Genomic DNA, 56,356 nt, shown 5'->3' on the forward strand with positions numbered 1-56,356 from the left:
CCGCGGCGCGAAGCGGCCGGGATATCGACATTGTCGACGCCGATGCCGGCGCGGCCGACGACCTTGAGGTTCTTCGCCCCTTCGATGATCTTTTCGGTCACCTTGGTGGCGGAGCGGATGGCGAGACCGTCATATTTGCCGATGACGTCGAGCAGACGGTCCTTGTCCTTGCCGAGTTGCGGTTCGAAATCGACTTCGACGCCGCGGTCACGGAAAATCTGGACGGCGGTTTCCGACAATTCGTCGGATACGAGAACGCGAGGTGCCATTGTGGCCTCCTTCAAAAGTGTTCAGCGATGAATGAATAGAGATGCGAGGCTCCGCCCTATGGCGGAGCCGGATGCGATCACGTCAGGCTGCCGCCTGAGCGAGCTGCGCCTTCTGTGTTTCGAAGGCCCAGGAAAGCCAGGGCATCAGCTTCTGCATGTCGGATGCCTCGATCGTGGCGCCGGCCCAGATGCGCAGGCCGGACGGCGCATCGCGGTAATGGCCGACGTCATAGGCGACGCCTTCCTTTTCCAGCAGGCCGACCAGACCCTTGGCGAAAGCCGCCTGGCCGACGTCATCCAGCGCCGTGATGTCCTTGTCGACGATCTTCAGGCAGACTGAGGTGTTGGAGGCCGTTTCCGCGTTGACGGCGAGATTGGCGATCCAGTCGTTGGCCGCGACGAAATCGTGGATGACCTTGGCATTGGCATCGGCACGCGCGATCAGCGCCTTCAGGCCGCCGAGGCCCTTGGCCCAGACCAGCGCATCGATATAATCCTCGACGCAGAGCATCGACGGCGTGTTGATCGTCTCGCCCTGGAAGATGCCTTCCGTCAGCTTGCCGCCAGAGGTCATGCGGAAGATCTTCGGCAGCGGCCAGGCGGGCGTATAGGTGACTAGGCGCTCGACGGCGCGCGGCGAAAGAATGATGACGCCATGCGCGCCCTCGCCGCCCAGGACCTTCTGCCAGGAGAAGGTGACGACGTCGAGCTTGGCGAAATCGAGTTCCTGCGCGAAAGCGGCCGACGTGGCATCGCAGATCGTCAGACCCTTGCGGTCGGCGGGAATGAAATCGGCGTTCGGCACGCGCACACCCGAAGTCGTGCCGTTCCAGGTGAAGACGACGTCGCGGTCGAAATCGACGGCGGAGAGATCGGGAAGCTCGCCGTAACCGGCTTCGAGCCTGCGCACGTCCTTGAGCTTCAGCTGCTTGACGACATCGGTGACCCAGCCGGCGCCGAAGCTTTCCCAGGCGAGCATATCGACGCCGCGTTCGCCGAGCAGCGACCAGAGCGCCATTTCGACGGCGCCGGTATCGGATGCCGGAACGATGCCGATGCGATAATCCGGCGGCACGTCGAGAATTTCACGGGTAAGGTCGATGGCCTGCTTGAGCTTGCTCTTGCCGACCTTCGCGCGGTGCGAACGGCCAAGGGCCGCGTCGGAAAGAGCGTCGAGCGACCAACCGGGGCGCTTCGAGCAGGGGCCAGAAGAGAAATGAGTATTATTCGGACGGATGTCCGGCTTTGCGGTCTTCGCCATGATGCTATCCTCTCAGATAGAAAGCCCTTCGTTGGGGAAGGGTGTCCCGCCGCCGTGTGTATGGATAGCAGGCGTCATAGTCAAGATCGAAGTGTCGCAGAGAGAGGATATTTTGACGCAGGCACGCTTGACGCAGCAAAAAGCCGCCCGGGCGGGCGGCTTTCTGATGGGCGCGAATTGAGCTTACTTGTAGACCGCCGGCTGCAGCGGAATTTCCGGCGGCGGTTCGTAGCTCGTCTGGGCGCATCCGCCGAAGAGATAGCGGCCACCGACGCGGACTTCATGGGCGCTGAGCCCCTTGTCGCGGCCCGGACCGCCATTTTCGGCATAGCCGAACATGTTGCCGCCGTCGACATGCAGGTATCGGTAGCCGACATCGGCCTTGAAGTTGCAGGTCACGTCGACCGAGGCGCCGGCCATGAGGGCGTAAGTAAAGCGCCAGTTGCCCTTGCCGCCATGGGTGACCTGATCGTCGCAGAAGCTGCCGTCATCGGCGCAGGCGACGTTGCGCAGGTTCTTCCACTTGACGTAGGAGCCACCGATACCGGCGCCGACATAAGGCGTAACGTAGCCATAGGTGCCGAGATCGACATAGGCGTTGGCAAGCAGCGTATAAGCCGTCAGCGAAGAGCGGTCGCTCGACGTGCAATCCACCAGCGGGAAGCCGCACTGCCCGACCGTCGAGCCCTTGAAATCAGCCTGCGTCAGATAGTCGAAGGTCAGATCGGTGCGCAGATAGCTATTGATCTGATAACCGACACCGCCGCCGATCGTCCATGCGTCGTCGAGGTCAGCGTCGTCGAAATCGACCTCGGTGGCGTTGCTGCCCTGGAAATACCGGGCGCCGCGCAGATCGGTAAAGGCATAGCCGACATCGCCGCGCAGGTACCAGCCGGTCGCTTCGCTGACCGCCACTTCGGGCGGCTGCTCCGGGATAGGCTCAGCGGGGGCGAGGTCCGCGGAATAGGCATGTGTCGCGATCAACAATGCGGCGAAGATGCCGGACAAGCTTCTTTTCATGGATCCCACTCCAAAATCCGTTGGGTCGGCAGGCTTCAAGTCGCTGCCAGACTGATACGCTTCGGATGGATAATGAATGGGAAACGTTAAAAGCTGCTTAACCACGATTATTTACCGTAGATCTTGAAGCTTCAGGTAGAGGAAACATGGATTGCTGCGGTAAGTCTTTGAGAAGACGCCCTGACGAGACCTTGGCTGGATAACGAACCAACTCTTCCCGTGATCTTCATCTGGCCGCGTCACGACATACAATCGTCATCCGGCGGGTGATAAATTGATGAGGGGTGGGCTGGGTTGATCCTTGCGCTAGATCTTCTGCCGTAGAGCATGGCGTCGAACGAAACCTCACGAGCAAAGCACGCCCATTAGCCACACGGCACGATCAGCCCTCATCCTGAGGCGCCCCGTAGGGGCCTCGAACGACGGGGGGCGGTTGGCTGCGCAGTCACAGCCATCCGAATTATTGGATAGTACACCAGTGGCCGGCCTCGTCCTTAGAGGCCCCTTCGGGGCGCCTCAGGATGAGGACGGAGAGAGGACGTCGCCCATCCTCCGAGACCCGCCAAGCTTGTCGCCGAGCCCGATCTGTCTTCAAAGAATCAGGCAGCAGTCCGCACGTTCGAGATCGTGCCGATCAGCTCGTTGACGATGCGTTCGATCTGGGCGCGGTCGTCGCCTTCGGCCATGACGCGGATCAGCGGCTCGGTGCCCGAGGGGCGGATGACGAGGCGGCCGTTTTTGGCGAGCTCGGCTTCGGCATCGGCGATCGCCTTCTGCACCTGGATATCCTCCAGCGGCTTGCCGCCGCTGATGCGGACGTTGCGCAGGAGCTGCGGCACCGGCTCGAAGCGGCGGCAGACCTCGCTGACAGTCCGGCCGGTCCGCTTGACCGCGGCCAGGATCTGCAGCGCTGCGACCAGACCGTCGCCGGTCGTGCCGTAGTCCGAAAGCACGATGTGGCCCGACTGCTCGCCGCCGACATTGTAATTGTGCTGGCGCATATGCTCGACGACATAGCGGTCGCCGACCCGCGTACGGGCAAGCGCCATGCCGCGTTCGTCGAGGAAGCGCTCGAGGCCGAGATTGGACATCACGGTGGCGACGATGCCGTTGCCGCGCAGCTGCTGGATCTCGGCCCAGCTCTCGGCGATGACGGCCATCAGCTGGTCGCCGTCGACGATCGAGCCATTTTCATCGACGATGATGACGCGGTCCGCATCGCCATCGAGCGCGATGCCGATATCGGCGCGCACCTCGTCGACCTTCTTCTGCAGCGCGACCGGGCTGGTGGAGCCGCAATTGAGATTGATGTTGGTGCCGTTCGGCTCGTTGCCGATGGTAACGACCTCGGCGCCGAGCTCCCAGAGCACGGCCGGCGCCACTTTGTAAGCGGCGCCATTGGCGCAGTCGATGGCGATCCTCAGACCCTGCAGCGTCACGTCGCGCGGCAGCGTGCGCTTGGCATGTTCGATATAGCGGTCATGCACACCGTCGACGCGCTTGGCGCGGCCGATGTCATCGGATTTGGCAAGCTGGGCGTTCAGGTCCTTTTCGAGCAGATCCTCGATCTCGGCCTCGAGGTCGTCGGAAAGCTTGTAACCATCAGGACCGAAAAGCTTGATGCCGTTATCCTCGTAAGGATTATGCGAAGCCGAGATCATCACGCCGATATCGCAGCGCAGCGAGCGCGTCAGCATGGCGACGGCAGGTGTCGGGATCGGGCCGAGAATGAAGGCGTCGAGGCCGGCGGCCGTAAAGCCTGCGACCATGGCGTTCTCAAGCATATAACCGGAAAGGCGCGTATCCTTGCCGATGACGACGCGGTGGCGGTGGTTGCCGCGGCGGAAGATCGTACCGGCGGCAATGCCGACCCGCATGGCGAGATCCGGCGTCATCGGGAAGACGTTGGATTGGCCGCGAATGCCGTCGGTTCCGAAATAGCGTCTCTTCATCTGCACTCCTGCGCTTTCCGCGCGCCATTCAAGGCAGCGCACCGTTCCAAGCGAATCCGGCTTCCATGGAATGTCGTCAATCCAGGAGCGTGATTCACGCTTGCCTCAATTCAGCGGAATGCCACAAAATGCGGCGATCGGCACGTAAATTAGCAAGAAAAATGATTATATCCCGTTACCAATAGAAAAGGCCGGATCTCCCGCTGGGGAAATCCGGCCTTGTTCAAGATGATGCCAGCCGCTCAATGCGGCTGCGGTTCGAGGCCGGCTTCGGGCTCGTCGCCCTTGGCGGCAGGCCGCGCGCCGGCCTTCGGAACGGCCGAGCCGCGGCTCGGCGGCGAATCATCGCCGAGATCACGGGACGGCTTCTCGCCGCGGATCAGCGCCTTGATCTCTTCACCGGTCAGCGTCTCGTATTCGAGCAGACCTTCGGCAAGCGCGACGAATTCGTCGTGCTTATCAGTCAGGATCGTGCGCGCCTGCGTATAGGCTTCGTCGATCAGGCGGCGCACTTCGTTATCGATCTTCTGCGCGGTGGCTTCCGAAACATTCTTCGACTGCGAAACCGAGTGGCCGAGGAAGACTTCCTGCTGGTTCTCGCCATAGGCAACCTGACCGAGCTGGTCGGAGAAGCCCCATTGCGTCACCATGGCGCGGGCAAGCTTAGTCGCCTGCTCGATGTCGGAGGACGCACCCGAGGTGATGTTCTCCTTGCCGAAGGTGAGTTCTTCAGCGACACGGCCGCCCATCATGATGCAGAGGCGCGAAACCATCCACTTGTAGCTCATCGAGTAGCGGTCGCCCTCGGGAAGCTGCATGACCATGCCGAGTGCACGGCCGCGCGGAATGATCGTCGCCTTGTGCAGCGGATCGGCGACGGCGACGTTCAGCGCGGTGATGGCGTGACCGGCCTCATGGTAAGCGGTGAGCTTCTTTTCCGCCTCGGTCATGGCCGAGGAGCGGCGCTCGGCGCCCATCATGATCTTGTCCTTGGCGTCTTCGAATTCCTGCATGGTGACGACGCGCTTGTTGCGGCGAGCGGCCATCAGGGCGGCTTCGTTGACGAGGTTCATCAGATCGGCGCCGGAGAAGCCGGGCGTGCCGCGGGCAAGAACCTTGAGATCGACATTCGGCGCCAGCGGAACGTTGCGGGCATGCACCTTGAGGATGCGCTCGCGGCCGACGATATCGGGGTTCGGCACGACGACCTGACGGTCGAAACGGCCGGGACGCAGCAGCGCCGGGTCGAGCACGTCGGGGCGGTTGGTGGCGGCGATCAGGATCACGCCTTCATTCGCCTCGAAGCCATCCATCTCGACCAGCAGCTGGTTCAGCGTCTGCTCACGTTCGTCATTGCCGCCGCCGAGACCGGCGCCGCGATGACGGCCGACGGCATCGATTTCGTCGATGAAGATGATGCAGGGCGCATTCTTCTTCGCCTGCTCGAACATATCGCGCACACGGCTAGCGCCGACGCCGACGAACATTTCGACGAAGTCGGAACCGGAAATGGTGAAGAAGGGCACGTTGGCTTCGCCGGCAACCGAGCGGGCGAGCAGCGTCTTACCGGTGCCCGGAGGACCGACGAGCAGCACGCCTCGCGGGATCTTGCCGCCGAGACGCTGGAACTTCTGCGGATCCCGCAGGAATTCGACGATTTCTTCGAGATCCTGCTTGGCCTCGTCGACACCGGCGACGTCTTCGAAGGTGACACGACCATGCGCTTCGGTGAGAAGCTTGGCCTTCGACTTGCCGAAGCCCATCGCGCCGCGCGAGCCGCCCTGCATCTGCCGCATGAAGAACAGCCAGACACCGAGGATGAGCAGCATCGGCAGCAGCGTTCCGAGGTAGCTCAGAAAGCCGGAGGACCCATCGGTCTCCGGACGCGCAGTGACGGCAACGTTTTTGGCCTGCAGGCGATCGAGCAAGCTGTCGTCGATGACGGGCGAATAGGTCTGGAAGTTGTTGTTGTTCTCCAGATAAGTTCCGCTCAGCCGATTGCCGGTGACGACGACATCCTTCACGCGGCCCGCATCGACCTCACGCAGGAACTGCGAATAAGGGATTTCGCGGGAGCCCGTCTGCGCCGGCGCCGTCTGAAACATACTGAAAAGGGCGATCAGCAGAAGCGCTATGATCGCCCACAAGGCGAAGTTACGTAAGTTAGGGTTCATTGAACTCCCCAGCACTGGAACAGCCGCCTCATGGCGACCGTCTTATTCTTCTCTAACATAGGGTTGCGCCGTGCGATTGCCAAGGCGATCCCCCAGGTCAGATGGTTTTTCCGTCAATACTTCTTAAAGGCGGCCTCGCATAGGGCGCCGTCGCGAAAACCGCCGAAAGCTTGTTGGCAAAGATGAAATCAAATCGTGTCAAAAAGCGGTCGAAGGGTGCGAAATAGGGCGTTAGGTCGATCCGACGGGCGGATTCTGGGGATAGAGGGACTCCCTCTGCCGATAAAACCGGCGCCGAGGCAATGGCGCGTTTCCATGCGGCCTTGGGCAGGCCCCTGCCCTCTCCTCCCTCATTCCTGTGCTCGTCACAGGAATCCAGTGCGCCCAAGTCCTTGGGCGCGGAAGACTCTCCCCTGACCGGGTCATTCACGGCGCGGACGCGCCGTGGCTGGATTCCTGTGACAAGCACAGGAATGAGGGAGGAGCGCGCGGCCTGCGCCTCTATCCCTATGGTCGCTCTCGAGTTGTTTACCGCCTCAAACCTCCCGTCCCACACGCCCGCCTCTCCCGGCTTCACCACCAGCGGCACATTCCCCCGGCTCTCGCGCGTGAGATAAAGCCCGTCTCGCCTGAGATCGAATACCACCCTTCCCGCGGTCATCCGCCCCAGCTCCCCGCCGGTGGCAAAGGAGAGAAGGCGCTCCATCTGTACCCTCCCCGGCGCAAACGGCTGTCCGCCGAAAACCGCTGTCAGGCGGCCGAGCGCATAGTCGAGAACGGCGCGATCCTGGCGCAACCCGTCAGGCATCACTTGCCCGAGCAGGCGGCCGTGAAGCCTGAAATGACGATCCAGCCATTCCGCTCCCTCGGCCGAAAGAGCCAGCCGCTCTTCCCAGATGGCACGAATATTCGTCTCCGCATCTGCATCTGCCGACAGCTGCCGTCGCACCCGCACACGCTCGTACTTCACATCTTCATTGCTCGGATCGTCGATCCACCCCACACCCCGCTCCTTGAGGAAAGCACGGATATCGGCCCGGCTGGAAAAGAGGAGCGGCCGCAAAATCCAGAAACGCCGGTCGAAGAGCACCGCATCGGCAATGCCTGATGAAACCTGCTCCGTTCGCACGCCGCGCATGGCAAGTGTTTCGCGCTGGTCGTCGTGTGTGTGTCCGGTGACGATGAGATCGGCGCCAAACGCTTCCGCCGCTTCGGCGAGCAAGCCGTAACGCGCCTCGCGTGCCGCGGCCATGATGCCGGTTTTCGGCTTGTCGCCTCGCCAGGTCATAATGGTGTGGGCAATGCCAAGCGACGTGCAGAGGGCTGCGACGTCTCGCGCCTCGTCTGCGGAGCCGGCGCGCAACGCATGGTCGATGGTCGCAGCGCATAAGGAGATTTTGAGATGCGGCACGGCCTTCACGGCTTCATCGAGAAGGAGAAGCAGGCCGGTGGAATCGCTGCCGCCCGATATCGCGACGAGAATGCGTGCGGGGCTTTGAAGCGACGTGAGAAACTGGAGGATCGCCTCTGGCGGCGATAAGCCTTCCGGAGACATGCCGGAAGACCTTAGCAGGCGAGGCGCTTCTGTTCGCTCGCAACCTTGCTTATGACGGCACGCGATGCCTTCGGATAACGCTTCGACACCTCGCGCAGCGTCGCACAGGCGGTTTCGGTATTGTCTAGCGCGGCAAGCGACATGCCGAGTTTCAGCAGCATCTCGGGCGCCTTTTCCGATGTGCCGTATTTCTGATGTGCATTGAGGAAGGTTTTGGCCGCCTCATTGTACTTGCCTTGCGAATAGAGTGCTTCGCCGAGCCAGAAATTGGCGTCCGCGGCCCGCGCGCTGCTCGGGTAGCGGGTGATGTACTGGGTGAATTCCTGTTCGGCCGTGCTGTAATCGCCTGACAAGACGTGGCCATAGGCAGCCTTGTACTGATCGGCCTCGCCGCCGAGCGAGGCAGTCTGTTGCGGCGCGCCGGGATTGGCATCGGGGACAGGGCCGGAGCCCACGCCCGCATTTTTATCGACGGTTCCGCCGACCGGATTGCCATTCTGATCGAAATCGATCGAGCCGAGCTCCTTCGGTGGCTGGCCGAGGCCGCTATTGCTGGGCACATTGGTGGAGGGAGCCGTTTCGGCTCCCTGCGGTGCTTGGATCACTCTGGCAACGTCGTCGCCGCCGGAAGCCGCCGGGGCGGTATCGGTCTCGCTCTTTTTGACAGGAGCTTTTGCACCGCCGCCGGCGCCGCCGGTTTTCTCCAGCTGCTGGAAGCGGAATTCATTGTCTTCCTGTTGCTTGCGGATCGTCTCCTGCATCTGCAGCAGCTGGAAGCTCATCTCCTCGATCCGGCCGTTCAGCTGCCGCAGCTGCTCTTCGAGCTGCTGCACGCGAACCTCGGCATCGCCGCTCTGCACCTTGACAACAGGCGGCGCCGACTGGTTTTCCGCGGACCGGCCACCGAGATGCAGCCCAAAGAACGAGGCAGAATAGGCCGCCCGTTCGCTCCCGGTCACAGCCGCGAGGCACAGCATGCCTGCCACGACAAGTTTCTTCATATGTATCGTCCTGTCCCAGTGATTCTTCGCACCTCGATGGCACGAACAGGAGATTTTTCCAATTGCTGTCAAAAAGCAACGGAGTCTGGCCAAAGTGTGGTCAAAAAGAAAGGCGGCCCCCGAGAGGACCGCCTTTCCGAAAGCAAACGAAATCGGCAGATTACATGCCGGCGCCACCGAGAACCGTGACCGCGCGGCGGTTCTGCGACCAGCAGGAAATATCGTCGCACACGGCAACCGGACGTTCCTTGCCGTAGGAAATCGTCTTCAGGCGCTGCGCCGGAACGCCTCGCGAAGCGAGATAATCCTTGGCGGCAGCCGCGCGGCGGGCACCAAGCGCAAGGTTATATTCGCGCGTGCCGCGTTCGTCGGCATGGCCTTCGACGGTGATCTGGTAGTTCGGGTAGCGGGCGAGCCACTGCGCCTGACGGTCGAGCGTCTGCGAAGCATCGGCGCGGATCGACGAGGAGTCGGTATCGAAGAAGATGCGGTCGCCGACATTGACCGTGAAATCCTGGGCTGAGCCCGGCGTCGCGGAGCCACCGGCGCCGCCCGCGCCGAGGCCGAGATCGCCGGCGCTGTTCGGCGGCTTCTTGGCGCAGCTCGCAAGGGCGAGGCCGGCGACAAGCGCGATCATGACGGGGTTGCGGGCGAAATTCTGCATGCGGCTCATTGCCGGGGTATGAATTCGGCTCATGGCCGGTCTCCTTGCGGGTTCATCAGGGTTTCCGGACAGTAACCGCACTCGGTTAACCGCCCCTCAAAAATCATGGTTAACGAATTACTGATTTGTCCCTTGGTCGCTCGATTCCATGACTTTGGGACGACATGAAGGCAGCAGCGCATCGCCTACTCCATCAGCGGCGACCAGGCCGGGTCGGAACCGTAGCTCGGCGTCTTCACGAGCTGCTCGTTGTAACCGGTCAGATCGATCGAGTAGAGCTGCGGACCGCCTGAGCCTGCCGCCTGGCGGAAGAACATCAGCACGCGGCCGTTCGGCGCCCAGGTCGGGCCCTCATTGTGGAAGCCGGTCGTCAGAATGCGCTCGCCGGAACCATCCGGTTTCATCACGCCGATCGAAAACTTGCCGCCGGCCTGCTTGGTGAAGGCGATGAGATCGCCGCGCGGCGACCAGACCGGCGTCGAATAGGAGCCGTCACCAAAGGAAATACGGGTCTGGCCCGAGCCGTCGGCGTTCATCACGTAGATTTGCGGCTTTCCGCCACGGTCGCTTTCGAAGCTGACGCGCGCGCCGTCAGGCGAATAGGAAGGCGAAGTGTCGATCGCAGCCGTCGAGGTCAGGCGCGTCGTCGTGCGTGAGCGCAGGTCCATCGTATAGATGTTGGAATTGGCGTCCTGCTGCAGGCTCATGATCACCTTCTGACCGTCCGGCGAAAAACGCGGCGAGAAGGTCATGCCGGGAAAATTGCCGACCACCTCACGCTGCCCGGTTTCGAGCTGCAGCAGATAGACCCGCGGCTGCTGGTTGGCAAAGGACATGTAGGTAACTTCCTGCCGGCTCGGCGAGAAGCGCGGCGTCAGCACGAGGTCGCTGCCATCCGTCAGCATGCGCACATTGAAGCCGTCCTGATCCATGATCGCCAGCTGACGCTTGCGCTGCTGCTTGGTGCCGGTTTCGGAGACAAAGACGACACGAGTGTCGAAATAGCCCTCTTCGCCGGTGATCTGCTTGTAGATCGCATCGGCGATGATGTGGGCCACACGGCGCCAGTTCTCCGGCTGCGTATAGAACTGCTGACCGGTCATCTGCTGCCCGGCAAAAGTATCCCACAGGCGGAATTCGGCGCGAAGACGGCCATCCGCTTCCTTGGTAACCCGGCCGGTGACCAACGCCTGTGCATTGATGACCTTCCAGTCCTCGAAACGAGGCGAAGCGTCGGGATTAGAAATCTTTTCGATGAAGGCAGTTTTGTTGATGGGTGCGAAGAGACCGGACCGCTGCAAGTCGGCGGCGATGACTTGCGAGACCTGCGCGCCCATGTCGCCCTGGAAGTCGGTCACCGCGATCGGAAGCGGTTGGATATTGCCCTTGTTGATGTTGATTTCGACACGCGCATTTGCCGGAGAGGAGACGACAGCGGCAGCGGTCATGCCGACGGCGACCACCAGCGCGCGGATGAGGGAACATTTGACCATATCAAACAAGCCTTTCAGCATCTAATGGGTAAGAGTGCTGGTGTCGAAGTTGAAAACAACTTCCTTCCAGACATCGTATTTATCTTTCGGAAGCATCGTAAAGGGAGTTGCGCGACGAACTGCGCGAAGGCCGGCATCGGTAAGACTTTTCTGCGCACGCTCACTGCCACCGGTGACCTGCACATCAGGATTGCCGACGATCTGCCCGTCTATGGCTAGCTTTATGTGGACCGTCAAAAGCATGCTGCCGATGTCTTTCAGGCGGCTGTCGACGATGAATTGACGTTCGATCGCGTTTCTCAGCGCCGCAACTTCAGCCACGCTGAGAACCGGCGAATTTGCGTCGCTGTTTCGGCGAACGGTCGTCCCCGCATTTGCATTGAAGGGAAATGCGAGGCCAAGGATCAACCCTGTCAGCACCACGCATATCCGGAAAACCTTCGCGAAATGGAACAAGTTCTTCGACACTTAAATCCCCAAGTCGCTAGCATCGAAGGTGAGATCCAGCTCGTTCCAGCCGTTTTCTCCCTCATATTTGTCTGCAGGCAAATTTTTGAGAGGAGATGATTTCATAACAGCGCGGTAGACACTGCTCTTGAGCGCTTGGCGTGTTGAATCCGGCCCCCCTGAAGCAATGACCTCGGGGTCGCCAACGACATTGCCGGCCTGATCGAGTTGAACACGAACCTTAAGCTGAACCTCGTTGGCGCCTGCCAGCCCCGAAACAACCGACCAATTACCGGAGATCTGACCACGTACAGCATCAATCTCGCTCTGGCTGAGTGAAGCACCACCATTACTCTTCTTGTTGCCAAGCGACGCTTCCTGCGTCGAGCGTTTCGCCCCCCCAGCGGAAGGGTCGGTCTTGTTCAGCAAGGCCGAGATCTCGTCGGCGTTGAAATCGCTTTTCATCGAGGAGGCCGATTTCGCCACTTCCTGCTTCTTGTCGGCCTTCTTCTTGTCCGTCGGCGCTTCCGCAGCTTTCGGTTGGTCCTGAGTCTTTTCTGGCGGCTTTTCGGCCGGCTTCTGTGGCTCCGGCGGCTTCACCTGCGGCTTGGCGACAGGGGTCGGCACCTTGTCAGGCAGCGCCTCGGCATCCGGCTTCGGCGGCTCTTCAGGCTTGGCCTGCTCTTCCGGCGGCTTTTCCTCCGGCTTCGGCGGCGTCACTTCGACGGGCTTCGGCGTCGGAATGGAGGCGACCTCCTTCGGCTGTTCGACCTCGGTCTCTTCCTTATTGACTTCCTTGACGTCGTTCGGCTTGGGATCGATCGTCGGCAACGGCTTCTCGCTCGAATTCGCCGCCGCAGCCTCGCTGTTGCTGGGCTTGGCGTTCGGGACCGGCGGCGTCTTCAGGTCGGCATTGTTGTCGCCGGCATTTTCGGCCGGCTGCGCGATCGGCGGACGTGTCGTCGGCACCGGCGCTGATGTCTCCTTCTTCGGAGCCTTCTTGTCGCCCTGCTGCATCTGGGTGATGGATTCCACCGGCACGAGATCGACCGGCATCGCCTCGAAATCCTCTACCTTGAAGGATTCAGGCGCGCTGAGCGATACCATCGCCCAGGTAAGCACCAGACAGTGCAGAACAGCAGATGTGACGACGCTGGTCTTCATCTTGAACGCTATTGGTCCTTCTTCTGCTGCGTCACCAGGCCGATATTCTTGAAGCCTGCGCCCTGAATACGGGCCATGACATCGGCGATGACGCCATAAGGCGCCGTCGCGTCGCCGCGCACGAAGATCCGTTCGTTATAACCGGTAGTGGCGATCGCCTCGAGCTTGGCGGCGATCTCGGCGGCCGGGATCGGCGTTTCCTGCAAGAACACTTCGCCGTCGTTCTTGACGGAGATGGTGATCGGCTGCGTCTCGGAATTCAGCGCCTTGGCCTGCGTTTCCGGCAGGTCGATCGGCACGCCGACGGTCATCATCGGTGCCGCGACCATGAAGATGATCAAAAGCACAAGCATGACGTCGACGAGCGGCGTCACGTTGATTTCGGAAATTACGGCCTTGTTCCGACCGCCGCGACGGCGGCGTCCGCCGCCCCCGCCGCCATTGCCTCCAACAGCCATACCCATGTCAGTATACTCCGCTGGTTACTGAGCTGCAGCGCGCGGCTGCAGCTTCTCGTCGATCTGGCGCGAAAGTATGGCGGAGAATTCATCCGCGAAACCTTCCATGCGGCCCGAGAGCTTACCGGCATCGGCAGAGAACTTGTTGTAGGCGATAACCGCCGGAATAGCGGCGACGAGGCCGATTGCGGTGGCAAGCAGCGCTTCGGCGATACCAGGCGCGACGACGGCAAGGTTGGTCGACTTCGAACCGGCGATTGCCTGGAACGAGGTCATGATGCCGACGACGGTGCCGAAGAGACCGATGAACGGACCGGCCGAACCGATCGTTGCCAGCGACCCGAGACGGGCGCCGAGAAATTCCGATTCGCGTGACAGCGTCACATCCATCGCCCGGTCGATACGCATCTGCAGGCCGATGGGCGAACGGGCGCCGCGCTCGAAGGATTTTTTCCATTCGCGCATGGCGGCCACGAAAATCGCTGCCAGGCCGGTATTGTTGCGTTCCGACAGTGAGCGGTAGAGTTCTTCCAGCGACTGGCCGGACCAGAAGACCTGCTCGAACTTGTCGAACTGGCGCCGTGCGCGGCCATAGGCCAGGTATTTGTCGATGACGATCGCCCAGGTCCATACCGAGGCTGCGATAAGCCCGAGCATAACGAGCTTGACGACGATACCGGCCTGCATGAAAAGCGACCAGAGGCTGACGTCCGTCGTTGCTGCTGCCAATCCTACTTGTTCCATTGATCCAAAATCCCCGAATCCAAACGCCCGGTGCTGGACCGGGCGGCACAAATTGATCTCGCAAGAAGTGTCCGGTGGCCGCCGCCCAAAGCCCTGGTCAAGCTTCCAAGCTCATCTTCCGCCTTCTTGCCGTCAAATTTGGTCAAAGGAAGGCGTGCACCGCACAAACTCCGACTTTCCCAGTAAGACACTATTATGGTTAATAGATCGTTAGTGACGAACTGTGACAGTAAGCCTGTGTCTGGAAGATCTCGTTCCATGGTTTACTTGACCGGAGCAAGATCCGGCTGCCGAAAGAGCGCTCATCCTGCGGCGCGGGTATTCCTTCACATAAAGTTCAAGTTTTGACAAGCCTGAATTCCGGGTGATTCGCGGCTATAGCGGCGTGCTGCCTTCCAGGAATTTCGCCGCCAGTGTTTCCGGCAGCCGCCTTGGCCGCCCCCTGGCGTTGATGACGGCGATGATCACCTTGGCTGATATCAGCAGCGTCTCGCCCGAGCGGATCTGCTGATTGAGCACCATCTTGGCACCGCCGGCTTTTTCCGTGTGGGTCAGGATCGTCAGCACGTCGTCCATGCGCGCCGGGCTCTTGAAATCGATCTCCATGCGGTGGACGACGAAGACGAGGCCCTCCTCGTCGGCGCTGACCAGTTCGCGCTGCTCGACGCCGAGGCAGCGCAGATAATCGGTCCGGCCGCGCTCGAGGAAATGCAGGTAGCGGGCGTGATAGACCAGGCCGGAGAAATCCGTATCTTCATAATAGACCCGCTGGACGAGGCGGTGTCCGGCCTCGGTCAGCTCTCCCGAAATGGAAAAAGGGCGCTCCGTCATAATTTTCTCCAAACTGAAGTGCCCTCTTTGGCGCAACGCTTGCCCACAGGCAAGCATTCAATGCCCCGACCGGCAGGCATTGAATGCCTGTCATAATTCCTAACTATCCCGGTATTGAGCGACAGATCAGGAGACGATGTGATGAAGATTGCGGTTATGGGCGGAGACGGTTTCATTGGCTGGCCGACGTCGCTGCATCTCTCCGATGCCGGGCATGACATTCATATCCTCGACAATCTCTCACGCCGCTGGATCGATACGGAACTTGGCGTTCAGTCGTTGACGCCGATGGATTCGATCCAGGAGCGGACCCGCATCTGGCATGCCGAAACCGGGCGCCGCATCCACTTCAATCTGATCGATCTCGCCAAGGATTACGAACTGCTGAAGAACTGGCTTTCCGAACACCGCCCGGATGCCGTCATCCATTTCGCCGAGCAGCGGGCCGCGCCCTATTCGATGAAAAGCGACCGCCACAAGAATTACACTGTCAACAACAACGTCAGCGCCACGCACAACCTCTTGAACGCGCTGACCGAACTCAATCTCGACGCCCATCTCATCCACCTCGGCACGATGGGCGTCTACGGCTATTCGACTGTCGGCGCGGCGATCCCCGAAGGTTATCTTCCGGTCGGCATCGAAACCGCCGCCGGCGCGACGGTCAGCCGGGAGATCCTCTATCCATCCAATCCCGGCTCGATCTACCACATGACCAAGTGCCTGGATCAGCTTCTCTTCCAGTTCTACGCCAAGAACGACGGGTTGAGGATCACCGACCTGCACCAGGGCATCGTCTGGGGCACGCATACCGAGCAGACGCGCCGCCATGCGCAGCTGATCAACCGCTTCGACTACGACGGCGATTACGGCACGGTGCTGAACCGTTTCCTGATCCAGGCGGCGATCGGCTATCCGCTGACGGTGCACGGCACCGGCGGCCAGACCCGCGCCTTCATCCATATCCAGGATTCGGTGCGCTGCATCGAATTGGCTTTGAGAAATCCGCCCGCCCGCGGCGCCCGCGTCGAAATTTTCAACCAGATGACGGAAACCCATCGGGTGCGCGATCTTGCGCAGATGATCGCGGGGATCAGCGGCGCCGACATCGCCTGGCTGCCCAATCCGCGCAAGGAAGCCGCCGAGAACGAGTTGATCGTCCGGAACGAGAAATTCCGCAATCTCGGCCTCGAGCCGATCACGCTGGAAACAGGCCTGCTCGGCGAGATCGTCGACGTCGCAAAGAAATTCGCCTATCGCGTCGACCGCTCGCGCGTGCCGGCCGTCTCCGCCTGGACCAGGGATATCGCCGCGACGATCAACCACGATCCGGAAGGCAAGCGGCTGAAGTCGGTGTCATGAGTGCTGAGCGATGACGAAGGCTAGAAAGGCCGCGGCTTGCTCCCTCTTCTCCCCAGCGGGGAGAAGGTGGCCCGGAGGGTCGGATGAGGGGGCCACACGGCACGCCCTTCATTGCCCTTCGCTCGCGCTCGGCGCACTCGCTCCTGTCGGCGCTCGCCCCCTCATCCGCCTGCCGGCACCTTCTCCCCGCTGGGGAGAAGAGACATGCAGCAACGCCTTGCCGTCTCTCCTCCGCCGGAGCAAGACATATCGAGGCAGTCGAACCCGATGAACCGCTCGTCCGTATTCGCCTACGTCACCCTCGTCACCAACCCCGACTACGCGATGGGAGCGACCGCTCTGGCCCATTCCCTGCGTCGCACCGGCACCACCGCCGACATCGTCGTCCTTCACACCGGCGGCGTCGATGCAGCCACTCTCGCCCCGCTCGCAACCCTCGGCTGCCGGCTGATCGAAGTCGAGCACCTGCCGCTGTCAGCCGCCTTCAACGAGCGCCATGCGCGCGGCCATCTCTATTCGGCAGCCCCCTTCACCAAGGGCCGCAAGCCGGATTTCCATTCGCCGCTCGACAATTTCTGCAAGCTCAGGCTGTGGCAGCTCGTCGAATACGAGCGCTGCGTCTTTATCGACGCCGATGCCCTGGTGCTGAAGAACGTCGACAGGCTTTTCCTCTATCCGGAATTCTCAGCTGCGCCCAATGTCTATGAAAGCCTTGCCGACTTCCGCCGCATGAACTCCGGCGTCTTCATCGCCTCTCCCTCGCATGACACATTCCGGCACATGCTCGAAAGCCTCGACAGGCCGGACACCTTCTGGCGGCGCACCGATCAGACCTTTCTCCAGACGTTCTTCCCGGACTGGCACGGCCTGCCGGTCTATTTCAACATGCTGCAATATGTATGGTTCACCATGCCGGCGCTTTGGGACTGGAAGAGCATTTCGATCCTGCACTACCAGTATGAAAAACCGTGGGAAAAGAATCATGCCAAGGCAGCGCGGCTACAACCTTTGATCGATTTGTGGCACCGTTTTCACGACAACGGCGAGGTGCCCGAGATCGCAACGCTGGACAATCCGGAAGGGGCAGCATGAAGGTATTGGTATCTGGCGGAACGGGTCTCGTCGGCCGGTATGTCGTCGAGGAACTGCTGGCTGCCGGATATCAGGTGATCGTCGGCGGCCGCCGGGCGCCGCCACCCCGCCTGTTCTCCCGCCCGGTCGAGTTCGCAGCGCTTTCGCTCGATCCCGACAAGGATCAGATCGATATCTTCGACGACGCCTATTTCTTCGTCCACGCAGCCTTCAGCCATATCACCGGCAAATACCGCGGCGGCGAGGGCGACGATCCGAAGAGTTTTCACAGGCTGAATCTCGACGGCAGCGTCCGGCTTTTCGACGCCGCCAAACGCGCCGGCACGCGCCGCTGCGTCTTCATCTCAAGCCGCGCCGCCTATGGCGAGCATCCTGCCGGAACCGAGCTTGCGGAAACGATGCTGGCCAAGCCCGAAACGCTCTACGGCCAAGTCAAACTCGATGCCGAACGCGCGCTGACCCACCTCTCCACCCCGGGTTTTGCCGGCGTAAGCCTGAGGGCGACCGGCGTCTACGGCGATCTCTCGCCCAACAAATGGGACGGCCTCATCGCCGACTATCTCGCCGGCCGGCCGGTTGTTGCGCGTGCGGGAACGGAAGTTCACGGCCGCGACCTCGGGCGTGCGGTACGGCTGATGCTGGAGACGGACAGCACCCGCATCTCCGGCGAGGTCTTCAACGTCTCGGACATATCGGTCGACACGCGCGATATCCTTTCGCCTATCCGGCGCGAGACCGGCTGTCGGCACGTGCTGCCGCCCCCCGCCGACAGGACGGCGCTCAATCCCATGAGCACGGCGAAAATCGGTGCGCTCGGCTGGACGCCGGGCGGAGTCGCGCTGTTCGAGGAGGCGATGCGCCGGCTCGCGGCATCGCTGCCGGCACCACCGGAACACAGGTCCACACAAGTCTGACGTTGCAGGATACGCCGAATTGCAATCGGGGACCCGAATTATCGGGGGATTGTCCATGCAGGTCGCAACCACGTCTGCCTCCATCATCTTGCGCGGCACGTCTTCGACGACAGCCATATCCGCCGCCTTAGACGACACCGATCAGGGTGTGCTAAAACTGCAGCGCAGCACCCAGACGCTGCAGCAGATGCGGCAGACCTCGGCGAATTCCGAAGACGAAGCCAAGACGAAGGCACAACGCAAGCTGGAAGAGGCAAAGCAGCAACTGGAGATGCTGCGCAGTTCCAGCATGCCGCCCGAGGTGGTTGCCCGTCTGGCTGCCGAACTGGCGCGCAAGGTCGGTACCGCCGCCTCCGAATTCGCATCATCAGTCGCGGCCGACAGCCCGGCCGCCGTCGCTTCGGTGGACGCAACCACGGATGCAACGGCCGCGACGACTGAGGCTGCCCTGACGGATGCCTCAGGAAAAACCGCGGTTGAAGAAGCCGGCGCACAGGAACCGGACGCCGCCGCCAGCGCCCGCAAGGCCTATCAGAGCGTGGCCGAAGACGCCCCACGATTCTCGGGCATCTCGGTCGATGATCGAGAAACGATGGAAGAGTTCAAGGCGGTCGTGCGCGATCTCAAGCAATTGCTCGAAAAGGCGATGCACGACCTGCGCCAGCAGAACCGGCAAACCGGGGTGAACGCCATTCCTGATGCGGCAGGTTTCTCCATCGCCACCGCGACAATACCGACAAGCATCGTCGTCTGATCTTCGGCCGCATCCCCCGACAGGCGTGAAACGGGCGCAGCGCTGTCGCATCCGGCATTTGCATCGGACATCCAGCCGTCTATGCTCATTTGAAATTTTCCCTATCCGTCGGATCGAATGACCGTGAAAGAACTGAAAACGCAGCTGCGAAATGAACGACTGTCGGCGCGCGACGCCATTTCTCCTGAGAAACGCGCCGCCAAAAGCCTTGCGATGGCCGATCATGCCGGCGAGGCGGTTGGTTTTGCGCTGGGCACGATCGTCTCCGGCTTCCTGCCGATCCGTTCGGAAGCCGATCTCCGGCCGCTGATGGCGCGCTTTGCCGTGCGCGGTGCGCGGCTCTGCGTGCCGGCGATCCTCGACCGGCAGACCATCGTCTTCCGCGAGCTGGCGGAGGGTGCCCCGCTTGTCGATACCGGTTTCGGCACGGTCGGCCCGGGCGACGATGCCGCCATACTCGATCCGGAAATCATGCTGGTGCCGCTTTCAGCCTTCGATGCCCGCGGCCACCGCATCGGCTACGGCGCCGGCCATTACGACCGCGCCATCAGCCGGCTGAGGCAAAAAGGCTTGCATCCCAAGCTGATCGGCATTGCATTCGACTGCCAGGAAGTGGCACATGTGCCGGACGAGCCGCATGACATAAGCCTGGATGCCATCCTGACAGAAAGCGGCCTTCGCTTTTTTGCCTCTTGGATTGGATAGGGAATGCGGCTGCTTTTTCTGGGTGACATGGTCGGCAAGACGGGACGCACGGCGGTCTGGGACCGCCTGCCCGGCCTGATCTCCGACCTCAAACTCGATTTCGTCGTCGTCAACGGCGAGAATGCCGCAGGCGGCTTCGGCATCACCGAGGACATCTTTCTGGAAACGATCAATGCCGGCGCCGATGTGGTGACGACGGGCAATCACGTCTGGGACCAGAAGGAAGCCGTCGCTTTTGCCGGGCGGCACGATCAATTCCTGCGGCCGGCCAACTATCCGCAAGGCACGCCCGGCCGCGGCTCCGGGCTGTTCTATGCCAGGAACGGCGCGCGCGTGCTCGTTGCCAACGTCATGGGCCGGGTCTTCATGCATCCGGAACTCGACGACCCCTTCAAATCGGCGGAAGTGATTCTCGACGCCTGCCCGCTGAAGGAGCAGGCCGATGCGATCATCTTCGATTTTCATGCGGAAGCGACCAGCGAGAAGCAGTGCTTCGGCCATTTCGTCGACGGCCGCGCCAGTTTCGTCGTCGGCACCCACACGCATGTGCCGACAGCCGACGCGCAGATCCTGAACGGCGGCACCGCCTATATGTCGGATGCCGGCATGTGCGGCGACTACGACTCCTCCCTCGGCATGGATAAGGAAGAGCCGCTCAACCGCTTCATTTCCAAGATGCCGAAGGGCCGCATGGAAGCGGCGAGCGGGCCGGCGACGATCTGCGGCGTCGGCGTGGAAATTTCCGACAGCACGGGCTTGGCCGAAAAGATCGCGCCGCTCCGGCTCGGACCGCGGCTGGCCGAGACGATGCCGGAGTTCTGGCGCTAGCCTCTACGTGTAGCCAACACGCAATCGTGAGCATTCCTAGTCTGGACCGCTGCGACCTCATGCCGCATCCTCCCGCCGCCAATTCAAAGTGGTAGAGCGCCGGAGGGCTGGCATGAAGCCGCAATATCTCGTCCTCGCTATCGCATGCCTTGCGGTCTTCGCCGCGGCCGGTCCTGCCGGGGCGCAGGAACAGCGAACGCCCGTCAGCCAGTGCCAGGCGATCGCTGAGAATATCCCGAAGGTAATTTTCGCCAGCTTTTCCGGCGCCGCGTCGCTGGCGCCTGCCGTTTCCGAGGGCGAAGAGGTCAAGCTCACGTATCTCGGCCATTCCACCTTCGAGATCGACACGCCTGGCGGCATCGTCATCGCGACAGACTATAATGGCTGGTACAGGCCGGCCACGATGCCGGATGTCGTGACCATGAACAAGGCGCATACGACCCACTTCACCTTGGCGCCCGATCCAGGCATCAAACATGTACTGCATGGCTGGAGCGATATTCCGGGCGAGAAGGCCAACATCAATCTCGTTGTCGGCGATGCCTATATCCGCAATGTCCCCACGGATATCCGCTTCAGCTACGGCCTCGGCGGAGCGCATGAGAATGGCAACTCCATCTTCATCTTCGAGATCGCCGGCCTCTGCATCGGCCATCTTGGCCACCTGCACTATGAATTGACGGATGCCCATTACACCGAGATCGGCCGCCTCGACGTCGTCATGGTCCCGGTCGATGGCGGCCTGACCATGGGCGCCGACAGCATGAGCCGCGTCATCAAGCGGCTGCGCTCGTCGTTGATTTTGCCGATGCACCGGCGCGGCCCGCCGGTCGAAGCCTTCGTCTCGATGTTCGGCAAGGATTTCGACGTCGCCAATGCGCCCGATGACAGTATCACCGTCTCCATGCGCACGCTGCCGAAGAAGCCGCTGATCTATGTGCTGAAAGGTGTGCAGTAAAAGAGGCCCGGAAGCATCCGGGCCAGTGCAATCAAGCGAACTGCAGATGGCGCCTGATGCCGATGTCAGGCGTCTTGTCGTCGTCGAGATTGGCCTTGGCGATCTCCCAGCCGAACTTCAGCGTGCTGCCTGTGGAAACCCAGATCGCGGCATCGTCGACATGCAGGGACAACATGGTGAGCCTGGGGTCCTTCTTGCCGCCGTCATACCAGGCCGCGACGATCGAACTCCAATATTCCTCGATCTTGGCAGGGTCGGGACGCACGTCGATCACACCGGCTAGGCAGGCATGATAGTCGTGATCCTTGCCGATGACGCAGAAATGCGCGCGGCTGCCTGGCTTGATGGCGCGCACGATGTCGGCATCGGTCTTGGTGTAGAACCAGATCGTGTTGGTGGTGGGATCGGCATGCGGCGCCATCGGTTGCATGTGCATATCCAGCCCGGAAATTCCGAGCATGCCGGCATGAACATCGTTGACCTGATCCCAGAGCTGACGTGCTGGCTGCTCCTGCGCATCGCTGAGACTTGCCATGACCGTTCCTTTCCGTTGAATGGAGTTCTTGAAACGTCATCCCCTCGCCTTTGTTCCCCGCAGAGGCAGCGGGACGACGCGGTCTTTTCAGCGTGCGGGAATATGCGATAGTGCGCCCGAACGAGAAAAGATCACCATGCGAACAAAACATTCGATTCTGGCTTTGGTTTTTTGCGCAGCTTTTGCGCCAACAGTCCTTGCGGCAGAAAAGACCTTCAAGCCCGACGAGAATGGCCAGGTCGTCTTCGTCACCCCGACAAGGAATATCGGCTGCGTCTATACGCCAAAGGGCGGCGTTGAAATGTATGTTCCCGAAGACGGCGGTCCGGAGCTTGCCTGCGAACGCAAAGAGCCGCTCTACGTCCGCCTTATCCTGTCGGCAAGCGGCAAGGCCTTTATCTTCGAGATGGAAGGCGATACCGCCTGCTGCAGCGATGACCATATTCTCGACTATGGCGATAGCTGGAGGGGCGGACCCTATTCCTGCACCTCCGACACGGAGGGACTGCGTTGCCAACGTCGGGACGGACATGGTTTCTTGGCCAGCCGCAAGCGATTGACGGTTGACTGAGACGGGCGACGGGCGTGCGCATCGTACGGCAAATCCACCGCTTTTTCCTTGAACGGGTGCCGTTTCGCTCTTATAAGGCGGCCCATTCCGAACAATGAGACGTGAACAGGGGTGCCATGGCTGGCCATTCACAGTTTAAAAACATCATGCACCGCAAGGGCCGTCAGGATGCCGTGCGGTCGAAAATGTTCTCCAAGCTTGCGCGCGAAATCACCGTAGCCGCCAAGGCCGGCCTGCCCGACCCGATGATGAACGCCCGTCTTCGCCTGGCGATCCAGAACGCCAAGGCCCAGTCCATGCCGAAAGACAACATCGACCGCGCCATCAAGAAGGCAGCCGGCGCCGACGGCGAAAACTACGATGAAGTCCGCTACGAGGGTTACGGCCCCGGCGGCACGGCGATCATCGTCGAAGCCCTGACCGACAACCGCAACCGCACCGCCTCCAATGTCCGCTCGATCTTCACCAAGGCCGGCGGAGCGCTTGGCGAAACCGGTTCGGTCTCCTTCTCCTTCGACCATGTCGGCGAAATCACTTACAAGCTCTCCGTCGGCGATGCCGACAAGATGATGGAAGCCGCGATCGAAGCCGGCGCCGACGATGTCGAGACCGACGAGGAAGGCCACTACATCACCTGCGGTTTCGAAGCTCTCGGCGAAGTGGCAAAGGCGCTGGAAGCAAGCCTCGGCGAAGCCGAAACCGTCAAGGCCGTCTGGCGCGCTCAGAACAACGTGCCGGTGGATGAAGAAAAGGCCCAGTCGCTGATGAAGCTCATCGACAGCCTGGAAGACGATGACGACGTGCAGAACGTCTATTCCAACTTCGAGGTCTCCGAAGAAGTTCTGGCCAAGCTCTCGGCCTGATTTTTCAGACATCCGAATAGAAAACCCGGCTGTGATGCCGGGTTCAGTTTGTTGACAAACCTTGCTCTTTACTCGCCGTCATCCTCGGCCTTGTGCCGAGGATCTGCTGCAACCACATCAGATGCTCGGGACAAACCCGAGTATGACGAAAGAGTGGTTGGCCGCCTTGAACCCGGTGGTGATGCCGGACTTCTTCTGACGGGTAGCTCCTCGCCTCGCACATGATGTTCTACTCTTAAAGACGCTCGTTACGAACCCTAAGCGGCCGCCCGCATGAAGCTTCCCAAGCCGGCAAACAATTCCACCGATCTCAGCCGGGTTTCGATATCGTGGATCGGCATCGAGATGATCACCTCGTCGGCCTGCGTTTCCTTGAGAAACTCGGTCAGCTTCGCCTCCGCCGTCTTCGGCGACCCGACCACTGCGTAGCGCAGCGTATGCTCGACGTTCGTCTTCTCCATCGGCGACCAGAAATTTTCCATATCGGCCACCGGGCGCGGGAACGGGCCGCGGACATTGCGGCGCAGGTTGACGAATTGCTGCTCGGCCGAGGTGAAATGGTAGCGTGCCTCCTCGTCCGTCGCCGCCACAGCGCCCATGACGCCAACCATCACATAGGGCTTGTCGAGCGTTGCCGAGGGCTGGAAGCGGTCGCGGTAGATCGCAATCGCATCGAGCAGCATGTCGGGCGCGAAATGCGAGGCGAAGGCATAGGGAAGCCCGAGCATGGCGGCGAGCTGGGCGCTGTAGAGGCTGGAGCCGAGCAGCCAGATCGGGATGTGCGAGCCATTGCCGGGAACGGCGAGGATCGCCTGGTTGTCGACCGGCGTGCCGAGCAGCTGCTGCAGTTCGACCACGTCGTTCGGAAAGCTATTGGCGCCGGCCTCGAGATTGCGCCGTAGCGCCTGTGCCGTGCGCATATCCGTCCCCGGCGCGCGCCCGAGGCCGAGATCGACGCGGCCGGGGAAGAGCGCCTCCAGCGTGCCGAACTGCTCGGCGATGACGAGCGGCGAATGATTGGGCAGCATGATGCCGCCGGAGCCGATGCGGATACTCTTCGTCGCCGCCCCGACATGACCGATGACGACTGACGTGGCCGCACTGGCGATCCCCGGCATGCCGTGATGCTCGGCGAGCCAGAAGCGCTTGTAGCCGAATTCCTCGGCCTTGCGAGCCATCCGCGCCGAACTCTCGAGAGACTGGCTGACGGTGCTGCCATCGGCAACGGGGGAGAGGTCGAGTATGGAAAAGGGAACCATGGGAAACCTGCCGGGCAAGTGAAGGATGCAGCCTATGTAGGTTCGCGCCCGCGCCATTCCAAACCATGCGCGCAATCAAAAGGGCCGCGCGAGCGCGACCCCTTTTTTTGCATTAGTGGAAATGATGGCTAGCGATGGCGGCGGAGCACATGCACCTCGGCGCTCGGCGTGTGGTGGTCAGGCGGCAGCGTGAAATTGCCGAGCTGGCGGTCCATTTCCAGGGCTTCCGTCGCCAGCCTGTGGATCGCAGCCGTGGTCTCTTCGACCATCGAGGCATTCTGCTGCGTCATCGCGTCGAGTTCGGCGACAGCGCTGTTGATCTCCCGCAGCGTATTGGCTTCCTCGCGCGTCGCACCCATGATGTCGTTGATCTGTGCGTTGATCGCCTCGACACGGGCACCGATACCGGTCAGCGCAACGCCCGCTTTTTCCACAAGCGACACGCCGCTTTCGACCTCATGCGTCGATTTCTGCAGCAGGCTGGAGATTTCCTTGGCCGCACTCGACGAGCGCTGGGCGAGTTCGCGCACTTCCATGGCGACAACGGCGAAGCCCTTGCCCGATTCACCGGCGCGCGCCGCCTCGACGCCGGCGTTGAGCGCCAGGAGGTTGGTCTGGAAGGCGATGTCGTCGATGACCGAGATGATCGTGTTGATCTGGCGCGAGGAGGCCTGGATCGCCTCCATCGCCGCGATCGTCTCGCGCATGATCTGGCCGGAGCCGGTCGTCTCCTTCTTGGCGTCGCGGGCGATGCGCTCGGCCTGTTCGGCCCGCTCGATCTGCTGGCGGACGGACTGGGTGATGGCGCTGATCGCATTCGCCGTCTCGGTGATCGAGCCGGCCTGGCGCTCGGTGCGGCCGGCAAGCTCGTCGGCGCCGGTGCGCATCTCCTCGGAGCCGGCGCGCACCGCCATCGAGTTGCCGCCGATGGCCGTCATGGTTTCACTCAGCGTCGCCAGTGCCTCGTTGAAATTGACGCGCAGGCTTTCGAGCTCGTTCGGGAAGCGGGTGTCGATCTGGTAGGCAAGATCGCCAGCCGCCAGATGGTGCAGGCCCTCATCGATCGCTTCGACCACCTGCTGCAGCGTCTTCGCCTCGGCTTCGCGCTCGGCCAGATTCTGCTGGCGGTCGCGATCGGCCTGCAGACGCGTCTCTTCGCTGGCGGCTTCGAGTTCGCGGCTTTCGATCAGCGACTGGCGGAAACGGGCAAGCGCGTTCGCCATCGTGCCGATCTCGTCCTTGCGGTTGAGGCTGCCGATCTCGCTATCGAGCTTGCCGTCGGCAACATCGCGGGTGACGCCGGCAAGCCGCGCAAGCGGCGAAAACAGAAAATTGGTGACGAGGCCGGTGGCCACCGCCATGACGACGAGCACGCCGATGCCGATCATCGTCAGCAGCGTGGCGATCTCGATCGAGCCGGCATTGAGTTCACTCAAGAGCACGCTTTCGACAACGAGGAAGCGGTCGCCGCGGTAGTCGATGCCGCGGACATAGGCGCGGGCCGGCCCGTCCGCCCTGTCGAAATCGGCAACCGTCATCGCCGAACTGGCAAGCGCGTCCTTGATGAAGGTGAAAGGGGTCGCATCGAGCGTCGCGAGCTTGCCGCTCGGGTCGAGGCCGACTGCCGAGCCGTCACCGGAAACGATCGCCGCCCGCGCCGTGCTGTCCTGGACGATACCCTTGCCAAGGATGCTGGTGACGATGTCGTCGCGCACCTTGAAGAGGAAGATGCCCTTGGCCGCCCCGAGTTTGACGATCGGCACGGCATAGAAGATTGCCGATTTGCCGCTGGCGGCATCGACGCGGAGGCCGGAAAAACCTGTCGGCGCGGCGTCGTCGGTCGCCTTGGCGGTATTCTCGATTGCCTTGCCGAAGGCGATACCGGCGCCGGTTGCCTTCCAGGCGTCCGACTTCAGGTTCTCGGCGAAGTCGTCCTGCTTCTTGTAGGAATAAAGCACGGTGCCGTCGAGATCGGCGATCAGCAGGTCGCTGAAGGCGGTATCCTCCAGATCGCGGGCGACTTCGCCCTGCGTCTTCTCATGGTTCGAATAATAAAAGCCGCTCGGCCCTTCCGGCTTCATCAGCTTCTCGCGCTGGTCAGCCGGGTTGGGATTGCCCGCAATGAAAACCTTCTTCAATTCGGCGCGGGCGTCGCCCGAGGTCTTCTCGATCGTCTTCCAGCCGCTCTTCAGGCTGGTGATCGACATCTGCAGCGCTTCGATGCGCGCGATGGAATTCGCCTGGTTCTCGAGCTGCGCCAGCTGATCCTGCAGCATGTCGCCGCGAAAGATCAGCACGCTCTCCTTGGCCTTCAGCGCCTGCTCGTCGGAGATCCGGCTGCTGGCAAAATAGGCAAGCACGTCGATCACGGCAATCGACAGCACAGTCAGCAGAATGAATGTGGCAATGACCTTGAAGGACAGGGACTGAAATCTCTGAGCCATGTACGACGAACCCCTCTGACGCACCTGCCGGCGTGGGCACGCAGCGCATGCCTGATCGACCGATCTTTGAACAGAACATCGGGGGCTTATCTCCTTGCGACACGAGAACCCCTTCGTATTTGACACTAGAATTCAAGCATCTGTTTTAATTCGCGGTAAATGGAGGCTCTTAAATCCGAGAATGTTTTTGTTTTGTTCACATATCGATGGCAGTTATTTCGCAGTCGCTATAGGTTGAACCATGCAAAATACGATTCGCATCATCGGCATCGATCCCGGCCTTCGTCGCACCGGCTGGGGAATCATCGACACGCTGGGCAATTCCCTGCGGTTTGTGGCCTCCGGAACCGTGACCTCCGATGGCGACATGGATCTCGCCTCCCGCCTCTGCCAGCTGCATGACGGCCTGGCGGAGGTCGTCCATACTTACAAGCCGGATGAAGCCGCCGTCGAACAGACCTTCGTCAATAAGGATGCGGTGGCGACCCTGAAGCTTGGCCAAGCCCGCGGCATCGCCATGCTGGTGCCGGCGCGCGCCGGGCTGCACGTCTCAGAATACGCCCCGAATGCCGTCAAGAAGGCGGTCATCGGCGTCGGCCATGGTGAAAAACATCAGATTCACATGATGTTGAAGATCCTGATGCCGAAAGTCGAATTCAAGGGCGACGATGCCGCCGACGCCCTGGCGATCGCCATCTGCCACGCCCACAACCGCGGGAGCAACCGGATGCGGCAAGCACTGGCCGGCTAATCTGTTCTTGACTTGTTCCGATAGTAAGGATAATTCTTACTTCGAAGGAGCAGCAAGATGCGCGTCACGTCCAAAGGCCAGGTGACCATTCCTCGCGATCTCAGAGAACTTGCGGGCATCGAGCCCAACAGCGAGGTCATCTTCTCGATCGAGAACGGCAAGCTGGTTCTCTCGCCGAAGAACGGCAAGCAGGAGATCGAGGATCGGGGGCGGCTCGACCGTTTCCTGCAGACGATCCGCCGTCTGGAAGGAACCGGCGATCAGGCGATCAATGCCGAAGACCTCATGTCGATGACCCGTGATCGCTGATGGCAACGCTTGTCGATACAAGCATACTCGTCGACCTGGCTGTGACCGGTTCGTACTGGCACGGTTGGTCGCGTCGGAAAATGCTCGACGTCTTCAGAGATGGCCCGGTCCTCATAAATCCGATCATCTATTCCGAATTTTCCGTTCGCTACGATGATATGGACGAAGTCGACCAACTGCTTCCGCAGGATGAATTCCGCCGCGAGAACCTGCCTTGGCCGGCTGTCTTCGCCGCGGCTCAAGCCTCCCGGCTTTACCGTCGCGCCGGCGGAGGACGCCAACGGATATTGCCAGACTTCCTCATCGGCGCCCATGCGGCGATTAGGGGCTACAAGATTTTGACCCGCGACCCCGGCGGATACCGATCGTATTTCCCCTCCGTTGAACTTATCACGCCCGAAACGCACCCTTGAGAGACCGCGCCCCATGATTGGCAAGCTGAAAGGCACCATAGACGAGATCGGCGAAGACTATGTGCTCGTCGATGTACACGGCGTCTGCTACGTCGCCCACTGCTCGGCCCGTACCCTGTCCAAGCTCGGCTCGGCCGGCGAGGCCTGCGTGCTGTTCATCGAGACCTATGTGCGCGAGGATCAGTTGAAGCTCTTCGGCTTTATGACCGCATTGGAGCGGGAATGGTTCAACCTGCTCCAGAGCGTTCAGGGGGTCGGCGCCAAGGTCGCGCTTGCCGTGCTCTCGACCTTGACGCCGGGCGAACTCGCCAATGCGATCGCTCTGCAGGACCGCGCCGCCGTTTCCCGCGCGCCGGGCGTCGGCCCGAAAGTGGCGATGCGTCTCGTGACCGAACTCAAGAACCGGGCGCCGGCCTTTGCCGGGGAGGCGATCAATATCGGCCTCAAGCAGGAACTCGGCGAAGGTGTCGCGGCCGCACCGGTGGCCGATGCAGTCTCCGCGCTGACCAATCTCGGCTATAGCAGAGACCAGGCGGCCAATGCGGTTGCCGCAGCCATGAAGACGGCGGGCGATGGCGCCGACAGCGCCAAGCTGATCAGGCTGGGATTGAAGGAGTTGGCGCGGTGAAGCCGGGAAAAACGACGGTTGGATATCGAGGCGACCGTTTTTTGGTGTATTGGTGTGAGAGTTTTCGGAACGGAATGAGAGCATGAGCGAACCCGCCCGCCTGATATCGCCGGAAAAGCGGGGCGAAGATCTCGACATCACCCTGCGCCCGCAATCGCTGGACGAGTTCACCGGCCAGGCGGAAGCGCGCGCCAATCTCAAGGTCTTCATCGAGGCGGCGAAGAACCGCGGCGAGGCGCTGGACCATGTGCTCTTCGTCGGCCCGCCCGGCCTCGGCAAGACGACGCTGGCGCAGATCATGGCGAAGGAGCTCGGCGTCAATTTCCGCTCGACATCCGGTCCGGTGATTGCCAAGGCCGGCGATCTCGCCGCGCTGCTGACCAATCTCGAAGAGCGCGACGTGCTCTTCATCGACGAGATCCATCGCCTCAACCCGGCTGTCGAGGAAATTCTCTATCCGGCCATGGAGGATTTCCAGCTCGACCTTATCATCGGCGAAGGCCCCGCCGCGCGCTCGGTGAAGATCGACCTGTCGAAATTCACCCTGGTGGCGGCCACCACCCGTCTCGGCCTGCTGACGACGCCGCTGCGCGACCGCTTCGGCATCCCGGTGCGCCTGAGCTTCTATACGGTCGAGGAGCTGGAATTGATCGTGCGCCGCGGTGCGCGGCTGATGAACCTGCCGATGACCGAAGAGGGCGCCCGCGAGATCGCCAGACGCGCCCGCGGCACCCCGCGCATCGCCGGCCGCCTGCTGCGGCGCGTGCGCGACTTCGCCGAGGTGGCAAGGGCCGAGGCCGTCACCCGCGAGATCGCCGACGAGGCGCTGACCCGCTTGCTTGTCGACAATGTCGGCTTCGACCAGCTCGACAAACGCTACCTCAACATGATCGCCGTCAATTTCGGCGGCGGCCCGGTCGGTATCGAAACCATCGCCGCCGGTCTTTCCGAGCCGCGCGACGCGATCGAGGACATCATCGAGCCTTATATGATCCAGCAGGGTTTCATTCAGCGCACGCCGCGCGGCCGTGTTCTGACCGCAATCGCGTGGAAACATCTCGGAATGCAACCGCCCAAGGAAATGGAGGCTGCGCAGTTCCGGCTGTTCCAGGAGGACAACTGAGTGATCACCCGCCGCGGATTTTTCAAGGTTCTTGGCGGCGGTATCGCAGGCGTCATGTCGCTCGGCGGTTACGCCTTCGCCTATGAACCGCTGGCGAGGCTCGGCATCGCCAGCTACCGGCTGACGCCGCCCGGATGGACGCCGGGGCTGAAACTCCGCGTCGTCGCGCTCGCCGATATCCATGCCTGCGAACCCTGGATGTCGGCAAGCCGCATTACCGCGATCTGCCACAGGGCCAATGAACTCGAAGGTGATGTCACCGTCCTGCTCGGCGATTATGCCTCGGGCATGAATATGGTGACCCAATATGTGCATTCGAGCCAATGGTCGAAGGCGCTCTCCACCCTGCAGGCGCCTCTCGGCGTCCATGCGATCATGGGTAACCACGACTGGTGGGAGGACAGGACCGCCCAGAAGAACGGCGGCATGGAAACATTCGGGCACCGGGCGCTTGCCGACGTCGGCATCCCTGTCTACGGCAACCGCGCCGTTCGGCTCGAAAAGGATGGCCGCGGCTTCTGGTTCGCAGGCCTCGAAGACCAGTTGGCGCTGCTGCCCGGCAGGAAATGGGGCCGCACACGCATGCTCGGTCTCGACGACCTCAAGGGAACGATGGCGCAAGTAACCGACGATGCGCCCGTCATCCTGCTTGCCCATGAGCCCGATATCTTTCCGCGCGTGCCCGAGCGCGTCTCGCTGACCCTGTCGGGCCACACCCATGGCGGGCAGATCCGTTTCCTCGGCCGTTCGCCGATCGTCCCCTCGCGTTACGGCAATCGCTACGCCTATGGTCATATCGTCGAGGAGCGCCGTAATATCATCGTCTCCGGTGGTCTCGGCTGCTCCATTGCGCCGGTGCGCTTCGGCGTGCCGCCGGAAATCGTCGTGATCGATCTCGGATAGAATGACATGAGCAAGCGCACCCTCATCCGCCTGACTGCCAGCGCTGAGCGTTTCAATTATCGCATCGCCGGCCTCGGCTTTCGCGATGGCCACGTGCTCGTTCATCGCGCCGTGCACGAGCCCTTCTGGACCTTTCCGGGCGGCAGGGCGGAGATCGGCGAGACGTCGGAGGAAACGCTGAAACGGGAGATGGTCGAAGAACTCGGCCTCGAAGTCACCGTCTCCCGCCTGCTCTGGGTCGTCGAGAATTTCTTCCGCTACGAGGAGCGCGACTGGCATGAACTCGGCCTCTATTATCTGATGGACATCCCCCTGGAATTCCCCTTCCGGCCGGGCGAAATCATCCACCGCGTCGAAGACGGCGACAACCATCTCGAATTCAAATGGGTGCTTGCGACGCGCCAGGCCCTGACCGAGCTCGACATCCCGCCCTATTTCATCGCCGATGAAATCGAGAACCTGCCCGTAGCACCCCGTCATCTCGTCTGGCGCGACGGCAATCTCGATCAGAAGAACTGACGCAGGCAATTCAAAGTGGTTACAGCGTCCTTTGCGCGCCCCAAAGGGCGCGCGGCGCTGCGGCCAAAAGCGCTCAAAGAGGAGATGCGCCGATGCCGGCCTACGATCCCATCAGATCATTTCGCAAGCTCGCCTATAACAACGCTCTCGCCAACCACCGTCTGCTTCAGGCCTGCACGGCATTGAAGCCCGGCGAATTCGAAGCGCCGCGCACGAACTTTTTCCCCTCGATCAAGGAAACCTTGAACCACATCATCACGGTCGACTGGTTCTATGTCGACGGACTGGAAGCCGGCACGCTCGGCTACCAGGCCTTCGAGGTCGACGAACCCTTCGACGACATCACATCGCTGGCGCAAGCGCAGGCGAAGGTCGACCAGCGGCTGACGACGCTTTGCGAGGCCCTGACGCCGGAGAAGCTCACGTCAACGGTCCGCCTCCATCGCGGAGACCGCATCCAGGAGGAGCGGATGGACGACGTACTCGCCCACCTCTTCCAGCACCAGACCCATCATCGCGGCCAGGTGCATGCGATGCTCTCCAGCACCAGCGTCGCTCCGCCGCAGCTCGACGAATTCATCGTCGCCGACGATGCGAAATTTCGCGGGCGCGAACTCGCTGGACTCGGCTGGAGTGAAGAAACGCTGATGCTTTAATTCTGCAGCCGTTTTTTCAGCCCGTCGATGATCGTCTTGGTGAGAAGATCGTAATTCTCGTCGAAGTGATGGTCGCCGGGCAGTTCGACGACTTCCGCGCCGCTCTCCTTCACCGCCGGGCAAGCGACATCATCATCGTCGTCCTTGCCGTAGATGCATTGCACCAGCTTCGGGTCGATGTTCTTCAGATCGGCGACGGGATCGCCTCCTGCCCCTTCCGTCTTCTGGCCGAGCCAGCCGAGAACGGAGATGACGTAATCGACTTGGTGCGAGAGCGACAGCAGCGACAATTGCGCCACCGCCGACTTTTCGGCTGGCTTGAGGAGCTGATAGGTGGCGGGCACGACGTCGGCGCCGAAGGAATAACCGACGAGCAGCACATGCTTCACCTTCCACTGTTTGCGGTAGAAATCGATGATCTTCGAAAGATCGGCAGCGGTCTCCTCCGGCTTGCGCTCCGACCAGAAATAATGAAGTGAATCGACGCCGACGACCGGAATGCCTTCCTTCTGCAAGGTGCCGCCGACTTCCTTGTCGATGTCGCGCCAGCCGCCGTCGCCGGAATAGATCACCGCCATCGTATCGAGAGCAGGCGTCGCCTCGAGGATCGCCAGCGGCAGGCCGAGCGGATTGCCGAAGGCGCCGGAGGCAGTGACGAGGTCGTCGAGCGTATCGGCAAACACCGTCTGCGCATCGTCGGTTGACTCGCGGATTTCGATTGTGGAATGGACTTTCTTCAGCGCTTCGGCATGCGTCCTGCCATCTTTATCGGCATTGGGCGTGAAGACCGATATGACGGGGTCCGGCAACGCGCCGTCGCTGAGCCCGTAGACCATGCGGTCGCCAACTGCCTTCTTCGATGCCGGCGTGCAAAGTTCCTTGGTCAGCGGAATGCCGGCCTTCGGATCGACGGCAAGCGTCTGGCCGATCGTCGCATCCGGCGTTTGCGCCGCAATCGCCAGTGCCAGGGCCCCGCCCTCGCCGATGCCGGCGACGATTGGCAGGTGATAGGCGTTGTTGCCGGTCGCACGCTGCACCTGCTGGCTGAGCGACTCGATGTCCGAAACCATGTAGACGCAGCCGTCGTTGAGGCTGACATCGTATCGGCTGAGCGCCTGGATATAGGAGGGAAAGTCGACGCCGATGACGACGGCGCCTTCGGAAACCAGCCTGTCGGCCTCCCCCTTCTCATAGTCGCCCCAGCCGGCGGCATCCGAGATCAGCATCACCGTGCCCTTCACCTCCCCTTCCGGCAGGAAGATGTGCGGCGACGGGATAAGCCCGGTTTCGAAGCTCTGCGTGGTTTCCTCGGCGGCATGAACCGGTGCGGCCGCGAGCATGCAGGCGCATGCCGTGGCAAGAAGGATTGTCCTGATCATTTTCTCACTACCCCTTTCAATCCGCCCCCGATCAGAAATGTCGCGTCCATCAACGCGATCATCGGATTGCCCCCTCCGGAGACCGCAAGATAGCGCGGTTGCCAGTGCGGATGAAACTTTGATTTGAATGCCCGAAGGCCTTTGAAGTTGTAGAAGCGTTCGCCGTGTTCGAAGACGGTGCTGCCGATGCGGTCCCAGACGGGCGCCGCCTCGCGTTTCGACATGCCGGAGAGAGGCGCCATGCCGAGATTGAAGTGGGTAAAACCCTGGCCGCGCAGATATTCCATGATCTGCACGAAGAGAAAGTCCATCGAGCCTTTCGGGGCATCCGGCGAGAAGCGCATGAGATCGATCGTGCCCTCCTGCTTGGACTCGGTAACGAGGATATTGGCGAAAGCGACGATCCTGCCCTCTTTTTTCAAAATGCCGACCGGCTGGGAAGCGACGTAGCCGGGATCGAAGGCACCCAGCGAAAAGCCCTTTTCCTTGGCGTTGTGATGCTCGAGCCAGGCCGTGGAGACGGCCGAGAGGTCATCGATCACCGAGGGCACCTCCTCGGGTTCGACGACGGCAAATTCCAGCCCGTCGCGCTGGGCGCGGCTTGCGGTCTGGCGAAGGTTCGCCCATTTGCCGCCCTTCATCTCGAAGGTTCGAAGATCGGTCACTGCCAGTTCGCCGAGCTTGAAGGCGCGAAGGCCGGCATCGGCGCAATGGGAAAGCAGCGACGGCGAGATCTGATAGAACACGGCCCGGCAGCCGGCGGCACGCGCCGCTTCGACGAAACGCCAGACGAGCTCCTGCACGGCGCGATGTTCGCCGACCGGGTCGAACAGCGCGATCCAGGACCGGCCCTGCCGGCCATACATGATGAAGGCGTCCCCCTTTTCCGAGAACATGATGCTCTTGTCGCCCATGCGCACCAGATTGGCGTCGGCATTGCCCTGCCTGCCGACGATCTCGACGGCACGCACCAGCGCTTCCTCCGTCGCCGGTTCCGGCCGGAAGGCCGCCGGCCGAAGCAGGCTGAAGACGGCGATCGCCGACGAGATGATGGTGATGCCGAGCACGGCGCGTAAGCCCCGCGGCGCTTCGGCGGTGAATTCGAACTGCCACCAGAGCTGGTTGCTGTATTCGACATCGCGATAGACGAAGAGCAGGATGACGACGGCGCCGACGACGATGACCGCAATCGCCATCAGCCAGGACGCCGTCAGCGCCTGATTGAGCAGCGAGGCATGGCGGGTAAAGAGCCGCCGGCTGACGAAGAGCCCGAAGATGAGGAAGGCGAGAAAGGCGGCTTCGACGAGCGCGATCGCTTTCAGGAGCGACAAAGTCAATGCGGCAAGGGCCGAGAATACCGCCACCCACCAGGCACCATCGAGCCGCTGGCCTAGGCCGCGCGCCGCGACGACGAGCGCGAGCCCGAGCAGGCTGGAAAGGAAATGCGCCCCTTCCACCATCGGCAGCGGCAGATAGTTGGAGAGGAATTCGAGGTTCTGGTCCGGCGTCGGCGTAACGCTCGAGAAGATCAGCATGACGCCGAGTAGTAGCGCCAAGGCCGACAGCAGCTGCGGCATCAGCCTTCCGCCGATGCGCCGGACGCTGGAGGCGGCCGGATGATCGACGAACCGACGCAGCTCCGTCGCCGAGACCGCGAGCACGGCGATCAGCAGCGGCAGCACATGATAGATCAGCCGGTAGAGCACCAACGATCCGAGCACGGCGTCGATGTTCACGGCGCTGCCGAGTGAGGCGATGATCACCGTCTCGAACACGCCGAGCCCGGCCGGAACGTGGCTGAGCACGCCGAGACCGACGGCGATCGCATAGACGGCGAGGAAGACCGGCCAGCCGATGGCCGTCTGCGGCAGCAACACGTAAAGCACGGACGCCGAGGCGGCGATATCGAAGGCGGTAACGAGGAACTGCCGCGACCAGGTACGCGAATCCGGCAGGCGGATCGCGACTGGGCCGAGATCGAGCACGCGCCCGTCGCGGCCGATGATCATCACGGCACCCAGAATGGCGACGATCGAACCGGCGATCAACCGCAGCAGCAAGGCGCTGACGCCGATCAGCGGGCCGATCTCGTCGGCGATGATGATGAGGGCGATCGCCCCGACGCCCGCAAGCCCCAGACCGAAGGAGAGCGTGACGAAGGCGATGATCCGGCCGATATCTTCAGGCGACAGCCCGAGACGCGTATAGGCGCGATAGCGGATCGCGCCGCCTGACAGTGCCCCGAAACCGGCGGTATTGCCGACCGCATAGGCACTGAACGCCGTCAGCGCCACATGCGGAAAGGGCAGCTTCTTGCCGATATAGTCGATCGCATTGAGATCGTAGAAGACCAGGGAGAGGAAACTGAGTGCGGTGAAGAACAGCGCAAGCAGGATGGCGCTCGGCCTGGTTGCCGCCAGCGCGTCAACGACGTCGTCATAGCGCACCTCGTTGGTCAGCTGCATGATCGCATAGCCGACGAGGCAGAAGACCACGAGTGTCGCCGCTGCCGTCAGCGGTGTTCTGTAACGTCTGAATAAACCGCGAAAAGAAAATCCGTCCGCGTCTTCCATATCTTTCAAATTGTCGTGACCCGACATGTCTTATCCTGCTGCAATTGCCAGCTCGGCGGGAATCATTTTTGAAAGACGTAACATGAGAGGCATATAAGCTCCATGAAGCCATGCCACCGTTACCCAGCCCCGCCGCCTGGGCCTCCATTACCCTCAATTGGGGCGAATTTGCGCAGGCGGACATAACGCCGCATTGCATTTTCGTAAGCTTATGAAGGGACTTGCCCCGCCACGGGGGGGATTTGCCAAGCGCGCTTCATGCCGCCGGCTCGCCATTCGCCCGCGCATGGGCGGCGTAGCGTGCAACGGCAGCATCCACGTCGGCGTCGCGATCACCCGCCACCTGCACTGTCGGCACGGCAAATTCGATGCCGTTTTCCTTGAAGGCGTTGCGGATCATCGCCAGCGCGTTGCGGCGGATGACGAATTGCTCGCCGGGCTTCGTCATCATCGACAGCCGGATTTCGATCGCGAATTCGCCGAACTGCTCGACACCCTTCATCTTCAGCGTCTCGATGATATGAGGGCCGAATTCCGGATTTTCGAGCAGTGTCTGGCCGATCTGCTTGATCACCTTCTTCGCCTTGACCAGATCGGTATCGTATTTGACGTTGAGGCTGATCTTGTCGATCGTCCAATCGCGGTTGAGGTTCTTCACCGCGCCGAGTTCGCCGAACGGCACCGTCGTCAGCGGCCCGCGATGATGCCTGAGCTTCACCGAGCGCAGGCTGAAGGCTTCGACCACGCCCTTGTGGCTGCCGCTTTCGATATATTCGCCGATGCGGAAGGCATCGTCCCAGAGATAGAACATGCCGCTGATCACATCCTTGACGATCGTCTGCGCACCGAAGCCGACCGCCACGCCGACAACGCCGGCGCCGGCGATGAGCGGCCCGATCTCGATGCCGAGGCCGGAAAGCACCATCAAGACAGCAAGGACGGCGATCACGACGGCAAGGATATTGCGGAAGATCGGCAACAGCGTCTGTATCCGTGCGCGTTTGGCCTTCTCCTCATCCGTTGCCCCGCCATCCACGGATGAATCGAGCAGCTTGCCGTCGATATAGGCCTTGATGACATGCCAGAGCAGGTCGGCGGCAAGCAGGATGACGATGCCGCCGATGACGCCGCGCGCGATCTTGTCGACCATGGTGTCGCCCGCCGCCATCGTATCGGCGCCGACGCCGAGCATGTGCCCGAGCCAGATGGCGGCAACGGCGATGATCAGCGCCCGCACGCCGCGGTCGAGCAGCACGGCGGCTATGCGGCGCGTCGCCAGGAAGCTCGCCTCGGTCTGCCGCAGCGATTTGACCGCAATCGTCGAGACGGCAAGCACGCGCGGCAGCAGCAGCACATAGATGCCCAGCCAGAGCAGCCAGTTGAAGCCGGCGACCCAGAGGCTCCAGAGCAGCAGGAAATAGACGGTCAGCGCCCAGGAGATCCCGTGAGCGCGTTTCTCGTCCTTATGCGGCCGCGACCAGACCGCTTCGATCGCGATCAGGAGCAGGCCGATGCCGAGGACGTAGCCGACGAGGAGCCGCGCGCTGGGGGAATAGCCGAGTGGTTCCATCGACTGGATCACCGCCCAGCCGAGCATGAAATAAATGACGAAGGTCGCGCAGCGCCGGTACCAGAACAATGCGACGTCACGCCCCGGCATGGTCAGAGCGGTGATGCCCTGCCGTTCTTCCTCGATCCGCGCCAATCCAATGAGATCGACCAGCACACCGCCGAGGCAGATCGTAGAGCGTTGGACGATGAGCGCGACGACGCAGACGATCGCGATGCTCTGGCTGAGCGGTGGCCAGCCGAGGCTCAGAAGCGCAAGCATCGTTGCCGCTGCGAAGATCAGCGCCGGGATGACGCGCGGCGCCAGATGCATGCCGGCCATCTCGGCCAGGCGACGACGGCGGCGGCGGAAGGCATAACGGGCAATGCTTTCGACGATCGCGCCGAGCAGGAAGATGGCCAGGAACTGTGCTGTCATGCGCGGCCAGCCGTTCGCGGCGATTTCGCCGAAGAACAGCGAGGAAGCGTTGCCGACCTGCGATGGCAGCACCATTGCTGCATCGGAGATCATCGAGACATGTCGGCGGGCATGTTGCAGCAGTCCTGACAGCACCGACATCTGGTTCTCGGCCGCCGTATCGGACGCAGGCGTCGCCGCCATCTGCGTCGACATCCACTGCTTGACCTCGGGCGTCTGCATGAGCTGCATCATCTCACGCACCTGGGCCGGCGGGGTCGACGCGGCTGGCGTTTGCGTGGGTGGTGTCTGGGCAAGGCCTGGTGAAACCGCACCCAAAAGCGCAATGAATGCCAGCACACCCGATATGGCGGCCTTCAAGCCCCCTGCCCTGCCACGCGCCATGACCGCCTCCAATGGAATGCCGGCCGCTTGGACGAAGCAGCCCCGGCATTTCCCTTTTCAGCAATGGATACTCGCGAGCACTGCCGCCAGCAAGCCGTAGGGAAACCATACCGATGGCTAGGAAAGGATGAGGCGCCTCCTTGTCAGAAGGCGCCGAAAGCCTCCGGCCTTCAGGATTTCGGAGCCGGCTTTTCCACGTGGCCGCCGAAACCCGCCCGCATTGCCGACAGCACCTTGTTGGCGAATTCGTCGTTGTCGCGCGAGGAGAAGCGGCCGTAGAGCGCCGCACTCAGCACTGGCGTCGGCACGCTTTCGTCGATTGCCGCCATGATCGTCCAGCGGCCTTCGCCGCTGTCGGAGACGCGGCCGGCATATTTCGACAGCGCCGGATCGGCATGCAGCGCATCGGCGGTGAGATCGAGCAGCCAGGAGGTGATGACGCTGCCGCGGCGCCAGACTTCGGCGACGTCCTGCAGATTGAAGTCGTATTGGAAATGTTCCGGGTGGGCGAGCGGCGCGGTTTCCGCGTCGGCCTCATGCGAGGCGGCGCCGATATTGGCGTGTTTCAGGATGTTGATGCCTTCGGCATAGGCGGCCATCAGGCCGTATTCGATGCCGTTATGCACCATCTTGACGAAATGGCCGGCGCCATGCGGGCCGCAATGCAGGTAACCCTGCTCGGCGGTGCTCGCCGCAGCCGCCTCGGCGCTGCGGTTCGGCGAGGCTTCCGTCTTGCCGGCGCCGGGCGCGAGCGTCGCGAAAATCGGCGAAAGGTGCTGGACGATGCTCTTCTCGCCGCCGATCATCAGGCAATAGCCGCGTTCGAGGCCGAAGACGCCGCCGCTGGTGCCGACGTCGACATAATGGATGCCCTTGGTGATGAGCTCGGCGCCGCGGCGGATATCGTCGTGGTAATAGGAGTTGCCGCCGTCGATGACGATATCGCCATTTTCAAGCAGCGGCAAAAGGCTCGCCAGCACCTTGTCGACGATCGCCGCCGGCAGCATCAGCCAGATCGCCCGCGGATGCGTGAGCTTCAAGACGAACTCTTCGAGCGAAGCACTACCGGTCGCACCGAGGCCTGCGAGTTCGGCAACGCTCTCCGGCCTGGCGTCGTAGACGACGCATTCGTGACCGCCCCGCATCAACCGCTGGACCATGTAATTGCCCATGCGGCCCAAACCAATCATGCCAAGCTGCATAATGAAATCTCCTGGAAATCGAGATGAAGTATCGAATCCGGAAATTAGCACCGGCAGTGTGACAGGCAAGCGAAGTCTCGGCTCCAATGGCGAATGCGACGATTGCGCCGCCGATCGCATCGAGACCGATTATCGGTCAGGCATCCGGCGCGCTGGCCGGCTCCCCCTTCATTTCGCTGAGGAACATGCCCTCGCGCAGATTGATGCCGTATTCGACGAAAGCCTTCATGCAGCAGAGCATCTGCGTCCAGCCTTCGCAGTTGAGATAGGTGCCGCGCCGGCCGGCCTCGTCCTCGCGCCAGCCGGTCTCGGCGATGGTCACCAAGGTGCCGCCATCCTCCAGCGGCTTGAAATTCATCTCCACCGACGTCTTGTAGGTCGTCTTGTCGTCGCCGGTGCCGCCTTCCCAGCTGAGCACGATGCGGCTTTCCGGCACGAGTTCGACCACCTCCACTTGGGCGTCCTTCCACCAGGTCACCGTCTTGCCCTTGACGAGCGGCGCGCTCGCCCCGCCGATCGTGGTGAAATAGCTGCTGAGCTTCTTCGGGTTGACGACGGCGTCGAACACCTCGGCGACAGGGCGGCCGATCCGGCCGGAAACGCGGATTCCGAGAGACATGCCCTTTCTCCTCTTCTCCATTGTCCTGTTTCCATTGTACTTATTCAATTGTACTTGGCGCCATTATGTTATAAAAACATAACATGTCAAGCGAATCGACCGACGATCCCGTTTTCAAGGCCCTGGCGCATCACCGCCGCCGCGAAATCCTCGACCTGCTCAAGGATGCGCCCCGCACCACGGGAACGCTTTGCGAGATGTTTCCGCAGATGGACCGCTGCACGGTGATGCAGCATCTGAAGGTGCTGGAGGAAGCCGACCTGGTCATCGCCCGGAAAGAGGGCCGCGAACGCTGGAACCACCTGAACAGCCTGCCGATCAAGCACATCCATGACCGCTGGATCAGCGCCTATGCCGGGCACGCTCTATCAATCCTCGACCGGTTGAAAAGCGATCTCGAAGGCCCGCTGGAATAAGGACCGGACGTTCAGACCTCCCGGCCGCCGCCACGCCACCGTCCGAGCCTGCAGCTTTCCTGCACCCCCATGCATAATTTATGCGTTGCCTGGAAAGCCCGGCCTTCATAGCCTCCGGCTCCAAACATTCCGGAGGCGGTGCGATGACGATAATGGTGACGGGAAGCGCCGGCCACCTCGGCGAGGCGCTGATGCGCAGCCTGCGAACGCAAGGCCGGTCGGCGCGCGGCATCGACATCAAACCCTCGGCCTTCACCGACATGGTCGGCTCGATCGCTGACCGCGTTTTCCTCCGGCAGGCGATGTCGGGCATCCGCCACGTCGTCCATGCCGCCACACTGCACAAGCCGCATGTGGCAACCCACCGCAATCGCGATTTCCTCGACACCAATGCCGGCGGTACGCTGAACCTGCTCGAAGAGGCGGTCACCGCCAAGGTTGCAAGCTTCGTCTTCACCAGCACCACCAGCGCCTTCGGCGCGGCGTTGACCCCGGCGGCTGGCGCACCGGCGGCATGGGTGACCGAGGACGTGCTCCCGGTCGCCAGAAACATCTACGGCGTAACGAAACTCGCCGCCGAAGGCCTGTGCGAACTCTTCGCCCGCAGCTCCGGCCTGCCGGTCGTTATTCTGAGGACATCGCGCTTCTTTCCCGAAAGCGACGACAATCCTGACATTCGCGGCGGCTATTCGGCGGAGAATGCACAGGCCAACGAACTTCTGCACCGCCGCGTCGATATCGCGGATGTGATCTGCGCCCATCTGCTGGCGCTCGACAAGGCGCCGTCAATCGGCTTCGGCCGCTATATCGTCTCCGCCACGACGCCGTTTTCGGCGAACGATCTCGCCGAGATAAGGCGCGATGCGCCCGCCGCCGTCGAAGGGCTGTTCCCGGGTGCGGGCGCCCTCTATGCATCACGCGGCTGGAAGATGTTTCCGACGCTCGACCGCGTCTATGTCAACGCCCGCGCCCGGCAGGAACTCGGCTGGCAGCCGCGATATGATTTCCGCTTCGTGCTCGATTGCCTCGGCGACGACAGGGAATGGCGAAGCCCGCTGGCACTGGACGTCGGCTCGAAAGGCTATCACGACGAAGGGCCTTATCCGGTCGATTAGTCCGGCGTCTTCCGAAGAGGAAAGGAAAAGGTGCGATCCACGACCACCGATGGATGTTTACGATCCTGGGTGCCTACAAACGTAGGTGGGCGCCGTGTGTCCAGGCCCACGGGCCTGGCCAGGGACAGCTCCCTTTGGATCGAGTATGGCCCCAGGGATTGTGGTTCCTGTCGAGAGGCGCAGACCGCATCGCGATATATAAGGTCGTTTGCGCTGACGCGCCAGTGGCGGCGGCAGCTCGTCCTTATTTAATTGAAGATCAATTGAGGTCGGGGGCGGGCCGGCCATTCAGCTTGTCGGTGATGCCGCGAATGCGGCTTGAAACCTCACTGAGCGCCGCCGCGAGATTTTCCTCGGTGCGGGCGGTGGCTGCAAGCACGGTGTCGCGGTTGCCGCGCAGGGACTCGAGTTCGGATTCCAGCCCGGCGACGCGGCGCGTCAGCTCGGCGATCTCATCCATGATCATGATCCCGGCCATAACAGTGATCCTGAGATCGCCGATTTCGCCGAACTGCCCCTTGAGATGGCCGACATAGCGGTCGAAACGGGTGGCGAGATCGGTCAGGTGATCCTCCTGCCCTTCCTCGCAGGCCATGCGATAGGCCTTGCCGTCGATCGTTACTGTTACCTGCGCCATGCCAAACTCTTTCTGTCAGCGATCCAGAACCGCGCGGATCGTTTCCATAGCCGTTACCAGCCGCCGCGACACCTCGCGGTTGACTTCTTCAAGCCGGTTGGCGCGGAATTCGGCCTGATCGAGCTCCTGCGCCAGCCGGGAGCGGTCGGCGTGCACGCGCCGCACCTCGCCCTCGATCTCGCCCTGCTCGCGCTCACGCTCGACACGCATGTCGACGGCGTTTTCGAGGCTCGAAATCGCCTGTCTCAATTCGTTGAGCGCTGCTTCCATGGTTTTGCCTGTGGGCATCATGCCTTCCCGATTCCCGCGCAGGATCCGCGAATCGGCACGCCGCGCCGATCCTGCGATTTCAAAAAGGATATGCAGCTCGCCGACGGCCCGTCAATAAATCCTGTCACTTGCCCACCGGCCTATCCTGTGGATGAGCGTTTTAGATGTCCTCGCCCAGCAAGATTTGTCTTTTGTACAACCGCGCGATCAAATGTCAAAAATCGCGGCAGCCTGCCCGGATTTGGCGCCCCATTTATTGACTTGCCAGCGCCAACTGCTATGTGTCTGCCGCTTTCACTCGATGGTCTTGGAGGCTCGAGGCCATCCCCCCGACACCCGGAACTTGCGGAAAAGCCATGACCTCTCCCGAACAACACGACCGGATGGCGAATGCGATCCGTTTCCTCGCCATGGACGCCGTCGAAAAGGCGAACTCCGGCCACCCGGGCATGCCGATGGGCATGGCCGATGTGGCAACGGTCCTGTTCACCAAATATCTGAAGTTCGATCCGAAGAGGCCGCATTGGCCGAACCGCGATCGCTTCGTGCTCTCGGCCGGCCACGGCTCGATGCTGCTTTATTCGCTGCTGTATCTGACCGGCTATCCCGACATGACGATCGAGGATCTGAAGCAGTTCCGCCAGCTCGGCTCGAAGACCGCCGGCCATCCGGAATATGGTCACGCCACCGGCATCGAAACGACGACCGGCCCGCTCGGCCAGGGCATTGCCAATTCCGTCGGCATGGCGATTGCCGAACGCAAGCTGCGTGAGGAATTCGGCTCCGATCTTCAGGATCACTATACCTATGCGATCTGCGGCGACGGCTGCCTGATGGAGGGCATCAGCCACGAAGCCATCGCACTCGCCGGCCATCTGAAGCTCAACAAGCTCGTTCTGTTCTGGGACAACAACTCGATCACCATCGACGGCGCCGTGTCTCTGTCGGATTCCACCGATCAGATCGCCCGTTTCAAGGCCGTTCACTGGAACACGATCGAGATCGACGGTCACGATCAGGCCGCCATCGCCGCCGCGATCGAAGCCGCCCACAAATCCGACCGGCCGACCTTCATCGCCTGCAAGACGATCATCGGCTTCGGCGCCCCGAACAAGCAGGGCACCCATAAGGTCCACGGCAACCCGCTCGGCGCCGAGGAAATCGCCGCCACCCGCAAGGCGCTGAACTGGGAATCCGAAGCTTTCGTCATCCCGTCGGACGTCCTGGACAGCTGGCGCGCCGCCGGCGCCCGCTCCGCCGATCTCGTCAATGCCTGGGAACAGGGTGTGGCCAAGGCTCCGGCCAGGACCGAATTCACCCGCCGCATGGCAGGCGAGCTGCCGGAAGGCTTCGATGCCGCGATCAGCACCTACAAGAAGAAGCTCGCCGAGACCAAGCCGACCGTTGCCACCCGCAAGGCTTCGGAAGACGCGCTCGAGGTCATCAACGGCTTCCTGCCGGAAACGCTCGGCGGCTCGGCCGACCTGACGCCGTCGAACAACACCAAGACCAGCCAGATGCACTCGATCACGCCGACGGATTTCGCCGGCCGGTACATGCATTGGGGCATCCGCGAGCACGGCATGGCCTCGGCCATGAACGGCATTGCGCTGCATGGCGGCCTTATTCCCTACAGCGGCGGCTTCCTGATCTTCTCGGATTACTGCCGCCCGCCGATCCGCCTCGCTGCGCTGATGGGCATCCGCGTCATCCACGTCCTGACGCATGACTCGATCGGCGTGGGCGAAGACGGCCCGACGCACCAGCCGGTCGAACAGCTCGCCGGCCTGCGCGCCATCCCGAACCTGATGGTCTTCCGTCCGGCCGACGCCACGGAAACGGCGGAATGCTGGCAGATCGCCGTCAAGACCCACAACCGTCCGTCCGGCCTTGCTCTGACACGTCAGAACCTCAGCCCGGTCCGCACCGAATATAGCGAAAAGAATCTCTGCGAGCAGGGCGCTTATACGCTGGCCGGCAATGCCAACGCCAAGGTGACGATCTTCGCCTCGGGCTCGGAAGTCGAAATCGCCGTTGCCGCCCGCGCAGCCCTCGAAGCCAAGGGTGTCACGGTGCGCGTCGTGTCGGTTCCCTGCACGGAACTGTTCTTCGAGCAGCCGGACGCCTATCGCAAGGAAGTGCTTGGCAACTCGCCGGTCAAGATCGCCGTCGAAGCCGCCGTCCGCGAAGGCTGGGATGCCTTCATCGGACCGGAAGGCACTTTCATCGGCATGAAGGGCTTCGGCGCTTCCGGCCCGGTGAAGGATGTTTACAAGCATTTCGGCATCACCGCCGACGCCGTCGTTGCGGCCGCGGAAGCAAAGCTTTAATGAGAGCGCCTTGAGGCGCTCTCCATCTCCTCAATTCCAGGCCCGCTTTATCGGGCTCTATTCTATCGGGAGTGAATGAACATGACAGTCAAGGTTGCCATTAACGGCTTCGGCCGCATCGGCCGCAACGTCCTGCGCGCTATCGTCGAATCTGGCCGCACCGACATCGAAGTCGTCGCCATCAACGATCTCGGCCCCGTCGAAACCAACGCCCACCTGCTGCGCTACGACTCGATCCACGGCCGCTTCCCGGCAACGGTGAAGGTCGAGGGTGACACGATCATCGTCGGCAACGGCAAGCCGATCAAGGTCACCGCGATCAAGGATCCGGCGACGCTTCCGCATCGCGAACTCGGCGTCGACATCGCGATGGAATGCACCGGCATCTTCACCGCCCGCGACAAGGCGGCCGCTCACCTGACGGCCGGCGCCAAGCGCGTCATCGTTTCAGCGCCTGCAGACGGCGCCGACCTGACCGTCGTCTTCGGCGTCAACCATGACCAGCTCACCAAGGAGCACTTGGTCATCTCCAACGCCTCCTGCACCACCAACTGCCTGGTGCCGGTGGTGAAGGTCCTCGACGACGCCGTTGGCATCGACCACGGCTTCATGACGACCATCCACTCCTACACCGGCGACCAGCCGACGCTCGACACGATGCACAAGGACCTGTATCGCGCCCGCGCCGCCGCCCTCTCGATGATCCCGACCTCGACCGGCGCCGCCAAGGCCGTCGGCCTCGTTCTGCCGCATCTGAAGGGCAAACTCGACGGCACCTCGATCCGCGTTCCGACCCCGAACGTTTCGGTCGTCGACTTCAAGTTCGTCTCCAAGAAGGCGACCACGGTCGGCGAAATCAACGAAGCCATCCAGGCTGCTGCCAACGGCAAGCTGAAGGGCATCCTCGGCTACACCGACGAGCCGCTGGTCTCCCGCGACTTCAACCACGACAGCCACTCCTCGATCTTCGCGACCGATCAGACCAAGGTCATGGAAGGCAACTTCGTGCGCGTCCTGTCCTGGTACGACAACGAATGGGGCTTCTCCAGCCGCATGTCCGACACGGCAGTCGCTTTCGCCAAGCTCATCTGAGCACACTCAAAGTATCGTTATACAGGCGGCCCGGGAAACCGGGCCGCTTTTTGTTGCCATGCCGCGAACGAAACCGATCTTCCCCGTACCGGTATCTTTTCGTCCATTGCCGGAACGAGATCTGATAGGATAACGGAACTGGGCGTTCCAAAATGCCCAGTTTCCTCGCGCCGCATCGGCCACCAACCAGGCGCGGACATCAGTGCGTGCGGCAGCGCTGTCGCCAACATGAGAGAGATGAATGGATTATTTTACCGTAGAAATCGCCGGCCGCGCCGTTGCCAGCTTTCGCTCCGAAAATGATGAGGACGCGACGCATTTCTTCGAGGCGGAAGATTTTCGCGACGATCTGACCATCCTGGAGTCCGAGGGCAAGCCCCTGTGGGACCGCAAGGCTACGCTGAGCCTGCGCAAGGCGACCGCCGAAGAGGCAAGCGAAGTCGAGCACGCCTATGAATTCGACGACGACCCCGAAAGAACCATCGAGGACGAGTTCGTCGTCTTCCTCGTTCCGGTCGCGGATCTGACCGACGAAGACGAGGACAGCGAAGACTGAGACCGGCTTTTAAAGCCACATCGAAGCGACGGCTCCGGTGTGGCGTTGCCACTCGCAGGCAAGGATCAATCACGGATTGGCCATCCGCTGGCTAGGCATGATAGAGTAAGGACATGCACAACGCTGCACAATGGCTGAAATGATCCAAGTGGAGGCGACAAATGGCAGAGGCACAAAAACGCTTGTCCCCCTCCACTCTCAAGCGGCGGCAGCGGTTTCACCCCAAGCGGGACGTCAGACCCGCGGTGCTGACAAAGGCTAATCGCCTGGTCATCCGGGTTGCCGCGTTCATCTGCCTCGCATTTCTCACCGTCATTATCACTCAGGCAATGTTGGGATAGCAGAGCGGCGGACAGGCAGGAAAAATCCGTGCCCGTCTCTTTTGCCCTGCTCTCGCCTGATTTTCTTATACATTCTTTATAGAGAATTTCTCCCGTAGCATTCCGTGTCGGTTGGCCGTCCGGCAACCGTTCAGCAGCATGATGCAGCATCGCGACGAGGTTAAGCCGCAAGGCCTACCCTTCTCTGGCGTTTTGCCGTTTACTGATCGGCCGCCGCGCGTGAGGAGGGGTTGGATGAAGACGGGTCGGCCTGACCTGGCCATATTCGCGAAGCAGTCGATGGAAAGGGGTGGGCATGGAAGCGTTCTATATCGTGGTGCTGGTCTCGACGGCGCTCGTGCTTCTTGCCGCTTTTTCAAGCCTGCTCGCCTTCCGGTTCGGCGCCCCGCTGCTGCTGCTTTTCCTGATGATCGGCCTTGCCGCCGGCGTCGACGGCCTCGGAATCGAGTTCAGCAACAATTACCTCGCCTATATTCTCGGCTCCATTGCGCTCGCCGTCATTCTGTTTGATTCCGGCTTCGGCACGCCGATGCACGCCTTCCGGCTCGCGGCGGTGCCGTCGCTGGCGCTCGCCTCGCTCGGCGTGCTGATAACCGCCTCGCTCTTTGCCTTCGCCGCCATGTGGCTCTTGAACTTCACCTGGCTGGAGGGCCTGCTGCTCGGCTCGATCGTCGCCTCGACGGACGCCGCCGCCGTCTTCTTCCTGCTGCGCATCGGCGGCATCAATATCCGCGACAAGGTGCGCTCGACGCTCGAAGTCGAATCCGGCACCAACGATCCGATGGCGATCTTTCTCACCATTGCCCTCGTCGAGGTGCTGGCTAGCGGCGAGCGCTACGCCGGCATCAATATCGGCATGCTCGCCATGTTCGTGCAGCAGATGGGGCTCGGTGTCATCCTCGGCCTGCTCGGCGGCATGATGATCGTGCTGATCGTCAGCAAGCTCGACACCGACCGCGGCCTGACGCCGATCTTCGTGCTGGCGCTCGCCCTGCTCGTGTTCTCCTTCACCGGCGCGGTCGGCGGCAGCGGCTTCCTCGCCGTCTATGTCGCCGGCATTTACGCCGGAAACCGCAAGATGCAGGCGATCGGCACCATCAAACGCTTCCAGGACGGCATGACCTGGCTGGCGCAGATCATCATGTTCCTGGTGCTCGGCCTGCTCGCCACGCCGTCGCAATTCCCGGTGATCATCGTGCCGGCCATTCTGCTTGCCCTCTTCCTGATCTTCATCGCCCGGCCGTTGGCGATCTGGCTGTCGCTGCTCCCCTTCGATTACACGCAGCAGGAGATCGGCTTCGTTGCCTGGGTCGGCCTGCGCGGCGCCGTCTCCATCCTGCTCGCCATCATGCCGATCCTCGGCGGCCTGGAAAACGGCCAGATTTATTTCAACACGGCCTTCATCATCGTGCTGGTCTCGCTTCTCGTCCAGGGCTGGACGATCAAACCCGTCGCCAAAAAGCTCGGCCTGATCATTCCGCCGCGTATCGGCGCCGTCGACAAGGTCGAGGTCGACCTGCCGGGTGCGGCCAACCACGAACTGCTCTCCTACCGCGTCATCAAGGATAGCCCGGTGCTGCGCGGCGAGCGCATTCCGCGCTGGGCAACCCCTTCCCTCGTCATCCGCGACGGCAAGTCGATGCGTTATCAATATGCCGGGCGGCTGCGGGAAAACGATCTCGTCTATCTCTTCATCGTGCCGAGCTATTCCCGCCTGCTCGACCGGCTCTTCGCCAGCCGTGCGCCGGTGGATGAGGACGATGCCGAATTCTTCGGCGCCTTCGCGCTCTCGCCGGCCCGCCCTGCCGCCGACCTCGACGCCGCATATGGCCCCGGCCTGCTCAACGAATCCGAAAAGGGCCTGACCATCGCCGAACTGATGCGCCAGCGCCTCGGCGGCAAAGCCGATTATGCCGACCGCGTCCGTCTCGGTTCGATCATCCTGATCGTCCGCGATCTCGATGAGCATGACCACGTCACCTCCGTCGGCATGTCGCTCGAAGCCGTCGAACCGGCGATCACCCTGCCGATCTTCATCAACCTCAAGGACATCATCCAGCGCATCCGCGACCGCCTGAAGGGGCGCCGGAGGCGAGAGGCCGCGGCCTCCGAAGCCGCTCCGAAAGCAGCGGCCGGACGCGACGAAGGCACACACGAAAACGGTCGCTGAACGCCTTGCGTCTCGAATGATCCTTGCTATGGTCGGCGCAATTTCCGCCAACCAAGACTGGATCTCCCATGCCCTCCTTCAAGACCCTCGACGATCTCACTGATATCCGCGGCAAGCGCGTTCTCGTCCGCGTCGATCTCAACGTCCCGGTCAAGGACGGCAAGGTCGCCGATACGACGCGCATCGAGCGTGTGGCGCCGACGATCCTCGAACTGTCCGAGAAGGGCGCCAAGGTGATCCTGCTGGCCCATTTCGGCCGGCCGAAGGACGGCCCTTCGCCGGATCTGTCACTGTCGCTGATCGCCCCTTCCGTCGAGGAAGTGCTCGATCACGCCGTATCGACGGCCGCCGACTGCATTGGCGAGGCCGCCGCCGCCGCCGTCGCCGCGATGAATGACGGCGATATCCTGCTTCTCGAAAACACCCGCTTCCACAAGGGCGAGGAAAAGAACGATCCCGACTTCACCAAGGCGCTCGCCGCCAACGGCGACATCTATGTCAACGACGCCTTCTCCGCCGCCCACCGCGCCCATGCCTCGACCGAAGGCCTCGCCCACCACCTGCCGGCCCATGCCGGCCGCACCATGCAGGCCGAGTTGGAGGCGCTGGAAAAGGGCCTCGGCGATCCCGCCCGCCCGGTCGTCGCGATTGTCGGCGGCGCCAAGGTCTCGACCAAGATCGACCTCCTGATGAACCTCGTAAAGAAGGTCGATGCGCTGGTCATCGGCGGCGGCATGGCCAATACCTTCATCGCCGCCCGCGGCACCAATGTCGGCAAGTCGCTCTGCGAGCATGATCTCGCCGAAACCGCTAAGCAGATCATGATCGAGGCCGCGACATCAGGCTGCGCCATCATCCTGCCGGAAGACGGCGTGATTGCCCGCGAATTCAAGGCGGGTGCCGCCAACGAGACGGTCGATATCGAGGCCATTCCCGCCGATGCCATGGTGCTCGACGTCGGCCCGAAATCCGTCCAGGCCATCAATGCCTGGATCGATCGCGCTTCCACGCTCGTCTGGAACGGCCCGCTTGGCGCCTTTGAGATCGAGCCCTTCGATGCCGCGACCGTCGCTGCCGCGAAATACGCCGCTGGCCGCACTGCAGCCGGCAAACTCACCTCCGTTGCCGGCGGCGGCGACACCGTCTCGGCGCTCAACCATGCCGGCGTTGCCGACGATTTCACCTATGTCTCCACCGCTGGCGGCGCTTTCCTGGAATGGATGGAAGGCAAGGAACTTCCCGGTGTCGCCGTTCTTAACGCCGGCCGGTAACTGCCTGCGCATCGGCCCGACATTTGGGCCGATGCGTCCGTTCGAGTGCTGCAGCGTCCTTCGCGCGCCTAATGAGGCGCTAGGCGCCGCAAGCCCGATTTAACAGGTTTTACATGTGGATAGACCGCGGCGGCGAGGAGCATTCCGCGGTCTTTTGCTCACGGGCCGGAAAAAATCCCATTTTTTTAACCGATTGAATTGATTTCAATCGTTTCAGTGAGTTAGGCTTCCATTTTCCTCCCTATGAACTTCTGTTATCGCCGTCCTATATTCTAAACCGCCGATGTTTAATGCTGTGGAGAGAACGAGAATGAGCGAACGACTGGAAGACATTGCAGTGCAGATGGTTGCAGGCGGCCGGGGACTGCTTGCGGCAGATGAATCGACCTCCACCATCAAGAAGCGTTTCGACACGATCAATCTCGAATCGACCGAAACCAGCCGCCGCGATTACCGCGAGATGCTCTTCCGCTCCGACGAGGCGATGAAGAAATATATCTCCGGCGTCATTCTGTTCGAAGAGACGCTGTTCCAGAAGGCTGCCGACGGCACGCCTTTCGTCGACCTCATCCGCGCTGCCGGTTCCATTCCCGGCATCAAGGTCGACACCGGCGCCAAGCCGATGGCCAAATTTCCCGGCGAAACCATCACCGAGGGTCTCGACGGCCTCGGCGAACGCCTTGCCAAATATTATGAAGCCGGCGCCCGTTTTGCCAAATGGCGCGGCGTCATCGCCATCTCGTCCTCGCTGCCGACCCGCGGCTCGGTCCGCGCCAACGCTCAGGCACTCGCCCGCTATGCGGCTCTCTGCCAGGAAGCCAAGATCGTGCCGATCGTCGAGCCCGAATGCCTGATGGACGGCAAGCCGGGCGACCACAACATCGACCGCTGCGCCGAAGTCACCGAAGCCACCCTGCGCATCGTTTTCGAGGAACTGGCCGAGGCCCGCGTCAGCCTCGAAGGCATGATCCTGAAACCGAACATGGTCATCGACGGCAAGAACGCCCGCAAGGCCTCGGTCGAGGAAGTTGCCGAGCGCACCGTCAAGGTTCTGAAGGCGACCGTTCCCTCCGCCGTTCCCGGCATCGCCTTCCTTTCCGGCGGCCAGACCACGGAAGAGGCGACCGCGCATCTTTCCGCGATCAATGGTTTTGACCTGCCCTGGCTCGTCACCTTCTCCTACGGCCGCGCCCTGCAGGACAGCGCGCTCAAGGCCTGGAACGGCAAGCCTGAGAACGTCGCCGCCGGCCAGCGCGAATTCACCCACCGCGCCGAGATGAACAGCCTCGCCGCCAAGGGCAGCTGGAAGAAAGACCTGGAAAAGGCCGCCTGATTTTTTCAGCAGCCTTGAGTGAGACGAAGAGGGGGCGGCAACACATCGTTGCCGCCCCCTCTTGCATTGTCACAGCGACAAGAAACCGCTTCATTCCCTTAACAACCATGCTTACTCATAGCGGCCGCCACAACAGGAGCCGCCATGGACACCCTCTCCTACATCACCGTCGATGTCTTCACCTCCACCCGTTTCGAGGGCAATCCGCTAGCCGTCATCTCCGATGCACGGGGCCTGAGCGATGCGGCGATGCAGAAGATCGCCACCGAATTCAACTATTCCGAAGTCACCTTCGTTCTGCCGCCGGAAGATCCGCGGAATTCGGCCCGCGTGCGCATCTTCACGCCGACGATGGAAATTCCCTTCGCCGGCCATCCGAATGTCGGCACCGCTTATGTGCTCGGCCAGCAGGCAGAGATTTTCGGCAGGCCGATCGGCGAGAAATTGCGCTTCGAAGAAAAGGCCGGCATCGTCGAAGTCGACCTGAAACGCAGCGGCGGAAAGATCGCGGCCACCGCCATCCGTGCGCCGCAGCCGCTGACGGTCGGCGATACCATCTCCGAGGAAATCATCGCCCGCTGCATCTCGCTCGAGCCCAGCGCCATCGTCACAACCACCCACGCACCGGTCTTTGCCTCGGTCGGCCTGAACTTCGCCGTTGCCGAAATGAGCGGGCTTGACGCGCTGGTCGCGGCCCGCCCGAATCTTGCCGGTTTCCAGGCGGCTGCCGGCCGCCAGACGACGAGCGGCCACGACTTCTCGCTCTTCGTCTATGCCAGAACAGCTGAGAATCCGTGGTCTATTCGCGCCCGCATGTTCGCACCGCTCGACAACGTGCCCGAGGACCCGGCAACCGGCAGCGCTTCAGCCGCCCTCGGCGCCTATCTCGTCTCGCTCGCACCCGACGCCGATATGACCGTCCGCGTCACCATTGAACAGGGCGTCGAAATGGGTCGCCGCAGCGTCATCACCCTCGATGTCGTGAAATCCAAAAGCATCGTCACCGATGTCGTCATCTCCGGAACCTGCGTTTTCGTCATGCGCGGAGAAATTGTGCTGCAGAACTGACGGCCGCATATCGGCTTACATCAGGAAGTCGCGCAACAGCAGGTCCAGTGCCCAGACCCCAAAAGCGATCAGCGCGATCTTCCAGAAATCCATGCGCCGCCGGAGGCCTGGAAACCCGAGCGGCTTGACCAGCTGTATCGCCATGGCAAGGATGAGCAGCAAGGCTATCAGCTTTGTCATGCTTTATTTTTTCCATTTTTCGGAATGTCACAGGACGGACATTTTTCCGCGCGAACACAGGATCCGACACGCCGTAAAGAGATTCCGGGGCACAATCAATCATCTTGAGGCTGGGCAGACGCAGGTCTTGCCTTATGTCCGTGTACAATCGCTGAGACCGAGTCTGGGGAAATGAAGAGAAATCTGCTGTCCGTCGCCGCGTTGCTCTTTGGCACGCTCTTCCTTTTCATGGGCAATGGCCTGCAGGGCATCCTGCTTCCGGTGCGCGGCAATCTCGAAGGTTACGCCACCACGACACTCGGCCTGCTCGGCACCTCCTGGGCCGGGGGCTTCGTCATCGGCTGCCTGGTGGCGCCGAAACTGGTGCGCCGCGTCGGCCATGTCAGAGCTTTCTCCGGCTTCATCTCGATTATCGCGATTATCGCGCTGGTGAGCGGCATTATCATCCATCCAATCTGGTGGGTGGTGCTGCGCGCCGTCACCGGCTTCTCCACCGCCGGCACCTCGATGATCATCGAAAGCTGGTTGAACGAGCGCGCCAGCAACGAGAGCCGCGGCGCGATCTTCTCGCTCTATATCGGCATCACGCTGCTCGGCGTCGTCGGCGGCCAGATGATGATCCCGCTCGAGGATGTGCGCACGCCGGTGCTGTTCATGATCTGCGGCATTTTCTATTGCATTGCCATGCTGCCGACGACGCTTTCGACGGCCGCTTCGCCGCAGCCGCTGAAAGCGGTGCGCCTCGATCTGCCGGCGCTCTATCGCAATTCGCCGGTCTCCTGCCTCGGCATCCTGCTTGTCGGCATCGCCAACGGCGCCTACGGCACGCTCGGCGCCGTCTTCGGCGCGGGCGCCGGCCTCTCCGACACCAGCATCGCCGTCATGATGAGCGCCACCATCTTCGCCGGCGCAGTGATGCAACTGCCGGCCGGCCGGCTTTCCGATCGCATCGACCGGCGCTATGTGCTCGCCGCCATGTCCGGGGTCGCCGCCCTTGCCGGCTTGCTGATCTTCTTAATCCATCCGACGTCGCCCGCCCTGCTGATCGGGCTCGTGGTCCTTTACGGCGCGGTGGCCAATACGCTCTATCCGATCGCCGTCGCCCACGCGAACGACTTCGCGGCATCGGAGGATTTCGTCAAGGTCTCAGGCGGTCTGCTGCTGCTCTACGGCATCGGCACGGTGATCGGCCCGACGATCGGCGGCCCCGTCATGTCGGTGATCACCCCGCATGCACTTTTCCTCGTCACCGCCATCGCCCACGTGCTCATCACCGTTTACGCCATCATCCGGAGCCGCATCCGCGCCGCCGTCCCTGCCAGCGATCGCGACGCCTACACGACGATCCCGACCGGCACCTCGCCGATGCTGACACCGCAAAGCATGTCGCTCGCCGATCGCGGCAGCGGCAAGCCGCCCGAAACCGGCAAACCTTCTGAAACGGGGAAGTCTCCCGAAAGCAGCGATCCTGCTGTAAAGTTCGGCTAAAGCGCGTCGCGATCTTTCGGGTTCGCTCCGCGCTTTGGGTCTTATTTTCGAGGCAGCAACGGAGGACGAACCCATGAGCTTCATTGATGACGACCGGCCGCAGAAAAAAGTCGCCCACGAGATCGGCGCCGATCTCTCCATGCTTTCGGTGGACGAGCTGAAGGCCCGGGTGGAATTGCTGAAGACGGAGATCGCCCGGCTCGAAGCCGAGGCCGCTCGCAAGGCCTCCGGGCGACAGGCGGCCGAAAGCTTCTTCCGCTCGTAATCCGATAAACCTCCGAAAAACAAGGATATAGGCGTATAAACGAGCCCACTCAAAGTCTTGCTTCGGCACAATGTTAATAAAATATTAAGCTTTATAAGGTATTACTGTACTCATCCGGATTTTCTCTGGATCTCAGACAGTTTTCCAAGCGGTGAATTGGTCTGATTTTTCTCCCTGTTTTACCTTGAGAGCCGCTTTTGCGGCTCTTCTTTTTCCTTGTGCCCGGCGCCTTTCCACGAAACTGTGGAGATTAACCCTTTCTTAAGAAACGGCTTGCGCAATTGGGCTAATGATACCATCTTAAAGACACAAAAACCGGGCTCGGAAACTTTTCCGTCGGTGCCGGCGTTACCTGACCATATGTAGCTGCGTGCAACAGGGACTATTGCGATGTCGGAAGTTGGATTGAACACGATCAGTTTTGCAGGCCGCGCCGCTGCATCCTCGCAGTTCAAGGCACTTTATGCGGAAGGCATGTCGCTGGTCGAAGAGACCGCGGCCTACCTCGACGGCCAGGGCCGCGCCGCTTCCAAGGTTCTGCCGCGGATGGCCTCGGTTCTCTACGCCGCGGAATCGATGCGTCTCACCACCCGCCTCATGCAGATGGCCTCCTGGCTGCTGCTGCAGCGCGCCGTCAACAACGGCGAAATGTCCCGTGACCAGGTGCTGGCCGAAAAGAACAAGGTTCGCCTCGACGGCTTCAATGTCGACCGTGCCGCGCCCGGCTGGGGCGACCTGCCGGAATCCTTCCGCGACCTCGTCGAGCGCTCGCTGCGTCTGCAGAACCGCATTGCCCTGCTCGACCGCGAGATCTACCGCCCGTCCGAAGCCGTGATCGTTCACGATAATCAGAACAGCGTCCAGGCCCAGCTTTCGCTGCTGCAGACCGCCTTCGGCAACAACTGACCAGATCTGCGGGAATTCCATACAAACCGGCCGCGTCCGACGCGGCCGGTTTTTCTTTGCCTGAAAACGCCATTCCCGACCACGCAAAAAAGCCCGGCAGAACCGGGCTCTTTTCGAATTCCGTCGGGCAGAAGCGATTAGAGGCCGAGGCCGC

56 protein-coding genes and 1 other RNA gene (2 of these 57 only partly in view) are annotated in these 56,356 nt (G+C 61.8%); 30 read left to right on the top strand and 27 right to left on the bottom strand.

The features are described 5' to 3' along the window. The 14 genes from serA to ybgC form a co-directional block, all read right to left on the bottom strand. A protein-coding gene (gene serA, locus AMK05_RS18560; RefSeq protein WP_064840596.1) for a phosphoglycerate dehydrogenase crosses the window boundary here: on the bottom strand, positions 1–269 show its start. 1,327 nt of this gene lie to the left of the window's left edge; the window shows 269 of its 1,596 coding nt (coding positions 1–269); its start codon is at positions 267–269; the stop codon falls past the left edge of the window. Positions 270–351: 82 nt separating this feature from the next. Further along, the gene (locus AMK05_RS18565; RefSeq protein WP_064840597.1) at positions 352–1,530 is read right to left on the bottom strand and encodes a phosphoserine transaminase; all 1,179 of its coding nucleotides are present in this window, start codon (positions 1,528–1,530) and stop codon (positions 352–354) included. 183 nt (positions 1,531–1,713) lie between these two features. Next, positions 1,714–2,550, bottom strand: a complete 837-nt coding sequence (locus tag AMK05_RS18575; RefSeq protein ID WP_064840599.1) for an outer membrane protein — start codon at positions 2,548–2,550, stop codon at positions 1,714–1,716. Positions 2,551–3,149: 599 nt separating this feature from the next. Next, positions 3,150–4,502 carry a phosphoglucosamine mutase gene (gene glmM, locus AMK05_RS18580; protein ID WP_064840600.1) on the bottom strand — a complete coding sequence of 451 codons (1,353 nt, stop codon included), beginning with the start codon at positions 4,500–4,502 and terminating at the stop codon, positions 3,150–3,152. Positions 4,503–4,744: 242 nt separating this feature from the next. Next, positions 4,745–6,676: an ATP-dependent zinc metalloprotease FtsH gene (gene ftsH / locus AMK05_RS18585; protein WP_003590353.1), complete on the bottom strand. Its 1,932-nt coding sequence runs from the start codon at positions 6,674–6,676 to the stop codon at positions 4,745–4,747. A gap of 97 nt (positions 6,677–6,773) precedes the next feature. After that, positions 6,774–8,231: a tRNA lysidine(34) synthetase TilS gene (gene tilS / locus AMK05_RS18590; RefSeq protein WP_064840601.1), complete on the bottom strand. Its 1,458-nt coding sequence runs from the start codon at positions 8,229–8,231 to the stop codon at positions 6,774–6,776. Between the two features lie 11 nt (positions 8,232–8,242). After that, positions 8,243–9,232, bottom strand: coding sequence for a tol-pal system protein YbgF (gene ybgF, locus AMK05_RS18595; protein WP_064840602.1), 990 nt, complete (start codon positions 9,230–9,232; stop codon positions 8,243–8,245). A gap of 160 nt (positions 9,233–9,392) precedes the next feature. Further along, positions 9,393–9,929 carry a peptidoglycan-associated lipoprotein Pal gene (gene pal, locus AMK05_RS18600; protein ID WP_064840603.1) on the bottom strand — a complete coding sequence of 179 codons (537 nt, stop codon included), beginning with the start codon at positions 9,927–9,929 and terminating at the stop codon, positions 9,393–9,395. A gap of 152 nt (positions 9,930–10,081) precedes the next feature. Next, on the bottom strand, positions 10,082–11,389 hold the full coding sequence (gene tolB / locus AMK05_RS18605) for a Tol-Pal system beta propeller repeat protein TolB (RefSeq protein WP_064840604.1): 1,308 nt from the start codon (positions 11,387–11,389) through the stop codon (positions 10,082–10,084). Between the two features lie 21 nt (positions 11,390–11,410). Next, a complete protein-coding gene (locus AMK05_RS18610; protein ID WP_064840605.1) occupies positions 11,411–11,857 on the bottom strand; it encodes a cell envelope integrity protein TolA in 447 nt (148 codons plus the stop codon). After that, on the bottom strand, positions 11,858–13,000 hold the full coding sequence (locus AMK05_RS18615; protein ID WP_064840606.1) for a hypothetical protein: 1,143 nt from the start codon (positions 12,998–13,000) through the stop codon (positions 11,858–11,860). It abuts the gene before it with no gap. 8 nt (positions 13,001–13,008) lie between these two features. Further along, the gene (gene tolR, locus AMK05_RS18620; RefSeq protein ID WP_003566333.1) at positions 13,009–13,464 is read right to left on the bottom strand and encodes a protein TolR; all 456 of its coding nucleotides are present in this window, start codon (positions 13,462–13,464) and stop codon (positions 13,009–13,011) included. An 18-nt stretch (positions 13,465–13,482) separates the two neighbouring features. Beyond that, a complete protein-coding gene (gene tolQ / locus AMK05_RS18625; protein ID WP_003582115.1) occupies positions 13,483–14,202 on the bottom strand; it encodes a protein TolQ in 720 nt (239 codons plus the stop codon). Positions 14,203–14,577: 375 nt separating this feature from the next. Continuing rightward, positions 14,578–15,033, bottom strand: a complete 456-nt coding sequence (gene ybgC / locus AMK05_RS18630; RefSeq protein ID WP_064840607.1) for a tol-pal system-associated acyl-CoA thioesterase — start codon at positions 15,031–15,033, stop codon at positions 14,578–14,580. 141 nt (positions 15,034–15,174) lie between these two features. Between ybgC and AMK05_RS18635 the strand changes: the two genes are divergently transcribed. The 7 genes from AMK05_RS18635 (at position 15,175) to AMK05_RS18665 (ending at position 21,646) form a co-directional block, all read left to right on the top strand. After that, entirely contained in the window at positions 15,175–16,395 is a 1,221-nt protein-coding gene (locus tag AMK05_RS18635; protein ID WP_064840608.1) for an NAD-dependent epimerase/dehydratase family protein, read from the top strand. A gap of 267 nt (positions 16,396–16,662) precedes the next feature. Further along, positions 16,663–17,487, top strand: coding sequence for a glycosyltransferase (locus AMK05_RS18640; RefSeq protein WP_064841440.1), 825 nt, complete (start codon positions 16,663–16,665; stop codon positions 17,485–17,487). Further along, on the top strand, positions 17,484–18,401 hold the full coding sequence (locus AMK05_RS18645; protein WP_064840609.1) for an NAD-dependent epimerase/dehydratase family protein: 918 nt from the start codon (positions 17,484–17,486) through the stop codon (positions 18,399–18,401). Before AMK05_RS18640 ends, AMK05_RS18645 begins: the two co-directional genes overlap by 4 nt. A gap of 55 nt (positions 18,402–18,456) precedes the next feature. Continuing rightward, entirely contained in the window at positions 18,457–19,155 is a 699-nt protein-coding gene (locus AMK05_RS18650) for a hypothetical protein (protein WP_064840610.1), read from the top strand. A 117-nt stretch (positions 19,156–19,272) separates the two neighbouring features. Beyond that, positions 19,273–19,860 (top strand): 5-formyltetrahydrofolate cyclo-ligase, encoded by a 588-nt coding sequence (locus AMK05_RS18655; protein WP_064840611.1) that lies wholly within the window; start codon positions 19,273–19,275, stop codon positions 19,858–19,860. 3 nt (positions 19,861–19,863) lie between these two features. Further along, positions 19,864–20,688, top strand: a complete 825-nt coding sequence (locus tag AMK05_RS18660) for a TIGR00282 family metallophosphoesterase (protein ID WP_064840612.1) — start codon at positions 19,864–19,866, stop codon at positions 20,686–20,688. A gap of 112 nt (positions 20,689–20,800) precedes the next feature. Next, positions 20,801–21,646: an MBL fold metallo-hydrolase gene (locus AMK05_RS18665; RefSeq protein WP_064840613.1), complete on the top strand. Its 846-nt coding sequence runs from the start codon at positions 20,801–20,803 to the stop codon at positions 21,644–21,646. Positions 21,647–21,677: 31 nt separating this feature from the next. On the opposite strand, the gene AMK05_RS18670 is transcribed toward AMK05_RS18665, so the two are convergent. After that, positions 21,678–22,181 (bottom strand): pyridoxamine 5'-phosphate oxidase family protein, encoded by a 504-nt coding sequence (locus AMK05_RS18670; RefSeq protein ID WP_064840614.1) that lies wholly within the window; start codon positions 22,179–22,181, stop codon positions 21,678–21,680. Between the two features lie 19 nt (positions 22,182–22,200). Between AMK05_RS18670 and AMK05_RS18675 the strand changes: the two genes are divergently transcribed. Both AMK05_RS18675 and AMK05_RS18680 read left to right on the top strand, forming a co-directional pair. Further along, positions 22,201–22,752 (top strand): DUF6636 domain-containing protein, encoded by a 552-nt coding sequence (locus AMK05_RS18675; protein WP_237352144.1) that lies wholly within the window; start codon positions 22,201–22,203, stop codon positions 22,750–22,752. Positions 22,753–22,868: 116 nt separating this feature from the next. After that, entirely contained in the window at positions 22,869–23,615 is a 747-nt protein-coding gene (locus tag AMK05_RS18680) for a YebC/PmpR family DNA-binding transcriptional regulator (RefSeq protein WP_049734610.1), read from the top strand. Positions 23,616–23,872: 257 nt separating this feature from the next. Here the strand turns inward: AMK05_RS18680 and AMK05_RS18685 are convergent, their stop codons facing one another. Both AMK05_RS18685 and AMK05_RS18690 read right to left on the bottom strand, forming a co-directional pair. Further along, a complete protein-coding gene (locus AMK05_RS18685; RefSeq protein WP_064840616.1) occupies positions 23,873–24,874 on the bottom strand; it encodes an LLM class flavin-dependent oxidoreductase in 1,002 nt (333 codons plus the stop codon). 128 nt (positions 24,875–25,002) lie between these two features. After that, complete coding sequence (locus AMK05_RS18690; RefSeq protein WP_064840617.1) at positions 25,003–27,318, bottom strand: methyl-accepting chemotaxis protein; 2,316 nt, start codon at positions 27,316–27,318, stop codon at positions 25,003–25,005. A 241-nt stretch (positions 27,319–27,559) separates the two neighbouring features. Between AMK05_RS18690 and ruvC the strand changes: the two genes are divergently transcribed. From ruvC to AMK05_RS18730, 8 genes are all read left to right on the top strand, one after another. Next, the gene (gene ruvC / locus AMK05_RS18695) at positions 27,560–28,069 is read left to right on the top strand and encodes a crossover junction endodeoxyribonuclease RuvC (RefSeq protein WP_064840618.1); all 510 of its coding nucleotides are present in this window, start codon (positions 27,560–27,562) and stop codon (positions 28,067–28,069) included. A gap of 57 nt (positions 28,070–28,126) precedes the next feature. Beyond that, positions 28,127–28,378, top strand: coding sequence for an AbrB/MazE/SpoVT family DNA-binding domain-containing protein (locus AMK05_RS18700; protein ID WP_064840619.1), 252 nt, complete (start codon positions 28,127–28,129; stop codon positions 28,376–28,378). Beyond that, the gene (locus AMK05_RS18705) at positions 28,378–28,791 is read left to right on the top strand and encodes a type II toxin-antitoxin system VapC family toxin (RefSeq protein ID WP_064840620.1); all 414 of its coding nucleotides are present in this window, start codon (positions 28,378–28,380) and stop codon (positions 28,789–28,791) included. The genes AMK05_RS18700 and AMK05_RS18705 overlap by 1 nt, the downstream gene beginning before the upstream one ends. Before the next feature lie 13 nt (positions 28,792–28,804). After that, positions 28,805–29,419 (top strand): Holliday junction branch migration protein RuvA, encoded by a 615-nt coding sequence (gene ruvA, locus AMK05_RS18710; RefSeq protein ID WP_064840621.1) that lies wholly within the window; start codon positions 28,805–28,807, stop codon positions 29,417–29,419. An 82-nt stretch (positions 29,420–29,501) separates the two neighbouring features. Then, complete coding sequence (ruvB, locus tag AMK05_RS18715; RefSeq protein WP_064840622.1) at positions 29,502–30,542, top strand: Holliday junction branch migration DNA helicase RuvB; 1,041 nt, start codon at positions 29,502–29,504, stop codon at positions 30,540–30,542. After that, a complete protein-coding gene (locus AMK05_RS18720; protein WP_064840623.1) occupies positions 30,543–31,445 on the top strand; it encodes a metallophosphoesterase in 903 nt (300 codons plus the stop codon). A gap of 6 nt (positions 31,446–31,451) precedes the next feature. Continuing rightward, entirely contained in the window at positions 31,452–31,964 is a 513-nt protein-coding gene (locus AMK05_RS18725; RefSeq protein ID WP_064840624.1) for an NUDIX hydrolase, read from the top strand. A 92-nt stretch (positions 31,965–32,056) separates the two neighbouring features. Continuing rightward, on the top strand, positions 32,057–32,620 hold the full coding sequence (locus AMK05_RS18730; RefSeq protein ID WP_064840625.1) for a DinB family protein: 564 nt from the start codon (positions 32,057–32,059) through the stop codon (positions 32,618–32,620). Here the strand turns inward: AMK05_RS18730 and AMK05_RS18735 are convergent. The 5 genes from AMK05_RS18735 to AMK05_RS18755 form a co-directional block, all read right to left on the bottom strand. Next, positions 32,617–33,999: a virulence factor family protein gene (locus AMK05_RS18735; RefSeq protein ID WP_064840626.1), complete on the bottom strand. Its 1,383-nt coding sequence runs from the start codon at positions 33,997–33,999 to the stop codon at positions 32,617–32,619. The two genes, AMK05_RS18730 and AMK05_RS18735, sit on opposite strands and share 4 nt — an antisense overlap. Beyond that, positions 33,996–36,599: a bifunctional lysylphosphatidylglycerol flippase/synthetase MprF gene (gene mprF, locus AMK05_RS18740; protein WP_064840627.1), complete on the bottom strand. Its 2,604-nt coding sequence runs from the start codon at positions 36,597–36,599 to the stop codon at positions 33,996–33,998. Before mprF ends, AMK05_RS18735 begins: the two co-directional genes overlap by 4 nt. Positions 36,600–36,828: 229 nt before the next feature. Then, positions 36,829–38,943 carry a mechanosensitive ion channel family protein gene (locus AMK05_RS18745; protein ID WP_064840628.1) on the bottom strand — a complete coding sequence of 705 codons (2,115 nt, stop codon included), beginning with the start codon at positions 38,941–38,943 and terminating at the stop codon, positions 36,829–36,831. A 170-nt stretch (positions 38,944–39,113) separates the two neighbouring features. Further along, positions 39,114–40,145, bottom strand: a complete 1,032-nt coding sequence (gene gnd / locus AMK05_RS18750; protein ID WP_064840629.1) for a phosphogluconate dehydrogenase (NAD(+)-dependent, decarboxylating) — start codon at positions 40,143–40,145, stop codon at positions 39,114–39,116. 136 nt (positions 40,146–40,281) lie between these two features. Continuing rightward, positions 40,282–40,764, bottom strand: coding sequence for an SRPBCC domain-containing protein (locus AMK05_RS18755; RefSeq protein ID WP_064840630.1), 483 nt, complete (start codon positions 40,762–40,764; stop codon positions 40,282–40,284). A gap of 83 nt (positions 40,765–40,847) precedes the next feature. Between AMK05_RS18755 and AMK05_RS18760 the strand changes: the two genes are divergently transcribed. Both AMK05_RS18760 and AMK05_RS18765 read left to right on the top strand, forming a co-directional pair. Continuing rightward, positions 40,848–41,180: an ArsR/SmtB family transcription factor gene (locus AMK05_RS18760; RefSeq protein ID WP_064840631.1), complete on the top strand. Its 333-nt coding sequence runs from the start codon at positions 40,848–40,850 to the stop codon at positions 41,178–41,180. A gap of 143 nt (positions 41,181–41,323) precedes the next feature. Continuing rightward, positions 41,324–42,295, top strand: a complete 972-nt coding sequence (locus AMK05_RS18765) for an NAD-dependent epimerase/dehydratase family protein (RefSeq protein ID WP_064841441.1) — start codon at positions 41,324–41,326, stop codon at positions 42,293–42,295. Positions 42,296–42,325: 30 nt separating this feature from the next. On the opposite strand, the gene ssrS is transcribed toward AMK05_RS18765, so the two are convergent. From ssrS to AMK05_RS18780, 3 genes are all read right to left on the bottom strand, one after another. Next, positions 42,326–42,484, bottom strand: a non-coding RNA gene (ssrS, locus tag AMK05_RS18770) — 6S RNA. 70 nt (positions 42,485–42,554) lie between these two features. Beyond that, on the bottom strand, positions 42,555–42,932 hold the full coding sequence (locus AMK05_RS18775; protein ID WP_049734628.1) for a cell division protein ZapA: 378 nt from the start codon (positions 42,930–42,932) through the stop codon (positions 42,555–42,557). A 15-nt stretch (positions 42,933–42,947) separates the two neighbouring features. Then, on the bottom strand, positions 42,948–43,223 hold the full coding sequence (locus AMK05_RS18780) for a DUF4164 domain-containing protein (protein WP_037094330.1): 276 nt from the start codon (positions 43,221–43,223) through the stop codon (positions 42,948–42,950). A gap of 335 nt (positions 43,224–43,558) precedes the next feature. Here AMK05_RS18780 and tkt point away from each other — a divergent pair, with 335 nt between their 5' ends. From tkt to AMK05_RS18820, 8 genes are all read left to right on the top strand, one after another. Further along, positions 43,559–45,532: a transketolase gene (tkt, locus tag AMK05_RS18785; RefSeq protein ID WP_064840632.1), complete on the top strand. Its 1,974-nt coding sequence runs from the start codon at positions 43,559–43,561 to the stop codon at positions 45,530–45,532. Between the two features lie 81 nt (positions 45,533–45,613). Then, a complete protein-coding gene (gene gap, locus AMK05_RS18790; protein ID WP_064841442.1) occupies positions 45,614–46,624 on the top strand; it encodes a type I glyceraldehyde-3-phosphate dehydrogenase in 1,011 nt (336 codons plus the stop codon). Between the two features lie 241 nt (positions 46,625–46,865). After that, positions 46,866–47,180 (top strand): hypothetical protein, encoded by a 315-nt coding sequence (locus AMK05_RS18795; protein ID WP_064840633.1) that lies wholly within the window; start codon positions 46,866–46,868, stop codon positions 47,178–47,180. Between the two features lie 161 nt (positions 47,181–47,341). Continuing rightward, positions 47,342–47,521, top strand: coding sequence for a hypothetical protein (locus AMK05_RS35610; RefSeq protein ID WP_064840634.1), 180 nt, complete (start codon positions 47,342–47,344; stop codon positions 47,519–47,521). Positions 47,522–47,816: 295 nt separating this feature from the next. Beyond that, positions 47,817–49,691 carry a potassium/proton antiporter gene (locus AMK05_RS18805; protein WP_064840635.1) on the top strand — a complete coding sequence of 625 codons (1,875 nt, stop codon included), beginning with the start codon at positions 47,817–47,819 and terminating at the stop codon, positions 49,689–49,691. A 68-nt stretch (positions 49,692–49,759) separates the two neighbouring features. Continuing rightward, positions 49,760–50,962 (top strand): phosphoglycerate kinase, encoded by a 1,203-nt coding sequence (locus AMK05_RS18810; RefSeq protein ID WP_064840636.1) that lies wholly within the window; start codon positions 49,760–49,762, stop codon positions 50,960–50,962. 310 nt (positions 50,963–51,272) lie between these two features. Then, entirely contained in the window at positions 51,273–52,295 is a 1,023-nt protein-coding gene (locus tag AMK05_RS18815) for a class I fructose-bisphosphate aldolase (protein ID WP_064840637.1), read from the top strand. 144 nt (positions 52,296–52,439) lie between these two features. Further along, positions 52,440–53,363 carry a PhzF family phenazine biosynthesis protein gene (locus AMK05_RS18820; RefSeq protein WP_064840638.1) on the top strand — a complete coding sequence of 308 codons (924 nt, stop codon included), beginning with the start codon at positions 52,440–52,442 and terminating at the stop codon, positions 53,361–53,363. A gap of 15 nt (positions 53,364–53,378) precedes the next feature. Here AMK05_RS18820 and AMK05_RS35290 read toward each other — a convergent pair whose 3' ends face one another. Next, complete coding sequence (locus AMK05_RS35290) at positions 53,379–53,543, bottom strand: hypothetical protein (RefSeq protein WP_088937637.1); 165 nt, start codon at positions 53,541–53,543, stop codon at positions 53,379–53,381. A 171-nt stretch (positions 53,544–53,714) separates the two neighbouring features. On the opposite strand from AMK05_RS35290, the gene AMK05_RS18825 reads away from it, so the two are divergent. From AMK05_RS18825 to rcdA, 3 genes are all read left to right on the top strand, one after another. Continuing rightward, positions 53,715–55,031 carry an MFS transporter gene (locus tag AMK05_RS18825; RefSeq protein ID WP_064840639.1) on the top strand — a complete coding sequence of 439 codons (1,317 nt, stop codon included), beginning with the start codon at positions 53,715–53,717 and terminating at the stop codon, positions 55,029–55,031. A gap of 73 nt (positions 55,032–55,104) precedes the next feature. Next, on the top strand, positions 55,105–55,296 hold the full coding sequence (locus AMK05_RS18830) for a DUF1192 domain-containing protein (RefSeq protein WP_003542803.1): 192 nt from the start codon (positions 55,105–55,107) through the stop codon (positions 55,294–55,296). Between the two features lie 390 nt (positions 55,297–55,686). Then, a complete protein-coding gene (gene rcdA / locus AMK05_RS18835) occupies positions 55,687–56,202 on the top strand; it encodes a protease adaptor protein RcdA (protein WP_003542804.1) in 516 nt (171 codons plus the stop codon). A 137-nt stretch (positions 56,203–56,339) separates the two neighbouring features. On the opposite strand, the gene rpmE is transcribed toward rcdA, so the two are convergent. After that, positions 56,340–56,356: the 3' portion of a 50S ribosomal protein L31 gene (gene rpmE / locus AMK05_RS18840; RefSeq protein WP_008533100.1), read on the bottom strand. It continues 205 nt past the right edge of the window; the window shows 17 of its 222 coding nt (coding positions 206–222); its start codon lies off the right edge, out of view — the gene reads right to left on this strand; its stop codon occupies positions 56,340–56,342.

The sequence above is a fragment of the Rhizobium sp. N324 genome (assembly GCF_001664485.1).
Lineage (GTDB): Bacteria > Pseudomonadota > Alphaproteobacteria > Rhizobiales > Rhizobiaceae > Rhizobium.

Coding starts and splice junctions, on each gene's coding strand:
- AMK05_RS18565 (WP_064840597.1), bottom strand. CDS start 1,530: ATGGCGAAGACCGCAAAGCCGGACATCCGTCCGAATAATACTCATTTC.
- AMK05_RS18575 (WP_064840599.1), bottom strand. CDS start 2,550: ATGAAAAGAAGCTTGTCCGGCATCTTCGCCGCATTGTTGATCGCGACA.
- glmM (WP_064840600.1), bottom strand. CDS start 4,502: ATGAAGAGACGCTATTTCGGAACCGACGGCATTCGCGGCCAATCCAAC.
- ftsH (WP_003590353.1), bottom strand. CDS start 6,676: ATGAACCCTAACTTACGTAACTTCGCCTTGTGGGCGATCATAGCGCTT.
- tilS (WP_064840601.1), bottom strand. CDS start 8,231: ATGTCTCCGGAAGGCTTATCGCCGCCAGAGGCGATCCTCCAGTTTCTC.
- ybgF (WP_064840602.1), bottom strand. CDS start 9,232: ATGAAGAAACTTGTCGTGGCAGGCATGCTGTGCCTCGCGGCTGTGACC.
- pal (WP_064840603.1), bottom strand. CDS start 9,929: ATGAGCCGAATTCATACCCCGGCAATGAGCCGCATGCAGAATTTCGCC.
- tolB (WP_064840604.1), bottom strand. CDS start 11,389: ATGGTCAAATGTTCCCTCATCCGCGCGCTGGTGGTCGCCGTCGGCATG.
- AMK05_RS18615 (WP_064840606.1), bottom strand. CDS start 13,000: ATGAAGACCAGCGTCGTCACATCTGCTGTTCTGCACTGTCTGGTGCTT.
- tolR (WP_003566333.1), bottom strand. CDS start 13,464: ATGGGTATGGCTGTTGGAGGCAATGGCGGCGGGGGCGGCGGACGCCGC.
- tolQ (WP_003582115.1), bottom strand. CDS start 14,202: ATGGAACAAGTAGGATTGGCAGCAGCAACGACGGACGTCAGCCTCTGG.
- ybgC (WP_064840607.1), bottom strand. CDS start 15,033: ATGACGGAGCGCCCTTTTTCCATTTCGGGAGAGCTGACCGAGGCCGGA.
- AMK05_RS18635 (WP_064840608.1), top strand. CDS start 15,175: ATGAAGATTGCGGTTATGGGCGGAGACGGTTTCATTGGCTGGCCGACG.
- AMK05_RS18640 (WP_064841440.1), top strand. CDS start 16,663: ATGAACCGCTCGTCCGTATTCGCCTACGTCACCCTCGTCACCAACCCC.
- AMK05_RS18645 (WP_064840609.1), top strand. CDS start 17,484: ATGAAGGTATTGGTATCTGGCGGAACGGGTCTCGTCGGCCGGTATGTC.
- AMK05_RS18650 (WP_064840610.1), top strand. CDS start 18,457: ATGCAGGTCGCAACCACGTCTGCCTCCATCATCTTGCGCGGCACGTCT.
- AMK05_RS18655 (WP_064840611.1), top strand. CDS start 19,273: ATGACCGTGAAAGAACTGAAAACGCAGCTGCGAAATGAACGACTGTCG.
- AMK05_RS18660 (WP_064840612.1), top strand. CDS start 19,864: ATGCGGCTGCTTTTTCTGGGTGACATGGTCGGCAAGACGGGACGCACG.
- AMK05_RS18665 (WP_064840613.1), top strand. CDS start 20,801: ATGAAGCCGCAATATCTCGTCCTCGCTATCGCATGCCTTGCGGTCTTC.
- AMK05_RS18670 (WP_064840614.1), bottom strand. CDS start 22,181: ATGGCAAGTCTCAGCGATGCGCAGGAGCAGCCAGCACGTCAGCTCTGG.
- AMK05_RS18675 (WP_237352144.1), top strand. CDS start 22,201: ATGGAGTTCTTGAAACGTCATCCCCTCGCCTTTGTTCCCCGCAGAGGC.
- AMK05_RS18680 (WP_049734610.1), top strand. CDS start 22,869: ATGGCTGGCCATTCACAGTTTAAAAACATCATGCACCGCAAGGGCCGT.
- AMK05_RS18685 (WP_064840616.1), bottom strand. CDS start 24,874: ATGGTTCCCTTTTCCATACTCGACCTCTCCCCCGTTGCCGATGGCAGC.
- AMK05_RS18690 (WP_064840617.1), bottom strand. CDS start 27,318: ATGGCTCAGAGATTTCAGTCCCTGTCCTTCAAGGTCATTGCCACATTC.
- ruvC (WP_064840618.1), top strand. CDS start 27,560: ATGCAAAATACGATTCGCATCATCGGCATCGATCCCGGCCTTCGTCGC.
- AMK05_RS18700 (WP_064840619.1), top strand. CDS start 28,127: ATGCGCGTCACGTCCAAAGGCCAGGTGACCATTCCTCGCGATCTCAGA.
- AMK05_RS18705 (WP_064840620.1), top strand. CDS start 28,378: ATGGCAACGCTTGTCGATACAAGCATACTCGTCGACCTGGCTGTGACC.
- ruvA (WP_064840621.1), top strand. CDS start 28,805: ATGATTGGCAAGCTGAAAGGCACCATAGACGAGATCGGCGAAGACTAT.
- ruvB (WP_064840622.1), top strand. CDS start 29,502: ATGAGCGAACCCGCCCGCCTGATATCGCCGGAAAAGCGGGGCGAAGAT.
- AMK05_RS18725 (WP_064840624.1), top strand. CDS start 31,452: ATGAGCAAGCGCACCCTCATCCGCCTGACTGCCAGCGCTGAGCGTTTC.
- AMK05_RS18730 (WP_064840625.1), top strand. CDS start 32,057: ATGCCGGCCTACGATCCCATCAGATCATTTCGCAAGCTCGCCTATAAC.
- AMK05_RS18735 (WP_064840626.1), bottom strand. CDS start 33,999: ATGATCAGGACAATCCTTCTTGCCACGGCATGCGCCTGCATGCTCGCG.
- mprF (WP_064840627.1), bottom strand. CDS start 36,599: ATGTCGGGTCACGACAATTTGAAAGATATGGAAGACGCGGACGGATTT.
- AMK05_RS18745 (WP_064840628.1), bottom strand. CDS start 38,943: ATGGCGCGTGGCAGGGCAGGGGGCTTGAAGGCCGCCATATCGGGTGTG.
- gnd (WP_064840629.1), bottom strand. CDS start 40,145: ATGCAGCTTGGCATGATTGGTTTGGGCCGCATGGGCAATTACATGGTC.
- AMK05_RS18755 (WP_064840630.1), bottom strand. CDS start 40,764: ATGTCTCTCGGAATCCGCGTTTCCGGCCGGATCGGCCGCCCTGTCGCC.
- AMK05_RS18760 (WP_064840631.1), top strand. CDS start 40,848: ATGTCAAGCGAATCGACCGACGATCCCGTTTTCAAGGCCCTGGCGCAT.
- AMK05_RS18765 (WP_064841441.1), top strand. CDS start 41,324: ATGACGATAATGGTGACGGGAAGCGCCGGCCACCTCGGCGAGGCGCTG.
- AMK05_RS18775 (WP_049734628.1), bottom strand. CDS start 42,932: ATGGCGCAGGTAACAGTAACGATCGACGGCAAGGCCTATCGCATGGCC.
- AMK05_RS18780 (WP_037094330.1), bottom strand. CDS start 43,223: ATGATGCCCACAGGCAAAACCATGGAAGCAGCGCTCAACGAATTGAGA.
- tkt (WP_064840632.1), top strand. CDS start 43,559: ATGACCTCTCCCGAACAACACGACCGGATGGCGAATGCGATCCGTTTC.
- gap (WP_064841442.1), top strand. CDS start 45,614: ATGACAGTCAAGGTTGCCATTAACGGCTTCGGCCGCATCGGCCGCAAC.
- AMK05_RS18795 (WP_064840633.1), top strand. CDS start 46,866: ATGGATTATTTTACCGTAGAAATCGCCGGCCGCGCCGTTGCCAGCTTT.
- AMK05_RS35610 (WP_064840634.1), top strand. CDS start 47,342: ATGGCAGAGGCACAAAAACGCTTGTCCCCCTCCACTCTCAAGCGGCGG.
- AMK05_RS18805 (WP_064840635.1), top strand. CDS start 47,817: ATGGAAGCGTTCTATATCGTGGTGCTGGTCTCGACGGCGCTCGTGCTT.
- AMK05_RS18810 (WP_064840636.1), top strand. CDS start 49,760: ATGCCCTCCTTCAAGACCCTCGACGATCTCACTGATATCCGCGGCAAG.
- AMK05_RS18815 (WP_064840637.1), top strand. CDS start 51,273: ATGAGCGAACGACTGGAAGACATTGCAGTGCAGATGGTTGCAGGCGGC.
- AMK05_RS18820 (WP_064840638.1), top strand. CDS start 52,440: ATGGACACCCTCTCCTACATCACCGTCGATGTCTTCACCTCCACCCGT.
- AMK05_RS35290 (WP_088937637.1), bottom strand. CDS start 53,543: ATGACAAAGCTGATAGCCTTGCTGCTCATCCTTGCCATGGCGATACAG.
- AMK05_RS18825 (WP_064840639.1), top strand. CDS start 53,715: ATGAAGAGAAATCTGCTGTCCGTCGCCGCGTTGCTCTTTGGCACGCTC.
- AMK05_RS18830 (WP_003542803.1), top strand. CDS start 55,105: ATGAGCTTCATTGATGACGACCGGCCGCAGAAAAAAGTCGCCCACGAG.
- rcdA (WP_003542804.1), top strand. CDS start 55,687: ATGTCGGAAGTTGGATTGAACACGATCAGTTTTGCAGGCCGCGCCGCT.